Below are 56074 nucleotides of genomic sequence, written 5' to 3'. Positions count from 1 at the left end.
CTGCTCGGCGGCCCTGCAGAACCCGCTGTCGCACTGAGCGCGGACAGCGCGAAGCCCGCGCCCTCGGCGAGGGGCCCCGCGAGAGGGCCGAGGGTGCGGGCTTCGCCGGCACGGTCCCGGGGTCCGGCGCCGGAAACCCCCAGGTTTTCCGGCGCCGGGCTCCCGGCCGAGGGTCAGACGGTCCCGTTCTCCCACCACCACGCGCGGCCGAGGTCGGCCCGGCTGTCCACGTGCTGGTGGTCGGTGTTGTAGGTCTCCAGGCCGGAGAACCCGCTGGTCTCGGCCTTCTGGTAGACGGTCTTGTTGGCCACGCCCGGCACGTCCAGGTCGGCCGCGGTGCCGTACATGTGCATGCTGTCGCTCGCGCCGCCGATCTCCGAGTTGTGCGCGATGCTGCGGAACCCGGAGTTCACCGTGATCGGCTTGTTCCCGAGCTTCTTGCGCACCGCCTCCAGCTTGTACATGCAGCGGCGGGCGTTCTCCTTGGCGGTGGCCGCGCTGACCTTGCCGCCGTTGAAGGTGCCGCTCACCCGGTCGGTGAACTCGCTGAAGTTGAAGTGCGCGGTCGACCCGTCGCTCTGCTCCAGCGCGTTGAGCGCGGCCTGGGTGGCCGACCCGACCTGGCCGTCCGCGCCCAGGCCGTAGGCCGCCTGGAACCGGCGGACCGCGGCCGCCGTGCCGGGGCCGAACTCGCCGTCGATCGAGACCCGGCTGTGGCTGGGCGAGTCGGCCGCCCAGCCCGCGACCCGGATCTGGAGCTCGGTGACGTCGGCGCCCGTGTTGCCCTGGACCAGGATGCGGGACCACGGGTACGCCTGGGCGGTGCCCGGCAGCAGCAGCGGGCTGACCACCGCCGCCGTGCCGATCACCGCCGCGCCGCGGAGCACAGTGCGCCGACTCATGGGGTGTCTCATTCTCGTCCTTTCCTAGCGGGGATTCAGCGGTTGGCGAGCTGGTCGAGGTCGGCCTGGGTGCCGTTGAAGACGTCCCCGGTCGCCGGCGCGGGGATGCCGTCGGGGATGGCCGCGTCGGTGTACTGCCACATCAGCCAGGTCTTCGACCCGGTGGGCAGCGCCGGCTGCGTGACGGACTGGCGGTAGTCGGCGAGCTGCATCGGATAGGCGGACAGCGCCGTGGTGCCGCCCAGGCACGCGTCCAGGAAGGACTTCTGGGTGTAGATGATCGGGGTCCGGCCGAACGCCGCGGCCACCTTGTCCAGCCAGGCCTTGGCGTCGGCGACGGTGACGTACGGCGGGCAGCCGCCGGAGCCGTCGTCCTTCCACTCCAGGTCGAACACGGGCGGCAGGTCACCGGCGCGCTTGCCGGTGTACCCGGTGGCCCGCACCGCGGTGATGAACCGGTCCGCCTGCGCGCCGCCGGTGCCGGCCGTCGTGCCCGTGTAGAAGTGGTACGGCCCGACGGCCAGGCCGGCGTTGCGGGCCGCCGGCAGGTCCGTGGCCAGGTATTCGTCGGTGGTGTTCAGGCCGCGGGTCGCCTTGACCGTCGCGAACTCGACCCCGGACGCCTTGACCGCGCCCCAGTTGATCGGCGCGCCGCCGGGGTGCTGGTACTTCGCCGTGTCGACGCCGTCGATCGGGCGCCCGGCGGGCTTCGGCGGTGTGCAGTAGGTGTTGCGGCTGGACCAGTCGGCGACCTTGGCCCAGGTGGTGGGCCCGGCAACGCCGTCGGCACTGGCGTTGACGCAGTGCTGGAACTGGATCACCCGGTTGCGGGTGCCGTCCCCGAAGTTGCCGTCGATGGTCAGCGGCGGGTAGTGCCCCGGCTCCATGGCGAGGTTCAGCCGGCACTGGAGCTCCTTGACCTCCGTGCCGGTGGACCCGCTCTGCAGGGTCGGGCGGGCCGTAGAATGGCCGCACATCACGCTCTGCGCGGTGTCGGACGTGCCCTGGGTGGCGCACTTCTTCGGCCGCGCGGCCCACGAGTTCAGCGCGGCCCAGGTGTTCGGCCCGATCTGGCCGTCCACGCTCAGCGCGGCGCACCGCTGGAACACGCGCACCCGGGCGTCGGTCGCCGGGCCGAAGGAGCCGTCCGCGCCGATGGGCGTGTACCGGCTCGCCTTGGTCGCCAGGTTCAGTTCACACTGGGCCTCGGCGACCTCGGTGCCGGTCGCCCCTTGTTTCAGGGTGGGCTGGGCACTGGTGTGCCCGCAGACCGCGACGGCGTCCGCCGCGGCGGTGGCGGTGGCGGCGGTCGCGGCGGGGAACACCAGCAGCACCGCGACGGCCAGAGCGAGTCTTTGCATGGCGAGGAGGCTGGCAGGGGTCGGCCCCGCCGGTCGCCGGTCACCGCCCGACTCGGGACGGCGGGACAGTCCCACCCGGCCGGACCAGCGGGAACATCACCGCCGTGGGACACCGCTGGGACGCCGGGCCGCCGTCCCAGGCCCGGCGGCTCGGCGGTTTTCCCCCGAATGTCCGGTCTTGCGGAGAGGGCATCCACCGCTCCCCGGTGGCCTCAGTGACTCGCCTTGGCGACCGCGGCGACCTCACGGACAGCCCCGGCCACCGCGCCGAAGTCCTTGCGCAAGATCGCGCCGTGGTTGCTCGAAACCTTCGCGCTCACCTCGATGTGCGGGTTGCGGCCGACCGCGGCGTCCAGGCCGGCGCGGATCCGCTCCTGCTCATCACCGCGGCTGCCCAACGAAGTCCCCGAAGCCACCACGAACCGGGTCGGGACGGTGATGCCGTCCAGCACCGGCCCCAGCTCGCGCTCACGGGACAGCACGCCGACCTCGATGTTGCTCTCCGCCTGCTGCTCGGCCGTCATCCGCGGGGCCAGGCCGGTGGGGCGCAGCAGCGGGAGGAACCAGCTCATCCGCTTGAACAGCTTCCGGATCCGCTGCTCCATGGCCTCGTCCAGCCAGTCGTACGGGAACGCGCCGTCGACCAGGACCGCACCGATCGTGCGCTCCGGGTTCCGGGCGGCCCAGTGCGCGCCGACCAGCGCGCCGTAGGACCAGCCGACCAGCAGCGCCCGGTCCACACCCCGCGCCGCGAGCACCGCGTCGACGTCGCGGACGGCGACCTCGAAGGAATAGTCCGCCGACCGCTTCGACCGGCCGCGGGCCCGCTCGTCGTAGGTGATGTGCCGGAAGCCGTCGCCGAGCTCGGCGACCACCCGCCGCCAGTAACCCTGGGTGGCGAACTGGCCGTTGAGGTAGACCACCGGGACACCGGCACCGCCGGTGTCGGTGACCGCGAGGGCCGTGTCGTCGATCTCCACCATGCCGGTCCAGGTTGTGCTGTTCTTCGTCATGGCAGCCACTGTCGGGGGCCGGCCTGACACGCCCCTGACGTCGCGCTGACACGCGGTGGACCCGCGGCGGGCACCGTGCTAGAAATAGAACCTGTTCCACTTTTGCCCACCGGTGCCGGGAGGTGCGGATGAGCGTCCCGACGGTGACCGAGCTGCTGCTGGCCCGCGCCGGGGACGAGCGTCCCGGCCTTCTCTTCGAGGACGAGACGTGCTCGTGGGCCGAGCACGTCCGGGCTTCGGCACACCGCGCGGCCGACCTCCGCGAGACATTGCAGTGGGACAGACCGCCGCACGTCGGCATCCTGGCCGACAACGTGCCGGCGTTCTCCGTCCTCCTGGGCGCCTGCGCGTTCGCCGGCGCGGTGCTGGTCGGGCTCAACCCCACCCGGCGCGGCGAAGCCCTCGCGCGGGACATCCGGCTCGCCGACTGCCAGTTCGTGCTCTCCGAGCGGAAGTACCAGCCTCTCCTGAAGGGACTGGACCTCGGCGATATCGGCGTGCGGGAGCTGGAATCGTGGCCGTCGGCGAACACGCCGCTCGATCCCGTCCCCGCGGCGGCGGACGACCTGCTCATGCTGATCTTCACCTCCGGCACCAGCGGCGACCCGAAGGCGGTGCGCTGCACGCACGGCAAGATCGCGTTTCCCGGCGCGATGCTCGCCGAGCGCTTCCGGCTGTCCTCGTCGGACACGGTCTACGTCACGATGCCGATGTTCCACTCCAACGCGATCATGGCCGGCTGGGCGGTCGGGCTCGCGGCGGGCGCGGGCATCGCCCTGCGCCGCCGGTTCTCCGCCTCCGGCTTCCTGCCCGACGTGCGGAAGTTCGGCGCGACCTACGCCAACTACGTCGGCAAGCCACTGTCCTACGTGGTCGCCACTCCCCCACGCCCGGACGACGCGGACAACCCCCTGCGCCTCGTCTACGGGAACGAAGGCGCGAGCGCCGACCTGACCGCGTTCGAGAAACGCTTCGGCTGCAAGGTCATCGACGCGTTCGGCTCCACCGAAGGTGGCGTCGGGTTCGCCCGCACCGACGGCACCCCGCCCGGCTCACTCGGCCGGCCGGCCGGCGACGTCGCCATCCTGCACCCGCACACCGGCCGGCCGTGCCCACCGGCCGAGTTCGATCGCGACGGCCACCTGGTCAACGCCGAAGAAGCGGTCGGCGAACTGGTCAACACCACCGGCGCCGGCTGGTTCGCCGGGTACTACCGCGACCCCGGGGCCGACGCAGAACGGCTACGTGACGGCAAGTTCCACACCGGAGACCTCGCCTACGCCGACGCCGACGGGTTCTGCTACTTCGCCGGGCGGCTCGGCGACTGGCTCCGCGTCGACGGGGAAAACCTCGGCACGGCACCGATCGAGCGCATCCTGTTACGGCACCCCGTGATCACCGACACCGCTGTCTACGCCGTCCCCGACCCGGTGACCGGTGACCAGGTGATGGCCGCCGTCGTCACCGACGGCACCGCCCTGGATCCCGCCGATTTCGGCCGTTTCCTCGCCGCCCAGCCCGATCTCGGGCCCAAGCAGGTGCCCAAGTACGTGCGCACGGTCCGGGAGCTGCCGCGGACCTCGACGTTCAAGGTGGTCAAGCGGCGGCTTTCCGCCGAGGGCCTGAACGTCCCCGACGTGCTCTGGGAGCGCGCCGGGCCGGGCATCGTCTACACCGCCCTGGACGGATGAGCGTGCCCAGGATCGCCGACGCCGACGATCCTGGGCTTTCCCGTCTCAGGTCAGGGCTTCTCGAAGTGCTGGTAGTCGATCGGGGTGTCCCACGAGCCGCCCCAGGTCCAGCCGCGGGTGGTGAACGCCTGCTCGGTGCGGTCGCCCGCGTGGATCATGCCGGGCGCGGTCTGCGTGCGGTCGACGTACGGCGCTCCGTTGGGCGGGTAAACCGTGCCACTGCCGGAGATGTAGGGGTTCTGCACGGTGTTGATGTCGATGGCGCGCCCGTAGGAGTGGTTGGACCACGCGGTGCCGCCGGTGATCGCCCGGCAGTTGAACGCCGAGGTGTTGTTCGCCGCCATGGACGCGTCGTCGTCGGAGTTGTACTTCTCCACGGTCTCCATCCGCTCGATGGGGAACCGGGCGGTGTACAGGTCGGCGAAGGCGTAGGCGATCTCGACGGCGCGATCGGCGTTGACGACCAGTTCGCCCCGGTGCGCCGCACCGTCGAAGCCGACGAAGGTCAGGCTCATCAGCCGCAGCTGGTCAACACCGATGGGGCAGCCTTCGTGCCAGCTCGACGCGAGCCGCTCCGCGGTGACCGGCCTGATGAAGGCGACGTAGGGCGGGAGGCGGCTGCCGGCCGGCGCGGCGACCTCCACGGTCTGGGTGCTGGTGCTGGTGGCGGCCGGCGCCGGCGTGGCACCGACCAGGGCCACGGACGCCAGGCACGTGATGATCGTCAGAACTCTCGTTTTCAGATTCACGCCGACGACACGCGCCGCCCGGCCGCCCGGCTGAGCCGGAGTCGGATTCGCCACAGCGGGGCAACCTCGGGCGCGCCGGCGAGTCCGCGTCCGCAGTGAACAGAGCACGCGGTGCCCTGGACCGCGACCCCGCGTCACTGCGCCGGTTCAGAGAGTTGCCATTGGGCAATGCCCACCGAAGGTGTCCGGTCAAGGAGCCACGGTCATCGATTCGGCCACGCTCATCACGTATTCGCCGTAGCTCGACTTGGCGAGCTTCTCCCCCAGCGCGTAGCAGTGGGCGGCGTCGATGTAGCCCATGCGCAGGGCGATCTCCTCGAGACAGGCGATGCGGACCCCCGTGCGGTTCTCGAGCATGCGCACGAACTGGCTGGCCTCCAGCAGCGAGTCGTGGGTACCCGTGTCCAGCCAGGCGAATCCGCGGCCGAGATCGACCATCCGCGCACGCTTCTGCCGCAGGTACCGGCGGTTGACGTCGGTGATCTCCAGCTCGCCACGGGCGGACGGCTTCAGGGCGGCGGCGATGTCGAGCACGTCGTTGTCGTAGAAGTACAGGCCGGTGACCGCCTTGTCCGAGCGGGGCCGGGCCGGCTTCTCCTCCAGCGAAAGCAGGTTTCCCGTCGCGTCGACCTCGGCCACGCCGTAGCGGTGCGCGTCCTTGACCCGGTAGCCGAACACGACGCATCCGTCCAAATCGGACTTCGCCTGCTTGAGCACGTCGGAGAAGCCCGGCCCGTAGAACAGGTTGTCCCCCAGGACCAGCGCGACCCGGGAGTCGCCGACGAACCGGCGGCCGATGACGAACGCCTCGGCGAGGCCGTTCGGCTGGTACTGGAGCGCGTATTCGATGCTCAGCCCGAACTGCTCCCCGGCGCCGAGCAGCCGCCGGAAGCTGGGGAGGTCCTCGGGCGTCGAAATCAGCAGGATTTCGGTGATGCCCGCGAGCATCAGCACCGAAAGCGGGTAGTAGATCATCGGCTTGTCGTACACGGGAAGCAGTTGTTTCGACGTCGCCTGGGTGATCGGGTGCAGTCTCGAGCCGGTCCCGCCGGCGAGGATGATGCCTTTCACGCTCTCTCCAACCTGGTGCGAGGATCCACGGCGCGCACACTGTCGCAGCGGCTCGTGGAAGATGACTCAAACCCCGTCCGAGCGGAGTCGACGCATTCTTGAGCGGGGGGTGGTCCACTCGCTGGCATGGTTACGAGCTACGAGCCGTCCCCCGCCGGGCTCCGGCAGGACCTGCGGCAACGGGTCGCGGAGCTGACGGCGGCGCGGAACGACCTGCTCGCGGGCCCTTCGCCGGGCGCCACCGAACAGCAGCACGCGAAGGGAAAACTGACCGTCCGCGAACGGCTCGAGCTGCTGTTCGACGCCGGTTCCTTTCGGGAGGTCGAAGGTTTCCGGCGCCACCGTGCCACCGGGTTCGGGCTCGAGGACCGCAAGCCGCCCTCCGATGGGGTCGTGACGGGCTGGGGAACGGTCCACGGGCGCACGGTTTTCGCCTACGCCCACGACTTCCGCATCTTCGGCGGCTCGCTCGGCGAGGCGCACGCCGAGAAGATCCACAAGGTGATGGACCTGGCCGAATCCGCGGGCGCGCCGCTCGTTTCGCTTTCGGACGGCGCGGGCGCGCGGATCCAGGAGGGCACGACCGCGCTGGCCGGGTACGGCGGGATCTTCCGCCGCAACGTCCGGGCGTCCGGCGTCATCCCGCAGATCAGCGTCATGCTAGGGCCGTGCGCGGGCGGGGCGACCTACTCCCCCGCGCTGACCGATTTTGTCTTCATGGTGCGGGGCATCGCGCAGATGTACGTCACCGGCCCGGACGTGGTCCGCTCGGTGACCGGCGAAGAGGTCTCGCACGAACAGCTGGGCGGGGCCGACGCGCACGCGGGCGTTTCCGGCGTTGCCGGCTTCGTCTACGACACCGAAGAAGACTGCCTCGCCGAGGTCCGCCACCTGCTGTCGATGCTGCCGGCCAACAACCGCGAGCTGCCCCCGGCCGTGACTCCGGCCGACCACCGGGACCGGGACTGTCCGGCGTTGCTGGACCTCGTGCCCGGCGACCCGAACCGGGCCTACGACATGCGCGCGGTGCTCGAGGAGATCGTCGACGACGGCGACCTGTTCGAAACGCACGCGTCCTGGGCCCCCAACATCCTCTGCGGCCTCGCGCGGCTCGACGGGCACGTGGTCGGGATCGTGGCGAACCAGCCCGCGGCGTTCGCCGGCGCACTGGACATCCACGCCTCGGAAAAGGCCGCCCGCTTCGTGCAGACCTGTGACGCGTTCAGCATCCCGCTCGTCACCCTCGTCGACGTGCCGGGCTTCCTGCCGGGCCGGGAGCAGGAGCACGGCGGGATCATCCGGCACGGCGCGAAGCTGCTCTACGCCTACTGCAACGCGACCGTGCCGCGAATCCAGCTCATCCTGCGCAAGGCCTACGGCGGCGCCTACATCGTGATGGACTCGCGCTCGATCGGCGCGGACCTGTCCTTCGCCTGGCCGTCCAACGAGATCGCGGTGATGGGCGCCGAGGGCGCCGCCAACGTCGTATTCCGCCGCGAAATCGCCGAAGCGCCCGACCCCGAGGTCGCCCGCGAGCAGCGGATCAAGGAGTACGTGCAGGAGCTGATGCACCCGTACCACGCGGCGGAACGAGGCCTGGTGGACGACGTCGTCGACCCGGCCGCAACCCGGCGGATCCTCATCGACGCACTGGAAATGCTGCGGGCCAAGCAGGCGCACCTGCCCTCCCGCAAGCACGGGAACCCGCCGTCGTGACCGCGCGGGAGGTGGTCGTCGTGCGCGGCGCCCCGGACGACGACGAGGTGGCCGCGCTTGTCGCCGCGCTCATGGTCGTGGCTTCGCGTCCACAGGGGACGCCGACGGTCAAGGGCGCGCCGTCCTGGGTTCGGGACAGCTTCACCGCGCCGGGATCGTGGTCCCAGCCGCGCTGATCAACCCCTCGCAGTACGCCGTCAGCGCGCCGAGGGTCTGCTGCCGGATCACCGCGGTGGGTGTGAGCGGAATCCCCGTCTCGGCCGCCAGTTCCGCGACCCGGACCGCAAGCAAGGACGTGCCGCCGAGGTCGAAGAAGTTGTCCTCCTCGGTGACTTCGTCCAGCTCCAGCAGGAATCGCCAGATCCCGGCGAGCCGCTCGCCGTGCGTCCCCTCGAACGCGGGCGCGGCGAGTGCCCGGCGGTCGAGCTTGCCGTTGCGGCCGGCGGGCAGCGCGGTGGCCGTGCGGATCACGGCGGGCACGAAGTACGAGGGCAGCGTGCGGGAGAGGTGTTCGCGGAGCTCGGCCACTGAAGGCGGCGGTCCGGCCGGGACGACGGTCGCCACGAGGCGGAGGTCGCCGGCCGGGTCGGGCTCGGCCGTAACGACGGCTTGTGCCACCGCGGGGTGCCCGGCCAGGGCGATCTCGATCTCGGCGGGCTCGACCCGGTACCCGCGGATCTTGACCTGGTCGTCGAGCCGGCCGGCGAACACGAGATCACCCGAAGGCAGCAGGCGTCCGGCGTCACCAGTACGGTATCCCCCGCCGGTGAACCGCTCGGCGGTCAGGTCGGGCCGGCCCAGGTAACCGCGGGCGATTCCGGTGCCGCCGAGCCAGATCTCGCCGGTGGCGCCGTCCGCGACCGGAGCCCCGGCCTCGTCGAGCAGCCGGATCTCGGTCCCGTCGATCGGCCTGCCGATCGGCACCGGCGTGTCCGGCCAGCGCCGCGCCCGGGCGGCGGTGATCGCGAACACGCAGCGGCCGACCACGCCCTCGGTCGGCCCGTAGTGGTTGTACAGCAGAGAGTCCGGCGCAACCTCGGCCCAGGACCGCAGGAGATCGGGCGGGAGGGCTTCACCACCGATGACGTAGGCGGCACTGCGCAACCGCCGCCCTTTCGCGGCGGGCAGCAGCAGGCGGAGGTGCGTCGGGGTGAGCCGGACGAAGCCGTGCGGACGCTCCATCGCGGACAACAGCTCGTCGAACCCGGCGCCTTCGGGCAGCAGGGTGATCGATTCCCCGCGAACGAGCGGGACGAACAGGCTGGTGAAGGAGAAGTCGAACGACAGCGGCGAATGCAGGATGCTCCCGGCGCCCGCGCGGGGAAGCGTGCGCGCGGCCCAGCCGACGTAGTTGGTGAGCCCGGTGTGCTCGACCTCGACACCCTTGGGCTTCCCGGTCGAGCCCGAGGTGTACATGACGTACGCCAGATCGCGTGGCTCCGGGAAGGAACACACCGGTCCGGAACCCGCGGCGTCGAGGGGCAGCACCGGAACCCCGGTCGCCGGCGCGTGGCCGGGCGTCGCCAGCACGGCGACCGCGCCGGAGTCTTCGAGCTGGTGCGCGATCCGGGCCTCGGGCAGGGTGACGTCGATCGGGACGAAGGCGCCGCGCGCCCGCAGCACGGCCAGGATCCCGGTCAGTGCTTCGATGCCGCGGGGCGCGCAGACCGCAACGCGCTGACCCGGGCACACCGCGAGCGTCGCGGCGAGAGCGTCGACCCGGGCCATGAGCTCGCCGTAGCTCACCCGGGTGCCCCGGCAGTCCAGCGCGAGCGCTTCCGGGGCCGCATCGGCGCGGTCCGCGATCTGTTCGATCACCGTTGCGGGCACGGCAGCTCCTCGGACACCAGGCGCGCCAGCTCGGACCAGGCGCCGTTCGGGAAGAGCTGCCGCGCGCGGACGCCGGCCAGCCTGAGCGGCCGGGTCGTCTCGCGCTGCCAGTCCGTCCACCACGAAGGCGTGGCCGCCAGGTCCTGCTCGGTGGCCACGACGGTGATCGGCACGGGCAGCGGCGGCTCGGTCCCGTACACGTAGGACCGGCTGAGCCCGAGGTCGGCGAGCACCGGCGGGGCGAGCAGCGCGAGCAGGTCCGGGTCACCCAGGATCAGCGGATCGGTGACGCCGTTGCCGGCCAGCTCGGTGCGCGGGTCGCCGATCGGCCGGGGTTCGGTCAGCCGTCCCGGGGCCTCGCAGGACGCGACCACCAGCCGTCCGGGCAGCTCGACGCCGCGGCGCCGCAGCTCCCGGACCAGCTCGAAGGCGAGCAGGCCGCCCGAGCAGTGTCCGAACAGGACGGTCGGCAGGCTCGGCAGCGCCTGCAGGTCGTCCGCGAGACCGGAGACCGCGGCGGCCAGGTCGGCGGGCGGCGGATCGTCGAGCCGGCTTTCGCGGCCGGGCAGGCGCACGGCCAGCAGCTCGGTTTCCGGCGGCACCAGGTTCCGCCACTCGCGGAACGGCCCGGCCCCGCCGCCCGCCCACGGCAGGCAGACCAGGCGGGCCCGCGCCTGGGCCGGCCGCGTCCAGCAAGCGATGCTCGCACCGGGCATGAAGAGTCTCCTGTCGCGGTCGGTTCCGGAACGGGACGGGAACGGCGGCTCAGTGCGCGGCCGCGACGCCGAGGTCGCGCAGCTGCAGCCGACTTTCCCACGCCTTGGCGAGCCGCCGCGCTTCGCCCGCGCTCAGCACGTCGGTGCGGTACCGCAGCTGGGCGTGGGCCTCGGGCTCCGGCCAGATCTCCAGCGCGACGTCGTGCCACGTCTCCGCCGTGCTCAGCCGTTCCCGGCCCGTGCACCGCACGCCGGGGAGGCCGAGGGTCGCCACCGCATAAACGTGGAACTCGAACGTGGCCTGCAGCAACGGAGAACGCGGTGCGCAGGCCGGCGGCCGGTAGAAGGCGCTGATCGGCATCGGCGGGGACGCGAGGGCGGCCCGCAGCCGCTCCGCCGCGGTCTCGACCAGTTCGCCGGCCGGCGCGGCGGCGTCCGGGAACCGCACCGCCGCCGCCCACGGGAAACAGCCGATGACGTTCTCGACCTCGGGCACCGAGCGCCCGGCCACCGGCACGTTGACCAGGACGTCACGAGCGCCGGTGACGTCGTGCAGGGCGCCGGCGTACGCGGCCAGCAGTTCCGCGGCGGTGGCGCTTCGCCGGCCGGGCAGGGGCGCCGAGACGGTCGCCACCGGACCGACGTCGTCCCGGGGACCGCCGAACGGCAACGCCGTGGCGCCGGCCAGCTGCTCCCGCCAATAGTGCCGAGCCTGGCGAAGCTCGCCGGCCTGACGGTGTTCCTGGACGGCGATGGCGCGGTAATACGAGGTCGGCGGTCGCCCGGCGGGCTGCTCACCGGCGGCCAGCGCGGTGTAGGCGGTGGCGAGGTCCCGCAGCAGGATCTGCTCCGACCAGCCGTCGTAGGCGATGTGGTGCACCGAGATCGCGAGCAGGAAGCGGCGGTCGCCGAGGCCGGTGAGCCAGGCCCGGATCGGGATCTCGGTCGCCAGGTCGAAATCGCGGCGCAGGAACCGGCGGGCGTCCGCGGCCGTGCCGGTCCCGACGGTGCACACCGGGCCCACCGAGCCGGGCGGATCCACCACCGGCCGCGGGCCGGGCAGGATGCGCGTGCGCAGCGCGTCGTGCCAGGACGTGACGACGTCGAGGGCGCCGGCCAGCGCACCGGTGTCGAGCTCGCCCTCCAGCCAGTACAGCCGGCGCAGCAGGTGGGCGTCGTCGCGCGGGTCGTCCGACGCGACCCGGTAGGCCATGAGCTGGCTCAGGGGCAGCCCGTAGTCCCACCGGCCTTCGGCGGTCCCGGCGGGCTCCCGCGCGGGCAGGGCGTCGACGACCGCCGCGATCGCCACCGGCGTCTGCGCGCGCAGCACCTGGCCCGGCGGGACGTCGGCGTCGTGGCGCACCGACAGCTGGTTGGCCAGCTTGATCGCGATGAGCGAGGTCGCGCCGAGATCGAACAGGTTGTCCCCGGGGGCGACCGGCTCGCCGAGCAACACCGACGCCACTTCGAGCACGGACGCGAGTGTGGACCGCTTCGTGTTGTCCTTCCCCACGGATCTCCCCTGTCAACCAGTGGCGGTGTACGTCGCGAGCACGTTAAGCGGGAACGTTCGAGTCCTGGTCGACCGCGGGTGGGTCGACCGGTGTCGTCCGGTCGAAGGACGCGGGAAGTCGATCGTTAGCACCTCGCCGGATCCGCGCCGGTCCGGACAGAATCACCCTTGTCCGAATCGCCGAGACGCCCGGAGGAGATCACCTCATGTTCGCCCGCCCTTTCACGATCGGCACCCGAGCGGTGGTGGCCACCGGCTTCGGCCTGGCCCTCGCCTGCTCGGGAGCCGCCGCGGCGTCGGCCGCGCCCGCCGCGCCGGCCCTGACCGCGAACCCGAGCAGCGGCCTGTCCGACGGGCAGACCGTGGACGTGTCCGGCACCGGCTACGCCGCCGGCTCGACGATCGTCGTGCTGGAGTGTGACGCCGCCCAGCCGGCGGGCCAGGCCTGTGACAAGGCATCGCTGGCCGGGACGGTCGCCGCGGCCGACGGCACGCTCGCCGTGCAGCTGACCGTGCACAAGACGTTCCAGGCGGTCGACCTCAGCACCGGCCAGGCCGGCGCGACGGTGGACTGCGCGACCGCGCACTGCGTGCTCGCGTCCGCCGACACCACCAACACCGGCAGCGAAGGCGCCGGCGTCTCGATCACGTTCGGCTGACCCTCCCGTGAACCCGGTGCCGGTCATGGTGCTTCCTCCCCCAGCAGGCCCTGACCGGCACCATCCCGGGGACGGATCAAGCCGCGAAGGAGGTCAAGTGCTCGGCCATCTCGTTGGGCGTCGGCAGCAGCCGCATCGCGTCACGCACGCTCGCGGTGGCGGCCGTGAACGCCGGGTCGTCGAGCAGCCGGGCGGCCTTCTCGAGCAGGATCTCGTCGGTCAGGTCCGACGGCAGCAAGAAATCACCGCAGCCGTTTTCGGCCAGGATCTCGGCGTTCAGCGCGGTGTCGGTCATCTGGGGCACCAGCAGCTGCGGGGTCCCGGACGCCATCGCGGTCATCACCGTGCCGAGCCCGGCGTGCGAGATCACCAGGTCGCACCGCGGCAGCAGGGCGTTGAACGGGATCCCGGACACCACCCGGACGTTGGCGGGCAGCTCGCCGATCAGGTCGGCGTCCGCCGCGGTCACCGCGGCGACCACCTCGACGTCGAGGCCGGCCACCGCGCGGACCACCTGGCCCGTCACCACCATCTTGCGGTCGAAGCGGCCCGACGACGTCCCCCACGAAACGCAGACCCGCTTGCGGGGACACGGTTCGTTCAGCCAGTCCGGCAGCACGCCGGGACCGTTGTACGGCACGTACTGCATCAGGAGGCGGGAGTCCGGCAACTCGATCTGCAGCTGCGGCGGGCAGGGGTCGACGCTCACGGCGCCGAGCGACGGCACCTCGTCGAGCCCCCAGTGCGCGCGCACCTCGGCGAGCGCTTCGGCTTCGAACTCGCGGAACAGCCCGGCGTAGTCGATGCCCCAGGTGTGCCGGATCGCGGGCACGCCGAGCAGGTCGGCCACCATCGGCCCCGCGTAGGTCCAGGCTTCGTACAGCACGACGTCCGGCCGCCAGCTCCGGGCGAAGTCCAGCAGTCCGTCCATCATGGTCCAGCAGGCGGCCACGCCCAGCCGGCAGTTCAGGGTGCCGTAGCGGTGCATGTCCCGCCAGTGGGGCGGGTTCACCCCTTCCTGGTCGGTCAGCCGGCGCAGGAAACCGCCCATCATCTTGCCGGCGTCGACGCTGTCCCCCACCGCGGCGGCGGGCAGGCCCGAGCGCTGCACGGTGCCGACGAGCCCCGGCTGGGTGGCGACGACGACCTCGTGGCCCTGCGCCCGCAGGGACCAGGCCAGTGGCACCAGCGGAAAGTAGAGGGTGTTCCAGTTCCACGTCGTGATCAGCACGCGCACGCGACGTTCATCCTCCGATCCCGGCCGGCCCGGCCGGCGACAGTTCTGCCGAGCGTCGGGGTGCGCGCTCGAACCGGCGTCCAGAACGGGTGGCGCGCGGTTGCCCTCCCGTTCGGGGCCGGTGCAGGATGACCCCACCCGGACGGCCGGCAGATCCAGCTGATTCGACGACAAAGGAGTGCACCATGACGAATCCCCGGCGCGACGGCACCAAACCCGCCAAGCGCTTCCCCGCGGCCGCCGTCCTCGGCTCCGCGATGCCCCTCGCCCTGGTCTGGGTGGTCCTCTACCTGACCGGCGCGGTCGACTCGGGCGCGCTGATCGGCATCGCGATCGCGATCGTCGTGCTGGTGCTGTTCATCTGGGTGACCGCGAGCATCCGGCTGCGCCGAGGGCGCTGACCAGCAGACAAGGAATCCGCCGGTCGGACGTGGCCGCACGGCGGATTTTCTTCATACGTGAAGCCGGAAAACGGTCACAGGCAAGCAAATGCGACAAGGTCGACTTCCGGCAGCGGCGGCGGGTTCTTGGTGACGAACCGTTTCAGGTACGCCCAGCCGTCCGTGCCGCCCGAGCCCTTGCTGTCCGGCAGGTACTTGCGCGCGAAGCCGTAGTGCCGGCCGCGCCAGACGAGGAGAGCTCGCTCGGCCACCGCGCACAGCTCGTCCAGCTCGGGGCGGCCCAGCCCGGCCACGACCCGGCGCAGTGGCTGCACCTCGACGTGCGGTTCGCCGCGCAGGCCCGACAAGTGCGGGAAGCGCGCGAAGATCTCTTCACGGCGGGGATCGTGGCCGTGCACCACCAGTTCCATCAGGTGGTAGTTCATCGACTGCACGGCACTGGCGTCGCCGGTCTCGGCGCGGAACGACAGGAACCGCTCCGGTGTGAGTGTCGTCAGCACCTCGAAGATGCCGTTGAGCAGGTCGGCGAACAGGCCGAGCTGACGCAGCCGGAACGCCGACCCGGCCGGCAAAGCGAGCCGCCGGACCAGGAAGAACACCAGCTCGCAGGCCTGCACGGACCGCAGGAACACGTGTTCCTCGTGTTTGTCGGACTGCGGGAAGCCCGAGCAGCCGAGCAGCAGGAACGCCCGCGTCTCGTCCACCAGCAGCTCGCACACCCGGCTGCGCGGGGTGGCGGGCAGGTCGCCGACCCGCGCGGTCAGCCCGGTCAGCAGCTCGACCCGCTCGGCCAGGTACGGCAGCCGCGGCAGCGCCCGGCGCTCGAGGTCGAGCAGGTCGGTCAGCGTGAGGTGCAGCGCGACGGCCGCGGCCGCCACCGGGTCGGGTGTGTTCGCCAGGAACCACTCGTGCACGTGGAGGCTGGTGTAGCGGTAGTACTCCGGGATCACCCGCGGGCTGAACGGCCGCGTCAGCAACCGCAGCGGCAGGTTCTCCTCGGTGGGCTCGGCCACGGCTTCCTCGTGCAGCCGCCCGAAAGTCTCCCGTTCGGTAACGGTGAGCGCGAACCGCCCGGCCTGGCGCTGGGCCGCGACGATGTCCGCGCAGATCCCGGTGAAGGCGGCCATCACACTCGGCCCAGCACGAGGTGTTTGTCGCGGGTGCCGCGCCGGACCTCGCAGTCGCGGAAGCCGGCCGCGGTCAGCAGCTCGACGTACTCCGCGGCGGTGCGGTGCCGGCCTTCGGTTTCGACGTGCATGGAGAGGTTCATCGCCGCGGTGGCGAGCGGGCCGACACCGTCGTCGTCGAACAGCCGCTCCATGATCAGCACCAGCCCGCCGGGCCGGCACGCGCGACGGGCGCCGGCCAGCAGCTCGGCGCACGTCTCGTCGGCCCAGTCGGACAGGATGTAGCCGAACGCGATCCGGTCCCCCTCGGGCAGGCGGTCGCGGAAGAAGTCACCGGGCGCAAAAGCGAGCCGCTCGGCGAGGTCGAAGCGCTCGCGCGTGCGGGCCACGGCCGGGCCGACCGCCGGCAGGTCGAACACCGTCGCTGTCAGGGAAGGCGCAGCACGCAGCGCGGCCACCGCGAACGGGCCGCTCGCCCCGCCGACGTCGACCAGGTGCGTCGCGGTGTCCAGTTCGGACAGTGCGGCCAGCTCCGCCGAGACACCGTGGCTGAGGTCCCACATGGCCTGCAGGAACCGCTCGGTCGCCGCCTCGTCGTGGTAGAGCACGTCGAACGGCCGGGTGCCGGCCGGCTTGCCCCGCTCGAGGAAGCCGGCCACCTCGGACATCCGCCCGGCCGTGCTCTCGGTCAGGTGGGTGACGAACCCGCCCAGGTATTCCTCGGCGCCGGAGTCGACGTACGGCCGGAGGTCGGCGGGCACCGCCCAGCCGTCCGCTCCAGCCTCGAGCAGGCCCGCTCCGCCGAGCACAACGAGGATCCGGTGGAGGGTCTCCCGGTCGAGACCCAGCTTTTCGGCGACCACAGTGGACGGTGCGGGCGCGGGCAGCAGCGCGTCGAACACACCGTGGGCGCAGGCCAGCTGCACCGCGTGCGTGACGTACAGCCCGTAGACAGCACGTTCGAGCCGTTCGGGGAACACGGGTTCGACCTCCTGGTCGGCGGAGCTGCGGGTCGGCGGGGCGGCGGCGGATCGTGCGGGTCAGCAGAGCGCACGCATGCAGGCCAGCAGGCTGCGTGCTTCGACGTTCAGGTAACCGCTGTGCGGGATGAGCGCCGACAGCTGCGCGAGGCTGGCCCAGCGGAAGCCCGGCGGCGTCGCGGCGAACCGGACGTCGTCGGCGACCTCCACGATCCGGTACCGGTTTTCGGCCTGGTAGAACCGGCCACCTTCCTCCGAGAGGACGACGTCGTACTTGACGTCCTTCCCCTGCGCCGTCCGCGCGTGGTCCAGGAACGCGGGACGCCGTTCCGGTTCCAGGTGGAGGTAGTTGTCCGGCATGCACTGCACGGTCGGGCCCAGCTCGACGACGTCGGGCGTGCCCGCCTCGACCCTGGCCTGCAGCAGCACTTCCAGGTAGCCGCGCGCGCGGCTGGCGAGGAAGGCGACCAGGCCGGTGCCGCACGGCGCGATGAGGGGCTGGGTCCAGCTGCGGACCTCGCGGCCGGTCGCCGTCACCGACATCGCGACGACCTCGAAGTAGCGGCCCTCCTCGTGGGCGATCACCCGCTCGCCGCGGCTCCAGCGGCCGACGTCCCGCAGGGGCGAGAGCTTCGCGGTGAGCTCGCAGGCGCCTTTGGCCTGGTTGAGCCAGTTCTGGATGCCGGCCGGTTCGGGATCCTGCCGGAAGGACGCGACGACCGCCGGGCCCAGCTCGTTTTCACGCCGCTCGGGCGGCCGGGCGGTGGCGTTCATCGGGAGGCAGGCCAGCACGGTGCGGCTGTCCATGTTGACCATGTTGTCCTGCCGCAGCAGTTCGTGGACCTGGCCGAGGGTGAACCACCGAAAACCTTCGTGCAGCGGCACGTCCTCGGTGATCTCGACGATGATGTTGCGGTTGCGCTTGCGGAAGAACCGGCCACCCTGCTCCGAGTGCAGCACGTCGACGAGCACGGTGCCGCGGCCGGGCTCGGTGAAGTGCTCGAGGTACTTGGTCGCCGCACCACCGTGCAGGCGCAGGAAGTTGCTGCGGGTCGCCTGGACGGTCGGGGAAAGCTGGATCACGTTGACGTTGCCCGGCTCCATCTTCGCCTGCATCAGCAGGCAGAGCACGCCGTCGATCTCCTTGACCAGGATGCCCAGCACGCCGACCTCGGGCTGGTGGATGATCGGCTGCGTCCACGACGGCACCACCCCGGCCGGGTCGTGCACGTCGAGGCCGCGGATCGTGAAGAACCCGCCGGACCGGTGACCGAGGTCGCCGGTTTCCGGGTCGAACGACCAGCCGTCCAGCTCGGCGAACGGAATGGCCTCGGTCGTGTAGCTGCCGCGCGCGGCCCGCTCGGCGAACCAGGCGGTGACTTCACCCTGCCCGCCGAGGGTCGGCGTGCTGAGCGTGGCCGCCGATTCCAGGAACCGGTCCAGCATGTCCCGCGGAACGAGAGTGGAGGGAGAAGTCACCACCGGTGCACCTTCCTTCGAAAAGAAGTTCAGGTGCCCACACTCGCCGGGGATACTCGAATCACCCTCGAATACAGGGCGTGGCAAGCGTCCGGAATGGACTAGGCGGGGAAGAAACCCCGCTCCATCGCGACGGTGACCGCCGCCGTGCGGTCGCCGACCTCGAGCTTGGCGAACATCCGCACCAGGTGCGTCTTCACCGTCGTCTCGCTGATGTGCAGCTCGCGGCCGATGTCCGCGTTCGTCAGCCCCCGGGCCACCAGCCGCAGCACCTGGGTTTCGCGCGGGGTCAGCAGTTCCGGTTCGGCCGGCGCCGGCGCCGGGCTGCGCAGGTGGTTCACCAGTTTTGCGACGATCGCCGGCGACAGCACGGTCTCCCCGCCCGCCGCGGCGCGGATCGCCGCCGCCAGCTCTTCGGGGGTCGCGTCCTTGAGGAGGTACCCCGAAGCGCCCGCCTCGACGGCGTGCACGATGTTCTGGTCCGTGTCGTACGTCGTGAGGATCAGCACGCGGCAGCCCGGCACCTCGGCCACGATCCGCGCGGTCGCCGCGACCCCGTCCAGCTCCGGCATCCGCAGGTCCATCAGCACGACGTCCGGCCGGAGCTCGGCGGCCACGGCGACGGCCTCGGCTCCGTCGGCCGCCTCACCGACGACGTCGAAGTCCGCCTCCAGCGCGAGCAGCCCGACCAGGCCCGCGCGCACCACCGGATGGTCGTCGGCGAGCATGATCCGGATGCTCAACAGGTCACCTCGATCGTGATCGTCGTCCCGGAGCCGGGCGTGCTGGACACCGTCATCATGCCGGACACCTGCTCGACCCGCGCGCGCATCCCGGCCAGGCCGAAGCCCGCGGCGCCGCCGGTCACGAAGCCGCGGCCGTTGTCGGAGACCTCCAGCTGCACCGACTTGGCGTGGTAACGCACCCGCACGCGCACCCGTGAGGCCTGGGCGTGCTTGCGCACGTTGGCCAGCGCCTCCTGCACCGCGCGCAGCAGCACCACCTGGACGTCCGTCGACGGCGCCCGCGGCTCGCCGATCACCTCGGCGGTCGCTTCGATGTCCAGCTCCTGCGCCAGCCGGGCGACCACCTTGCCGATGGCCACGTCGAGCGGTGACGCGCTCAGCCCGGCGGGCCCGGACGCGCTGATCACGGCGCGCACTTCGGCCAGGTTGTCCGTTGCCGTCTTCTGCGCCAGCGCGAGCCGCTCGTGCGCCCGCTCCGGGTCGGCCGGGATGGCCGCGTCGGCCGCGCGGATCAGCATCAGCAGGCTGGTCAGGCCCTGCCCGACGGTGTCGTGGATCTCCTGCGCGAGCCGGTAGCGTTCGGACTGGACACCCGCCTCGTGGTAGGACTCGGTCAGTTCACTTCGGACGTTCTCCAGCTCGGCGATCAGCTCACCGCGCCGCCGGTTCTCGGTGAGCAGCTGGGTCACGAAGAACCCCACGAGCAGCGCGAAGAGCCACACCGTCGCGGTCTGCACCGCGACGTCGGAAACCGCGCCCGGCGTCCAGCCGCGCTGGGCGAGGATCAGCGAATCACTCGCCAGGGTGACGGCGAGGCAGGCCCACACCGCGATCCGGATGGGCTGCAGCAGGGCGAACGCCGCGGGCAGGAGCACGTACAACGCGATCGACATCAACCCGTCGACCGCCACCATCCCCAGCGTCCCGGCGAAGGCCAGCGCGAGGAAGAGCCAGCCGTACCCGGCCGGCGCCGTGCCGCCCAGCGCGGGCGCGCCCACGACGACGTAGGCGAGCGCGATGAGCGCGACCACCAGGTAGATGATCCAGGGGTCGCGCTCGTACGCGGCGAGCACGACGAGCACGACCCCCATCAGCGCGAAGGACGCGTGCCACCCCAGCAGGATGCGCAGCAGCCAGCCCTGGCCGCTGGCGTCCTTCTCCGCGGAGGTCACCGGAGCTTTCACCCGTCGTCGCGGCCCTTCCAGCGGAACGTCGTCAGGCACAGCACCAACCCAAGCACGCCGTACCCGGCGAGCACCAGCGCGACCCGCCCGTGCGCCCAGGACAGCCCCGGTTCGTACTGCTGGAAGACGTCCGGCAGGAACACCGACCGCATGCCCTGGCAGAGCCACTTGAGCGGGAACACCGCGGCGATCTTCTGCAGCACGTCGGGCAGCTGGTTGAACGGGATGAACACGCCGGAGATGAACTGCAGGGTGATCACCGGCAGGAACACCATCGCGCCCGCGCTCGCGGCCGGCACCACGCTCGAGTAGGCGAGGCCGAGCAGCGTGCACGCGATGATCCCGAGCACGTAGACCCACACGAACGTCAGCCAGTGTCCTACGTCGGACGGCAGGTGCAGACCGAAGAAGAGGGTGCCGACCCCGAGCAGCACGACCACCTGGCCGAGGCTGGACACCAGCACGACCGCGATCTTGCCCACGAAGTAGGCGCTGCGCGGCATCGGCGTGCCGCGCAGCCGCTTGAGCGTGCCGTTCGCGCGCTCCCCCGCCACCTGCAGCACCATGCTCTGGAACGAGGTCGACAGGATGCCGACCCCGAGCATGCCGGTGACGTAGATCTGCTGGGCGTCGACACCGGTGTCGCCGATCCGGCCCCGGAAGATGCTCGCCAGCAGCACCAGCATGATCACCGGCAGGGCGAAGGTGAAGATCACCTGGCCCTTCTCGCGGAAGAACTGCTTGATCTCCAGCGATCCGCGCGCCAGCCCGATCCGCCACGCGGGCACCGGGAGCCGGATCGTCCGGTCCGCGGCCTTGGTCATCTCACTCACCGGTCGCTCCGATCATGGTCAGGTAGACGTCTTCGAGGGTCGGCCGCCGGACGGCGAGGCCGGGGATGTCGTCGCCGAACCGCGCGGCCAGTTCCAGCACCGTCCGCGTCGGGTTCGGGCTCTCCACCTCGTGCGGGCCTTCGTCGTCGGTCCAGGACACGATCGCCTTGAGCAGGTGCCGCCCGCCCAGCCGCGCCGGCGTGTCGACGTCCACGAGCCCGCCCTTGCTCAGCACGCCGACCCGGTCGGCCAGGTGCTCCGCCTCGTCGAGGTAGTGGGTGGTCAGCAGGATCGTGGTGCCCTCTTCGCGCAGGCTCGCCACCAGGTCCCAGAACTGCCGCCGCACCTCGGGGTCGAAGCCGGTGGTCGGCTCGTCGAGGAAGAGCAGCTCCGGCCGGCCGACCAGGCCGAGCGCCACGTCGAGGCGGCGCCGCTGGCCACCGGACAGCTGCGCGGCCCGCTTCGTCTCGTGGCCGCTCAGCCCGACCGCGTCGATCAGCTCCGCCGGCCGCCGCGCGTCCGGGTAGAACGAGGCGAAGTGCGTGAGCACCTCGAGCACCGTCAGCTGCGCGTAGTCCTGCGAGTCCTGCAGGACGACGCCGACCCGCGTGCGCCAGGCGAGGCTCGCCTTGCCGGGATCCTCGCCGAGCACGTCGATCTCCCCGGCGTCCCGGGTGCGGAAGCCCTCGAGGATTTCGGTCAGCGTCGTCTTGCCGGCGCCGTTCGGCCCGAGCAACGCGAAGATCTCGCCCTGTTCGACATCGAGGTCCACGACGTCGAGCGCCACGGTGTCCCGGTACTTCTTCCGCAGGCCGCGCGCCCTGATCACGGTGTCCTTCAGCATGGCCGCCAGGCTAGCCAGCCCGGGGGCCGCCCGGCGAGGTGCGAACGATCGATCCGCCGTGTCGTCCGTTCGATGGACAAGGCCCCCGCGTGAGCCGCATTGGACGCGCTTTCGAGTTGGCCACCCGACGATCCGGGCTGGGCCGACCCGGACCGAGAGGAGCACCGGTGGAGATCATCGGACGCGGTTTCATGGCCAAGAACCTGCGGGAACACGGCATCGACCATCCGCGCACGGTCATCCTCGCCACCGGCGTCGCGACCACGACAGTGACCTCGCAGGACGACTACGGCAAGGACGCGGTGGGGCTGTACGACACCCTCCGCCGCTGCCGCCGCACCGGCGAGCGGCTGGTGTACCTGTCGACGGCGTCGGGCGCGATGTACGGCGCGGCGGACTGCCCGACCCGTGAGGACGACGTGGTCTTCCCGCCGCTCGCCTACGGCCGGCACAAACTGGCGATGGAGGCCGTGGTCGCCCGGTCCGGTGTGGAGCACCTGATCCTGCGGATGACCAACCTGGTCGGCCACAACCAGCGCGCCCACCAGCTGCTGCCGGCGCTGGTCGCCCAGGTGCGGTCGGGCCGGGTGCGCGTCTACGAGCGCGCGCACCGGGACCTGCTCGACGTCGAGCACGCGATCTCCATGATCGACATCCTGCTGGCGCGCGGGGTGAGCGGACAGGTCGTCAACCTCGGCTCCGGGGTGGCGGTGCCGATCGACGACATCATCCGGCACATCGAAAGCCGGCTCGGCCGGGAGGTCGAACGCGAGTACTGCCCGCAGCCGCCGCGCACGACCTCGGCGGCGCCGGTCTCGCTCGCGAAGCTGACCCGGCTGATCCCCGACGTGGTGACCCGGTTCGGCCTCGGCCCGACGTACTACCAGCGGGTCCTCGACCGCTACCTGACGGCGCCGGTCCTGACCTGACGGGACGGCGGTCCCGGCTGACACCGAAGGGGACTTTCCTCGCATGTGGCGAGAAAAGTCCCCTTCAGCGCATCCAGGTCACCAGTGCGGCGCGCGCGGCATCCACCGCGGGATGCCGCCTTCGGCGTTCCGGCCCTTCTCGAGGAACGCGATGTTGTGGTAGACGTGCATGCCGACCAGCCCGGCCTCGGTCGCCGACGGCTCGCCGGCCCCGTCGCGCTCCTGGTGGTGCAGGTCGTCCAGCAACGTCTTCAGCAGCCCGAGCATCGTCGTGGGCACCCCGAAGTCGCGGTCGTCACCGCCGTAACCGGGCAGGTACGAGGTCCACAGGTCCTCGATCACGTAGAAACCCCCGGTGCGCACGTACGGGAACAACGCCCGGAACGACGTAAGGACGTGTTCGTTGATGTGGCTGCCGTCGTCGATCACGATGTCGAACGGGCCGTGTTCCTTGGCCAGCGCGTCGAGCTGGGCCGGGTCGTTCTGGTCCCCGCGCACCACGGTCAGCCGTGGTCCGGAGAACCGGGACTTGTCGAAGTAGTCGAGCCCGAACACCGACGCCCGCGGGAAGTAGCGTCGCCACATCTTCAGCGAACCGCCCCCGGACTCCTCGTCGTCGTACCCGCCGACGCCGATTTCCAGCAACCGCAGCGGTTCCTCGCGCAGCGGCGCGAAGTGGCGCTCGTAGTGCTGGGTGAACCAGTGGGTCTGGCCCCACTTGTCCGAGCCGTACCGGACGGCCAGCGCGCCCAGGTCCGGCGCCCGCGCCGACAGCGCCGCGGCCAGGGTGGCCGACGCCGCGGCGATGGAGGGCTGTCGCTCGCGGGGCGGGAAGTGCGTGTCCAGCGCGGTCGCCAGCTCGTAGGCCCGGGCGGCCGAAGAGCGCCCGCGCGAGGGACCCCACAGTTCGCCGACCAGGTCCGCGGCGTCGTACCGCAGCCGGACGTCGCAGTCGGGGTGCGCGCCCGGCAGCACGCGCACCGGCTCGCCGGCGCGCAGCACCCACGTGTGGTCCACCGCCTCCCGGCCGTCCGAAACGGACAGTCCGATGTGGATCTCCAGTGGGTTGGCGGGCGGGTCGAGCCGCAGTGTCCACTCGGCCACCGCGAGCTCGGCGACGCGGGCGAGGCCGAGCCGGTCCAGTTCGGCCCGGACCTCGTCCGGACGGCCACCCGCGGCGCGGATCAGGGATTCGATGTCGGGAGTCACAGTTGTCCCTCCAGGGCACGGACGACCTGCGTCACGTGGTCGATGAGGCGGTGGGCGAGAGTGCGGGCCTGCGCGGCGCCGATCGCATCGGTCCGGTACCGCAGCACCCCGCCGACGGCCGGGTGCGGCCACAGCTCCAAGGTGATCTCCGGCAGGGCGTTGCGCGGCGGCACGCGGACCAGCTCGGCCCGCGCGGCACCGAACCGCACCGCCCCCGGGGGCATCTCCTCCTGCAGCAGGTAGGCCTGCAGCAGCGGATGCCGCTGGTGGCCCTCGGGGATCACCGGCATCACCGCGGTGAGCGGCACCAGCGGGGGCCGCATCACCTCCTGCAGCTGCCGCGCGGCCGCCGCGGCGAGCTCGGCCGGGTCGTCGATCCCGGCCGGCGGGCGCATCGGGACCATGCTCGCGAGGCACCCGATGACGTCGCCGGCTTCTTCGGTGAACCGCCCGGTGGTCGGCAGCGCGACCGCCGGTGACGGCTCGCCGGTCAGTTCCCGCAGGAGCAGCACGTAAGCCGCGTAGAAGATGGCCATCACGGTGCCGCCGACCGCGGCGGCGGCCCGGCCGACCGCCGGCAGCAGCACCTCGTCGATGTCGAGGCCGACCTCGGCCGCCGGCCCGCCCCACGGCCGGGGGCCGGGCAGCGGGAAGCGCAGCTCCGGCGCGTCGGCCATGGTCGTCTGCTTGGTGTAGACCGCGAGCGGGTACCGGTCGCGGTACTGCTCCCACTGCTCCGCCGAAACGCGGTAGTAGCTGGCCGGCCACTCGGCCAGGCCGGGCCGCCCGGCGAGGAAGGCGTCGTAGGCGCGGACCAGGTCCGCGGCGAAGACCTGACCGGACCACCCGTCGAACGAGATGTGGTGGATCCCCACGGCGAGCACCGATTCGGTGGCGGACACCGGGTAGTACGCGGCCCGGATGGGGAAGTCGGCGCCCAGGTCGAACGGGCGCATCACCCAGGCGCACGCGTCCCGGACCGCGTCCGCCGTCGTGGCCGCCGGGCGGTCGGTCAGCAACCCGGCCAGTTCGGCGGCCGGGTGGATCCGCACCTTCGGCGTCCGGCCGCCCTCAGCGAAGCGGGCCCGCAGCACCTCGTGCCGGGCGACGACGTGGTCGAGCGCCCGGCCGAGCGCGGCCCGGTCGACGGCGCCGCGTATCCGGTAGATCACCGGCACGACGGCTTCCTCGAGGTGACCGGCCTGCTTCTGGGCGTGCCAGAACTCGGCGACGGTGAACGGGACGTGGTCCGGCTCGTACGCGGTCTCCGGTCCGGGGTCGGTGTGGCCGGCAACGCCGGGCCCGAGGGGCGGCGCCGCGGCCACGGCCGCCGCGATGGCCCGCGGGGTGCGCGCGGCGAGGATGTCGGGCACCACGACCAGCCGGTCGAACAACGCGCCGATCCGCGTGGAGATGCGGATCGCGGTGAGCGAAGTGGCGCCCCGGTCGAAGATGTCGTCGTCGACGCCCACCCGGTAACCGAGCACCTCGGAGGCGACCTCCCGCAGGACGCCCTCGAGCCCCGCGCCGTCGTCGGCGGACGGCACGGACACCGCGCCCGCCGCCGTTTCGGCGAGGGTCCGCTGGTCGAGCTTTCCGTTGGGCAGCACCGGGAACTCCGGTACGGCGAGCACCACGTCCGGGACGAAGCCGGCGGGCAGGACCGCGGCGACGGCCTTGCGCACCAGTTCGGGCGGCACGCCCTCGCCGACGTAGAAGGCGGCCAGGCTGGTCTTCACGGCGCCGTCGAACGGCAGCGGCACCACCACCCCCGCGCCGACCCCCGGCACCGCCTCGACGATCCGCTCGACCTCTTCGGCCTCGATCCGGACCCCGCGGATCTTGAGCTGCCGGTCGCGGCGGCCGACGAACACCAGCTGTCCCGCCTCGTCGAGCCGCGCCAGGTCGCCGGTGAAGTACGCGCGGCGGGGCTTGCCGTCCAGGCTCAGCGTGGCGAACCGCCTCGCCGTCTCGGCTTCGTCGCCGACGTACCCGAAGCACACCCCGTCGCCGACCGTCACGATCTCGCCGGTCCGTCCGGCCGGGACGATCCGGCGGTCCTCGTCGAGCAGGTACACCGAGGTGTTCACCGACGGCGTGCCGATCGGCACCTCGTCGCCGAAGTCCGGGTCCGTGGTCGACCACGCCGTGGTGCTCACCGTGTTCTCCACGGGTCCGTAGGCGTTGACCACCCGCAGGCCGGGATGCGCGCGCAGGCACCGCTTCACGTGGTCGGCCGAGGCCCGCTCACCGCCGACGAACAGGACCCGCGCGCCGGCGAAGCAGTCGACGTCGTCGTCCACCAGCGCGTTGAACAACGTCGCCGCCATCGCGATCAGCGTCACGCCTTCGCCGATCCGCGCCCGGACCTGCGGGCCGCTCAGGTGCCCGCTGTCCTGGAGCACGACGGTGCCGCCCTTGATCAGCGGCACCCACAGCTCGAACGCGAAGACGTCCCACGCCGGGTTCGCCTGCTGGAGCGAGACGATCCGGCCGTCGTGGACGTGGCGCCGGTCCAGTGCGGTGCGGGCGACACCGCTGTGCGGCGCGAGCGCGGCCTTGGGCACCCCGGTGCTGCCGGAGGTGAGGAACACGCAGAACGGTGCCGTGCCGTCCTGTCCGTGGCCGGGGACCGGACCGGCGCCGGCCAGCGCGTCGATGTCCAGAGTGGACACCTCCGCGAACGGTTCCCGGCTCAGCAGCAGCTTCGCGCCGGTTCGCTCGATCAGCTGTCGCACGCGGTCCAGCGGCCAGTCCTCCGGCGCGCACGCGTAGGCGGCGCCGGTCCGCAGCACGCCCAGCAGCACCGCGACCAGCTGTGGGGTGCGCGGCGCCCGCACCGCGACGATGTCACCCGGCCCGATCCCGGCCGCGGCCAGCGCCGAGGCCGCGGAAGCGGCACTCGCCATCAGCTCCGCGTAGGTGACTTCGGTTTCGCGCCACCGCAGCGCCACGGCGTCACCACACCGCTCGGCGGTGCGCGCCACCAGTTCTTCGATGCGCGCGCCGCCGGGATAGGGCTCCCGGGGGCCGTGGAGCACGGACAGCGTCTCTGTGGTCATCTGTTCCTCCTTGACGGCCATCGTCTGCGCCCGGGCTCAAGCGGCGGTCGACGCCGCCTCGCGCAGCGGCAACCCGGCGATGGTGTTCGGCGTCGGCAGTTCGTTCAGCTCGGCGGACAGCTTCCGGGCCCCTTCGTCCAGTGAGCCGGCCAGGACGGCGGCCACCTTTTCGGTCAGGAGATCCGCAAAACCCGCACCGGGGAACACGAAGTCGGCCGCGCCGGCCGCGGCGAGCTGACGGGCGTTGAGGATCAGGTCCGCGCGCTGCGGCACGACGACCTGGGGCACCCCGGCGGCGACCGCCGTCAAGAGGGTGCCGAGCCCGCCCTGGGAGACCACCGCGTCGCAGGTCGGCAGCAAGGCGTGGAACGGCAGTCCCCGCACGACCCGCACGTTCGGCGCGACCGCCTCGACCAGGTCCCCCTCGGCCGCCGGGACGGCGGCCAGCACCTCGACGCCGAGCCCGGCGAGGGCTTCGACGACCCGGCCGGTGACGACCAGCTCCTTGTCGAACCGGCCGTTCGACATGCCCCAGGTGACGCAGACCCGCTTGCCGCGCCGCGGTTCGGTCAGCCAGCGGGGAAGCACGCCGGGGCCGTTGTAGGGCACGTACCGCATGGGCAGCCGGGTCACCTCCGGCACGCCCGGCACCGCCCCGCCCGGCACCACCTGCACGCTCGGCGGGCACGGGTCGATCGTGACCTCTCCCAGTGTTTCCACTCCCGGCAGGCCCCACCGGGCACACAGGTCCGCGAGCGCTTCGTCCTCGAACTCCCGGGTGAGGCACGCGTAGTCGATCCCCCAGGTGTGCCGCACCGCGGGCACGCCGAGCAGGTTCGCCACGATGGGCCCGGCGTACGTCGTCGCCTCGAACACCACCAGGTCCGGCTGCCAGGCGCGGGCGAAGTCGTGGAGCCCGCCGGTCATCGCCTCGGCCGCCGCGACCCCGAGCCAGCAGTTGCGCGGCCCGAACCGGCGCATCTCGGCCCATTCGACGAGTTGCGCGTCGTGCCGCCGCGCACGCTGGACGTACCCGCCCATCATCGCGGCCACGTCGACGTCCGCGCCGACCGCCACCGCGGGCAGGCCGGTCGCCCGCACCGCCGGCACCAGTCCAGGCTGGGTCGCGACGACCACCTCGTGCCCGGCCGCGCGCAACGACCACGCCAGCGGCACCATCGGATAGAGGTGGGTCGTCCAGTTCCACAAGGTGAACATCACCCGCACGTGCCGCTCCCTTTCACCCCGGCCAGTTCCGGCAACCTGGTGACCACTTCGGACAGTCCCGGCTGCGCGGCCGCCTCTTCGGCCAGGCCCGCCGCGGCCTTCTCGTGCGACGCCGAACCGAGCACCCGCGCGACAGCGTCCTCGACGGACTCCGCGGTCGCGGCGTCGAGCGGGACCAGCTCACCCGCGCCGGCGTCCGCGATCGAGCGGGCGTTGAGCACGTGCTCACCGAAGTGCGGCACGCAGACCTGCGGCACACCCGCCGTGACCGCCGACGCGACCGCGCCGGCGCCACCCTGGGAGACGATCAGGTCGCAGCTCGGCAGCAGCAGGTGCAGCGGCAGGTTCTCGGCCACCCCGACGTTCGCCGGGAGCACGCCGAGCCGCTCGCGGTCCCGGGGTGACACCGCGCAGACGACCTCGGCGTCGACTCCGGCGAAGGCGCCCAGCACCTTGTCCACACCGAACGCGCGCTCGCCGAGCACGTGCGCGATCGTGCCCCAGGTGACGCAGATCCGCTTGCGGCGCTTCGGTTCGAGCAGCCAGCGCGGCGCGACGCCGGAGCCGTTGTACGGCAGGTGTCGGGCGAAGACCCGGTGCACGTCGTCGCGGCGCTGCACACTCGGCGGGCACGGGTCCAGCGTCGCCACCCCGAGGACGTCGACGTCCTCGAGGCCGAGCGCGGCCCGGTGTTCGGCCAGCGCCCGCGGCGCGAACCCGGTGAGGTACGAGCTGTAGTCCGCCCCCCAGATCTGGCGCACCGCGGGCACTCCGCACGCGGCCGCGGCGAGCGGCCCGGCGTAGGTGACCGCGTCGAACACCAGGAGGTCGGGGTTCCACCGGCGGACGAGCGCGACCAGGTCGTCCTGCATGACCTTCGCGATGAGCGCGTAGACGGACAGGGGCTGTTCACCGGCGGCGCGCGCGGCATCCCAGTCGGTCAGCTCACCCGCCGCGGCCTCGTCGGCCAGCGGCGAGGCCCAGTAGTACTTCTCGATGATCGGCAGCACGTCGAAGTCGGCGCCGACCGCCACGGCGGGCAGGCCACCGCGTGTCACCCCGGGCACCGCGCCGGGCGGCACCGCCACGAGCACCTCGTGCCCGGCGGCCCGCAGCGACCAGGCGATCGGTGTGAGCCAGAAGTAGTGCGTGGGCCAGGCCCACGACGTCAGCAGCACGCGCACGTCAGCCTCCCACCGCGGCGAGCAGGCCGGCGCCCGCCTCGGCCGGGTCCGGCAACGCACGGGACTGCTCGCGCAGCGAGGCCGCGGCCTCGGTGAACGACGGGTCGTCCAGGAGTTCGGTGAGGACGTCCCGGATCTGCTCGGCGGTCGCGTCGGCCGCGCCGACCCGGGCGCCGGCGCCGGCGCCGACCAGCTGGGCCGCGTTCGTCTCCTGGTCCGGGATGAGCGGCAGGCACACCTGCGGCAGGCCGGCGAGCACGGTGGTGAGGGCGCTGCCCGAACCCCCGGGGTGGACCACCAGGTCGCAGCCCGGCAGCACCAGGTTGAGCGGTTGCATCACGACGGTCTGCCAGGTCTCCGGGTACTCCGGACCGAACGCCTCGGCGCCCGAGGTCGCGAACACGACGTCGAGACCGAGGTCCGCGGCGGCGGCGAAGACGAGTGCGGGCAGCGAGCCGGCCGCGCCGAACTTGCCGCTGGTCGTCCCCCAGGTGACGCACAGCCGGGGGACGTCGCCGCGGCCGCGGAGCCGGCGTTCGTAGACCGCGGTGCCGTTGTAGGGCCGGTAAGCCATCCGCACCGGGGTGTACTCCACTGGGAGCTGCAGGCCCGGCGGGCACGGGTCGAGCGTCGGAGTGTCGCCGCTCACCACACACGCGCCGGCGTCGAGGCGTTCGTACAGCTCGGCGAAGGCGAGTTCCTCGAACATCCGAAGCGGGTAGGTGAAGTCGATTCCCCACAGGTGCCGCACCGAAGGCACGCCGAGGGCGGCGGCGACGGCGGGCGCGGCGTAGGTCGTCGGGTCGTGCACGATGACGTCCGGGCGCCAGCCGCGGGCGAACTCGAGCAGGTCGCCGGCCATGGCGTCGGCGACCGGGACGAACATGTCGAGCGGGGTCCGCCGCTCACGACGGGGTTTTGCGCCATCCATGAAGGACTTCATCCGCGGCGCGAGGTCGACGTCGGCGCCGATCCGGGCCACCGGCAGCCCGGTGCGGGTGGCCACCGGCACCAGCGACGGCGGGCAGGCGAGCACCACCTCGTGCCCGGCGAGCCGGAGCCCCCACGCCGTCGGGACCATCGGGAACAGGTGCGAGGGCCAGGCCCACGACACGAACAGCAAGCGCATGCGGTCTCCTCGGCCGGCGACGGCCGTCGGGTGGGTCACGGGGTGCCGGCCAGCGTGAGCAGCTCGCCGACCGTTTTGTCGAGCGGGGCCTGCGCGGCCACCTCGGACCGCAGCCGGCGGGCGGCGCCGGCGGCCGCCTCGTCGGCGAGGAGCGATTCCAGGGCGGCGCGCACCGGCTCCGGGCCGTCGTCCTCGACCAGGACACCCGCGCCGGTGGCGGCGAGCCGCTCGGCCGGCACGAGATCCGTGAAGTACTCGGGCACCACGACCTGCCGGACGCCGGAGACCACACCGGTCATCATGGATCCGGCGCCCCCGCGGGAGATCAGCACCGCGCTGCCCGGCAGCACCAAGTGCAACGGCAGGTTCTCGACCAGGCGGACGCCGTCGGGCAGGTCCGTGCCGAGCAGGTCCGTGCTCGGCACCGCGACCACGAGGTCGAGGCCCGGCCGCGCGACGGCCGCGACGAGCGCACGCATCCGCCGCGCCGCGGCCGCCCATTCGTCCGGCCCCTTGAACTGCGGGGAGACGCCCCACGTGAGCACCACCCGGGGGTGCCGCGGCTCGGTCCACAGCCAGTCCGGCACGGCGCCGGTCCCGTTGTAGGGCACGTACCTCGTGCGCAGGACCCGGCCGGGCACCTCGACCTGCAGCGACGGCGGGCACGGGTCCACGGTCAGGGTGCCGGCCGAGTCGAAGCCGTCGATCCCCAGTTTCTCGCACAGCTCCGCGAAGGCCAGGCCTTCGAAGGCCCGGGCCGGTGAATGGAAGTCGATGCCCCACAGCACACGCACGTGCGGCAGGCCGAGCTTCGCGGCCACCAGCGGTGCGGCGTAGGTCGTCGGTTCGTAGAGCACCAGATCCGGTTCCCAGCCGCGGCAGAACGCCTCGAGGTCGCCGGCCATGTCCTCGGCGAGCGCGACCGACAGGCCGAGCCGCTTGCCGTTGCCCCGGTTCGGGGCCGGCTCGGGACCCGGCCGGATCGGGCGCATGGCCCGCGCCAGCAACGCCGTGTGGTCACCGCCGCCGCCCACGGACACCGCGGGCAGCCCCGCGCCGGTCACCGCGCCGGTCAGCCGGGGCTGCGTCGCGAACCGGACGTCGTGGCCCGCCGCGCGGAACGCCCACCCGATCGGGACCAGCGGCCGCACGTGAGACGGCCAGGCCCACGAGACCAGCAGCACCCGCACGCCGGTTCACCTCCGCCCAGTAGTGGGGGTCACCGTCGCGAGAGCGGTTGGAGTCCGGGTCAAGGATCGGTGGGCCGGAAGCGGCGGTGAAGCAGGTTCGAGCCGTTCCCGAGGCGGGGACGAGACCGTGCGGGCATGCGAATTCTGTTCTGCACGTGGGCGTGGCCGACGCACTACCAGCCGATGGTGACACTGGGCTGGGCCTTCCGCGCCGCCGGCCACGACGTCCGGGTCGCGAGCCAGCCGTCGCTCGTCCCGGTCATCCAGGCGTCCGGGCTGCCCGCGGTGGCCGTCGGGCGGGACGAGGAGATCGAGCCGGTGGTGGCGAACCTGCTGGCGGCGGACCCCCGGGTGCGGGGCTCGGGCAAGGAGTCCCGCACGGTGTCCGCCTACGCCGGGATCGCGGACAAGATGGCCGGCCCGCTGCTGGCGCTGATGCGGTCCTGGCGCCCGGACCTGGTGGTGTTCGAAGAGAGCACCTACGCCGCGGCACTGGTCGCGAACGCGCTGGGCATTCCCGCCGTACGTCACCTCTGGGGCGTCGACATCCTCTCCTACGTCCGCTCCTTCGAGCCCGCGGCGCTCTCGGCGACCGCGTCCGCACTCGGACTGTCCACAGTGGACGTCTCGGGCGCGGTGACCGTGGACCACTGCCCGCCCGCCCTGCAGGTGCCCGGCGACTTCACCCGGCGGCACATGCGGTACGTCCCGTTCAACGGCGCGACCGTGCTGCCCGCGTGGGCGGCCGAGCCGCGGACCCGGCCGCGGATCTGCGTCACCTACGGCACGACCAGCTCCCAGCTGGCGTTCTACGAATGTGTCATCGACCGGCTCGTGCACGCGGCGGCGGCCCTGCCGGTCGAGGTGGTGGCCACGGTGGCGGGTGACGACCTGGCCGCTCTCGGCCGGGTGCCGGACAACGTGCGGATCGTCGAACGGATCCCGCTGCACACCCTGCTGCCCAGCTGTGATCTGCTGATCTCGCAGGCGGGCCCGAGCACCGCGCTGACCGCGGTGTCCTGCGGAACACCGCAGCTGATGATCCCCCAGCTGCCGGACCAGCGCCTCATCGCGACCCTGGTGTCGGCGGCGGGCGCGGGGATCAAGCTGGAGCTCGGCGAGGCGGACACCGAGGCGGTCCGGACCGCGGCGGCCACGATCCTCGGCGACGCGGCGTACCGCGAAGCCGCGGCCGGGCTGGCGCGGGAGAGCCGCGCCCAGCCCAGCCCGGCTGAGATCGTCGACGGGCTTGTCGCCTTGGCGGGCTGAGCGCGGGCGTTTCAGGTTGTCTGCCGCGTCGTTTTGCTGCGGCCGTTCTCTGCCGCGGCCGTTCTCTGCCGCGGCCGTTCTCTGCCGCGGCCGGGCGGGTCCGACCTCCCCCGCCCCTCCGGTTGGAGTTTCAGCCAGCGGCCAGGTTTGTCAAGGCGGGAAAGCGTGCCTTGACAAACCCGACCGCCGGCTGAAGGGACGGCTGGGATGAGGGGCGGGGGAGGCCTGGTGACGTCGTGGTCTGCTTGCGTCGCCGGCCATCGGTTCACCTCGCCATGGATGTCGATTCGAGCCCTGCGGCGAGGATCCTGGCCCGAGCCCGGACCAGGATCCTTGCGGCGGTGGCAACCAACGGCGCAGAGGGCACTCAGCCCAGCACGGCCCGCTGGAACGCCCGCAGCCCGAACCAGCCCACGCCGGCCGTGCCGCCCAGGAGCACCACCAGCACGACCCAGGCCGACAGGTGCGGCACGTCCGGCGTCAACGCCGCGCGCAGCGCCTCGCTCAGGTACACCACCGGGTTCGCGAGGACCACGATCTGCAGCCAGCGCACCGAGCCCAGCGCCGCCCACGGGTAGTACACGCACCCGAGCATCATCAAGGGGATCATGATGATGCTGAACAGCACGTTCACCTGCGCGGGCTCCACCACCGAGCCGAGCAGCAGCCCGAGGGCGGCCGAGAACACCGAGCCGAGCAGCAGCATCAGCACCAGCAGCGGCCAGTCCGAATAGGACAGATCCGGGGCCTGGCCCGGCGCGTGCAGGAAGGTCACGATCGGCAGCACCAGCACCGCCGCGAACAACGACTGCACCGCACCGCTGACGATCCGCTCCACCCCCACCGCCCACACCGGGACCGGCGTGAGCAGCCGGTCCTGGATGGACTTCGGGTAGGACAGCTCGGTGATCAGCGGCACGGTCACGCCGAGCAGCCCGGCGAACAGCATCGAATTGGCGAGGATGCCCGGGGCCAGCACGGTGCCCGAGGTCCCGCCGATCCCCCCGGAGATCGAGGGCAGCACGTAGGAGAACACGAACACCGTCAGCAGCGGCTGGACCAGCACCCGCCCGAGCAGCCCGCCGAGCTGCTTGCGGAACACGACGTAGACGTCCCGCGCGAGGAAGGCGAGGAACACCCGGGCCGGGGACACCGCCGGTGTCCTGATCGTGGTCATGCCCGGTACGCCCTTCCGGTCAAGGTGAGAAACGCGCTTTCCAGGCTGGGCCGGGTCGTGCTCACGTCGAGCAGCCGCCGGCCCGCCGTGGCGCCCAGGGAGACCAGCTCCGCGATCAAGCCGTCGGTCTCCGCCGCGGACACCCGCACCGAATCGCCGTCCCGCACCACCGGCAGCGAGCCGAAGTCCATTCCGGACACCGGCCCGTCGTAGGTCGCGGTCACCACCGAAACCCCGCCCGCGGAGGCGATCAGCGCCGACACCTCGTCGCACACGAGCACCCGCCCGCCGTCGATGATCGCCGCCCGGCGGCAGAACCGCTCGGCCTCTTCGATGTTGTGCGTGGTGAGCACGATCGTCTGGCCCGACCCGTGCAGCTCGCCGAGCACGTCCCAGACGTTGACCCGGCTGTGCGGGTCGATCCCGGAGGTGGGCTCGTCGAGGAAGAGGATCTCCGGGCGCTGCACCAGCGCCCGCGCGATCATCATCCGGCGCAGCTGCCCGCCGGAGAGCTGGTAGAACATCGCGTCCCGGCGGTCACCGAGGCCGAACTGCTCCAGCAGCTCGCCCGCGCGCACCCGCGCCGCCGCGCGGGTGCAGCCCCAGTACCGGGCCCGGTAGCGCAGGTTCTCCTCGACGGTCAGCTCCCGGTCGACCGAGTTGGTCTGGCTGACCAGGCTGATCCGCCGGCGCACCTGCACCGGCTCGCGCACCGTGTCGAAGCCGGCGATGCGCACGCTGCCGGAAGTGGGTTGCACCAGCGTGGTCAGCATGCCGATCGTGGTCGACTTCCCGGCGCCGTTCGGGCCGAGCAGGCCGAAGAACTCCCCCGCGCGCACGTCGAGGTCGATCCCGGCGACCGCCTCGACCGGGCCGCGCTTGGCCGGGTAGACCTTCCGCAGCCCCGTCGCCGTCACGACGGAAGCCGTCCGCCCGGCCACGACGGGCCGGGCGGGCGTTCGCAGTCCCGCCATCACACGGGCTTGCGCAGCACGAGCGACTGGCTCATCACCGGGTACATCCCGGAGATCAGCACCTCCGGCAGCGACTTCACCACGTGCTCGAAGTCGAACTCCGGCGTGCCGAGCAGCTCCCGCGGGTCACCGATCACCAGCTCCAGCCCGCTCGCCTCGATCAGCGCGCCGACGTCCTGGTTGATGCCCCACATGTTCTGCTCCAGCACCCCGAACGGCTTGAGGTCGAGGAACGCGTCCACCGTCAGGACCAGCTTGCCGCCCGGCTTCAGCAGCCGCGCGCTCGCCCGCACGATGTCGGCGCCCTCAGCCAGGTCCACGTGCTCCAGCACGGACAGGCACAGCACCCGGTCGAACGACTCCGGCTCGAGGTCCGCGTCCTGCAGGCGGGCCGCGACCAGCCGGACGTCGGTCCCGAAGGTGGTGTTGAGCAGCCCGTGCTCACGCGGCGACAGCGGCAGGTAACCCGGGTCGGTCCAGACGTTGTAGTCCTCACGCGCCGACGGGTCGACGTTGACCACCGAGCAGCCTTCGAGCGCGGCGACGAACTGCAGGCCGCTCAGCCCGCTGCCGACGTCGAGCACCTGCATGCCCGGGGTGAACTCGGCGACGGCGAACGCCCACGGGTACTCGTGCACCCGCGTGCCGCTCGCGTACTGGAAGGCGAACGGGCCGTACTCCGGGTTCGCCGGCTCGGCCAGCGCCTCCAGGGGCCGCTGCTGCGGCCGCTTGCCCTCGGCGAGCAGCCGTGCGGACCGGTGTCCGTAGGGCGCACCCCACTTCTCGTTCCAGGCTGCGAACTCGGCGGGAAGATCCTTGCGTGCCAGCATGGTTCACCTCTCAGACGGCGGCGTGCTCGCGTGCGGCCAGACGTTCCAGCACCGGCACGATCTCGGTGGGCGCGGGCTGGGCGTTGGCCTCGTCGGCCAGCCGCCGGGCGTCGTCGCGCCACTTGGGGTTCTCGAGCAGGTCGGTGACCAGCCCGCGGACGGTGTCGGGCCCGGCGTCCTCGGGCAGCAGCACCGCGGCCGCCCCGGTCGGCGCCAGCTGGTTCGCCACGAACGCCTGGTCGGGGAACTGCGGCACGATGAGCTGCGGGACACCGTTGACGACCCCGGTCATCGTGGTCCCGTTGCCACCCTGGTGGATCATCAGGTCGCAGCTGGGCAGCAGCAGGTGCAGCGGCAGCGCGTCGACCACCCGGATGCCGTCGGGGATCGGGCCGAGGTGTTCGCGGTGCGAAGGCGCGACTGTGACGACGACCTCGGCGTCGATCCCGGCGACCGCCTCCAGCATCTGCCCGGCCAGCACCAGGTTCGGGTTCACCTTCGCCAGGGTGGTGCCCCAGGTGATGCAGACCCGGCGCCGGGACGGCGGCTCCAGCAGCCACTGCGGCACCTCGGCCGGCCCGTTGTAGGCGATGTAGCGCATGAGCTGCTTGGGGTAGTCCGTCGGGAGCTGGATGCTCGGCGGGCACGGGTCGACCGTGAGCGTCCCCTGTGGACTGAACTCGGTGACGCCGAAGCGTTCGGCGAGCGGGCGCAGGACCACCGGCTCGATGTCCCGGCCGCGGTAGGCGATGTCCGGCGCCATCAGCACCCGCACGTTCGGCACCCCGACCGCGGCGGCGGCGATCGGCCCGGCGTAGGTGGTCGGGCCGTGCACGACCAGGTCCGGCTCCCAGGCGCGGGCGAACTCGACCAGCCCGTCGACCATGGTCTCGGCGATGTCGACGAACATCTGCAGCGCGCGTTCGCCCTTGGGTTTGCGCAGCTGCTTCCACAGCTCGACGGTCGCCGGCGCGTCCCGGTCGATGTGCATGGTGTCGCGGGTCAGCTGGCTGAAGTCGCAGTCCTCGCCGACTTCGACGGCGGGCTGGCCGGACATGGTGATCGCCTCGGCGAGCGCGGGCGGACCGGCGACCCGGATCTCGTGCCCCGCGTTGCGCAGCGCCCAGGCCAGCGGAACCATCGGATAGTAGTGCGGGGGCCACGCCCACGCGGAGAACAGCACGCGCATTCGCGTACTTCCTTTCTGAGACACCGGATGATGCTGAACCTGGCAGCCGGGCTTGGGGCACTGCTGGAGGATCGGTCACCTCCCGGCGAGGGACCGCAGCTCCCCGACGAGGTCGGCGGGGGCCGGCCGGTCCTCGTTCTCCAGCCGTGCCCGGCGCGCCACCGCCGCGAAGCCGTCCCGCTGCAGCACGTCGAACACCGCGCCGGCGACCGCCGCCGGGCTGAACTCCGCGGCGGCCAGCGCGCGGCCCGCCCCCGCGGCCTCGAGCCGCCGCGCGATCGCCAGGTGGTCCGGCAGCTGCCCGACGGCGACCTGGGGCAGCCCGGCGGCGAGCCCGGTGAGGACACTGCCCGCCCCGCCCTGGGACACCAGCACGTCGCAGTGCGCGAGGACCTGGTCGAGCGGCGGGTCGACGAACACCGACACGTTGGGCGGCAGCTCGCCGAGCAGCGCGCGCTGCCGCGCCGAGATCGCCAGCACGACGTTGACGTCCAGTTCGGCCACCGCGCGGGCGGTCTCCCCCGCGAGGAAGTACTGCGGGCCGAGCAGTTCCATCGTGTGGCCCCAGGTGACGCAGACCCGGGGCCGCGACACCGGGCCGAGGATCACCTCGGCCCGTTCCGGGCCTGAACACGGCAGGTAACGCACCAGCCGCCGGGGCAGGTTGCCCGGTGCGTGCAGGCACGACGGGGTCGGGTCGATCGTGGTGCCGCCGAGCGGGTCGACCGGCCCGACCCCGAGCCGTCCCCCGATCGGCTCCAGGAGGCCGGGCAGGAACCGGGCGGCGCCCGCCACCAGGTCGGGCCCGTAGAGGTGGCGGACCGACGGGATCCCGAGCGCGGCCGCCACCAGCGGCCCGGCGAACGCCGTCGGTTCGGCGATCACCAGGTCGGGCCGCCAGGCCTGGGCGAACCGCACGGCGTCGGCGGCCATCTCGCCGGCCAGCCGGGCGAACAGCTTCAGCGCCCGCGGCACCCCGTCGGCCGGCGGTCTCGGCGCGTCCTGCCCTTCGGTGGGCAGGACGAACTTCCGGAACTCCGGCAGGACGTCGAGGTCGGGACCCGCCGCGACCGCGGTCAGCCCGAGCTCGGTGATCGCCGGTCCGAGCGCGGGCTGCCCGAGCACTCTGACCTCGTGCCCGGCTCCGCGCAATGCCCACGCGAGCGGGGCGACCGGATGCAGGTGGGAGCGCCAGCCCCACATGACGAACAGCACGCGCAGCGCCCTCGGCCGCCGGCCGCCAGTGCTCACACTTCCTCCCGCACGTCACGTCCGCGGCATCCTTGCCCGCGGGAGCGATCGATCATGACGCCACCGGACCAAGCCGCCGTCGGGCCGCACTGGATTCGCCGTCCAGCCGCCCGCTCGCGAGCCGGGGTCGAGCGGGTCTATAGCCGCCATCGCGACACTTCGGCAGCTTTTCGACAACCCGCTCTCGAGCGCAGGGGATACGACATGGTCGACTCAGCGAGATCGCTCCTGCTGGAGCAGGTCCGCGGCTACCACGACGCACAGCTCCCCGGGCCGGCGAAGTTCGTCCCCGGCGAGACGCCGATCCTGTCCTCGGGCGCGGTGCTGGACGCCGACGACCGGGTGGCGCTGGTCGGAGCCGCGCTGGACCTCCGGATCGCCTCCGGGGGGCTCGCGGCGAAGTTCGAGTCGTCGTTCGCCCGGACCCTCAAGCGACGCAAGGCGTTGCTGACCAACTCGGGCTCGTCGGCGAACCTGCTGGCGATCAGCGCGCTGTGCGCGCCCCAGCTCGGCGACGACCGGCTCAAACCCGGCGACGAGGTGATCACCGTCGCGGCCGGGTTCCCGACCACGGTGAACCCGATCCTGCAGCACGGCCTCGTCCCGGTGTTCGTCGACATCGAGCTCGGCACCTACAACACGACGGCCGAACGGGTCGAGGCCGCGTTCTCACCGCGCACCCGCGCGATCATGATCGCGCACACCCTCGGCAACCCCTTCCCGGTCGCCGAGATCGCCGAGCTCGCCGAGCAGCACGGGTGCTACCTGATCGAGGACAACTGCGACGCCGTCGGCTCGACCTACGGCGGCCGGCCGACCGGGACGTTCGGCCAGTTCGCCACCGTGTCCTTCTACCCGGCGCACCACCTGACCATGGGCGAGGGCGGCTGCCTGCTGACGTCGGACCTGAAACTGGCCCGGCTGGCGAGGTCCCTGCGCGACTGGGGCCGCGACTGCTGGTGCGAGCCCGGCGAAGACGACCGCTGCCTGCGGCGGTTCGACTTCTCCCTGGGGACGCTGCCACCGGGCTACGACCACAAGTACGTGTTCTCCCAGCTCGGGTACAACCTCAAGAGCACGGACCTGCAGGCCGCGCTGGGGCTGAGCCAGCTGGCGAAGCTGCCCGCCTTCGTCGAGGCGAGGAAGCAGAACTGGCAGCAGTTGCGCGAAGGCCTCGACGGCTTGCCCGGCCTGCAGCTGCCCGAGCCGACCCCGGGCAGCGACCCGAGCTGGTTCGGGTTCGTGATCACGGTGCGCCCGGATGCGGGCTTCACCGCCGGCGAGGTGATCGCCCATTTGGAGGCCAACGCGATCCGGACCCGGCGGCTGTTCGCCGGCAACCTCACCCGGCACCCGGCCTACCTCGACCGGCCCCACCGCATCTCCGGCTCGCTGGTCAACAGCGACATCGTCGCCGAGCGGACGTTCTGGATCGGCGTCTACCCCGGCATCACCCCGGAAATGATCGAGTTCGTCATCGGCACGCTCAAGGAGTTCGTCGCCACCCACTGAACGGGCCCCCACCCGGCGCCTCTCGGACACCTCGGTGTTCCGAGAGGCGCTTTTCATTTTTCACCACGGACGGGGAACTTAAGATAGAATTGATATTCGCGGTAATCTTCCCCCACGGCAGACACCCCGAGTGCATTCCTATTCACCACTCGTCAAGCACGTGTAAATCCGGATGAATCGGATCTACCGGTAATCCCGGTCGAATACGTGCGAACCCGCCAGACTCCCCGTCTCCGCTGCTCACCGGACCGCCCCGGACCCGCCGCAGGTCGTTGGACCTCCCCCAACCAACGTTCGGCCGTCCTCGGGAAATCTTGACACCGACACATGTGCGGAATACTGTCAGCCGCAGGTGCAAGAGCACGATATCTGGGGTGGGTGCCGCCTTTTGCGCCAACTGGGGATGTAGATCGGCTATTTCGCCGTTGTGCGCGATAGTCCATTCACCATCCGCGGTTCGCCCGTTCTTATGCCTACCGCTGGGGGAAGTCATGAGATTCAATACCCTGGGCACCTTCGAGGTGACCCATGAAGACCGCGTGCTCACACCTACCGCGCCGAAGCAGCGCAGCGTCCTGGCGCTGCTCGTCCTCTGCCACGGCGGTTTGGTGCCGGTGACCTCGCTGATCGAGGAGATCTGGCCGGAGAACCCGCCGGCGAGCGCGCTGACCACGTTGCAGACCTACATCTACCAGCTGCGCAAGCTGTTCTGCGCCGCGGGCAACAGCCACGACGGTGTGCTCGTCACCAAGCCGCTCGGCTACCTGGCCCGGATCGCCCCGGGCAGCGTCGACTCCGACGAGTTCGACCAGCTGGCCGGCGACGCCAAGCACGCGCTGGAGGCGGCGGACCCGCTGCGCGCTTCGCAGCTGCTCCACCGGGCGACCGCGCTGTGGCGGGGTGACGCCTTGTGCGACGTCCAGCGTGGACCGCTGCTCGACGCACACGCCGCGAAGCTCAACGAGGCCTGGCTGCAGGCGCTGGCCATGCGGGTCGAGGCCGACCTGCAGATCGGCCGGCACCACGAGCTGGTCGGCGAGCTGCGCGGGCTGATCGCGAAGTACCCGCTGCACGAGGACCTGTACGCGAAGCTGATGCTCGCGCTCTACCGCTGCGACCGGCGGTCGCAGGCCCTGCAGGTCTACCACGAGGTCCGGCGCTGCCTCGACGACGAACTGGGCATCGACCCTTCGCCGACGCTGCAGCAGCTGCACCAGAACGTCCTCTCGGACTCTCCTTCGCTGCGCCGGGTGGCGCCGGCGGTGCGCGCGGGGACCGTGGCGGCGCCGGCGCCGAACATCGTCCAGGCGCAGCTGCCCGCGGACCTGTCGGACTTCACCGGCCGGGCCGCCGAGCTGGCCGAGCTGGACCGGCTCCTCACCCCCGAGGGTGCGGCCGGCCGGACGTTCGCGGTGACCGGGATGACCGGGGTGGGCAAGACGGTGCTGGCGGTGCGGGCCGCACACGCGGCGCGGTCGCGGTTCCCGGACGGCCAGCTGTTCGCCGAGTTCGACCGGTTCACCGAGCCGGTGGACGTGCTCGGCGGGTTCCTCACCGATCTGGGCGTCCGCGCGGCGGACCTGCCCGAAGGCGAGGCCGAGCGGGCCAAGCTCTTCCGCACCAGGACCGCCGGCGGCTGCGGGCTGATCCTGCTCGACGGCGTCTCGTCGGCCGCGCAGATCCGGCCGCTGCTGCCCGGTGGCCGCTGGGTGGTGCTGGCCACCGGACGGCGGCTCACCGGCTCGCTGCCGGGCGTGGTGCCGATGCTGCTGGAGCCGATGTCCACCGACGACGGTGTCGCGCTCATGTCCAAAGTGGTCACTTCGCGGAACATCCTCCACGAGCGCGGGACGGTGGCCGCCGTGGTCCACCGCTGCGGCGGTCTCCCGGTGGCGCTGCGCGCGCTGGGCGAGCGCCTGTCGGTCAACCGGCACTGGCCGGTGACCAAGCTGGCGGCCCGCGTCACCGACCACGACGGCCTGCGCCCGGAGCTGCAGGCCGCGGGGGTCGACCTGGACGGGCCGTTCCGCGAGGACCTCGCCGACCTCGAGCCCCGGGATCGGCAGGTGCTGACCCGCCTGTGCGAGTCCGGACTGGACTGCTTCACGGCGAAGAACGCGGTCGCGGTCGTCGAGGTGAGCGAGCGCGAGGCCGAGGACGCCCTCGACCGGCTCGTGGCGGCGAACATGCTGCGGGTCCGGGTGCAGGCCGACGGCCCGGAGTTCCACTACTCCCTGCCGCCGCTGTTCCTGGACTTCTTCGACCGGGCGGACCGGCCGTCGAGCCTGCTCCAGGTGGTCACCGCCATCCCGCGCGAAGCGGAGGCCGGGATCGCTGTTCCCGGCTGAACCGGTCACTCGAGCCCGGTGGGGTGGTCCTCGTCGAGGACCACCCCACCGGGCTCAGCGGGTCAGGAACTCCAGCTGCCGCACCAAAGCCGCCGGCGCCGGACGTGAGCGGTTCTCCGCAGCGACATCGGCCGCCCGCCGCGCGTACCCCGCATCACCAAGCACCTCGAGGGCGGCCGAAGCGACCGCCTCCGGCGTGAGCTCCGCCGCCGGGAGCAGGACACCCGCACCCGCGGCCGCCACCCGGCCCGCGTGGGTCAGCTGGTCACCCTTGAACGGGACCACCACCTGCGGCACCCCGCACGCCGCCGCGGTGAGTGCCGTGCCCGCGCCGCCCTGGTGCACGACCAGCGCGCAGCTGGGCAGGATCGTGTGCAGCGGGACCGATTCCAGCACCCGGACGCCGGCGGGCAGCTCGCCCAGCAGGGCCCGCTGGCCGCGCGCGACCGCGACGATCACCTCGACGTCGCAGCGCAGGAGCCCCGTCAGCGCCACCCGGACCGGGTCCAGGTTGCCCGTGGTGCCCCCGAACGAGGCGCCCCAGGTGAGGCAGACGCGGGGCCGGCCGGCCGGGCCGGCGAGTCCGGGGATCAGCGCCGAGCCGTTGTAGGGGATGGTTTGCACCGGCCACGCCGCCGGCGGGGTCTCGAGCTGCAGGGCCGCCGGGCAGGGATCGATCGTCACCGTGCCCGCCGGATCCGGCTCGCCGAGACCCCAGTCGTCCCACAGCGGGGCCAGCAACGGCCACTCCACCGTGCGCTCGGCGTAGGTGTGGTCCACCCCGTAGAGCACCCGCGCCGACGGGATGCCCGCCACCGCGGCCGCGACCGGGCCCGCGTACTCGCGCGGGTCGAACAGCACGACGTCCGCCCAGTCACGGGCGGCCGCCACGAGCGCGGCGGCCCAGCCCTGCGCGGTCAGCCGGAACATCCGCATCGTCCGCGCGGTGCGGTCGCCCGCTCGCGGGTCGAACCCTTCCCACGCCACCGTTCCGTCGACGTCCTCGCCGAGCGGCAGGACCGGGAGCCCGGTGCGGCGCGCGGCGGCCGCGAACGACGGCGCCGCCGCCACCCGTACCTCGTGCCCGGCGGTCCGCAGCGCCCAGGCGAGCGGCACCATCGGGTAGAGGTGGGAGACGGCGGGATAACTGGTCACCAGTATTCGCATGTGTACTCCGGATCAGAAGGGGCCGGTCACGACGCGTCGAGGACCTCCACCGCGCCGGTCGTCCCGTCCACGGTGACCAGCTGGCCGTCGTGCAGGACCTCGGTCGCGTTGCCGGTCGCGACCACCGCCGGGATGCCGTGCTCGCGCGCGAGGATCGACGGGTGCGAGAGCAGCCCGCCGGTGTCGGTGATCAGCGCGCCGATGCCGCCGAACAGCACCGACCACTGGGGTGTGGTTTCCGGGCACACCAGCACGTCCCCCGGCCGCAGCTTCGCGAACTCGCGTTCGCTGATCACCACGCGGACAACGCCGGTGTAGCGGCCCGCCGACGCCGCCGTCCCGCGCAGCAGCCGGTCCCCCGCCGCCGCCCGGTGCCCGGCGCCCAGCTCGGACACCGAGTCGATCCACAGCATCGGCTCCAGCACCGCACGATCGGCCGGGGCCAGCTCGGCCAGTACCGGCTCGCGGTCGGGGCCACCTTGGTATTCGCCGTAGGTCTGCGGGCCGAGGTGGGCCTGCGACCACGCCTGCTGTCCCGCGCGCAGCCGCACCAGGTCCTGCTGCGCCGCGCCGGCCGTGAAGGCGGCGCGCACTTCGTCCAAGGTGAGCAGGAAGACGTCGTCGACGTCGGCGAGCCACCCGCTCGAAACCATGCGGGCAGCCAGTTCCCGGAGCGCGTACCGGACCTGCGCCCAGGCGACGTGCGCCTCGAAACCGGTGTCGTCACGCAGCGGGAACGCACGCTGCGCGCGGACCAGCGCGCGGTCGAACCGGGTGAGATCCACTCCGGACAACCGCGCGCGAGCCGCCGCGACGGTCTCCTCGCGCTCGGCGATCGCCGCCGCCGACGCGGCCGCCGGGTCGGAGCCCACGTCGAGCTGGTCCGCGATCAGGCTCAGCACCAGCCGCGGCTGCTCCGCCAGCGAGGGCTCGGCGAGGTCCGCGCCGAGACAGCGCTGGCCGTACTCGACGAGGTAGGTCTGGAACGCTTCGGCGAATTCACCGGCCGGCTCCTGGAGCACGCCGGGGTCGCGCGCGGCGAGGCGGGCCAGGCGGGCCAGCTCGCGCGCGGGCTCGGCCGCTTTGCCCGGGAGCCCGGTCAGCATCGGGAGGATCCCCGTGGCGTCCCAGCCGAGCAGGTCCCGGCAGACGACGCCCAGCTCGCCCCAGACCATGCTGGACACCCCGCCGACGAGGAAGTGCAGCCGCTGCGCCTCGTACGCCAGCTCGACCCGCCGGTCCAGCTCCGCGACCAGCCCGGGCCCGGACAGCTCACCGAGGACCACCGACCGGACTTCGGCCACGGCGGCGCGCAGGCCCGGGAGCCACTCGGCGTACCACCGGTCGACGATCTCGCCGTGCTTGTCGGCGCGCCCGGCCTCGACCACCTTCCGGGCTCGCGCGCGCACGGCGTCCACCGAGGCCAGCGGCACGATCCGCACGTAGGACCAGCCGCCGAGGTTCAGCACCTCGACCCGCTCGCCGAACGCGTAGGTGAACAGGTTCGCGCTGGTCCGGTTGACCGCGCGGATCAGGGTCGAGGTGTTCATCGGCGACAGCGGTTTGAGCGTGTAGCCGCCGCGGAGCCAGAACCCCGGCGGCACCTCGAACTCCACCGGGACCGGCACCGGGCCCGCCGCGGGCAGCGCCGTGATCGGGCGCGCCTGCAGCAGGACCACGTCGTCGGTCCACGCCCATTCGATGTCCTGGGGCGAGCCGGCTTCCGCCTCGACCCGCCGCGTCAAGCCGGCGACGTGGGCGACCTGCTCCGCGCTCAGCACGTGGTGCGGGCCGCGGACCAGGACGGGCGCGTCCGTGACCGCCCATTCGTCCGGCGCGACGCGGCCGGAGACCAGCTGGTCGCCGAGCCCCGGCACGGCGTCGACGCGGACCGTGTCGCGGGCGCCGGTGACCGGATCGGCGCTGAACGCCACCCCGGCGGCGACGGCCGGGACCAGGGGCTGGACCAGCACGGCCAGCCCCGGCCGGTCGGCGCGGCCCCGGTACTCGCGCAGCCGGGCCCCGTCGGCCGAGTCCCAGCAGGTGCGCACGGCCGCGACGAGGTCGTCGAACCCCGTCACTCCGAGCACGGTCTCGTACTGCCCGGCGTGGGACCGATCGTCCCCGTCCTCGGCGACGCCCGAGGACCGCACCGCCAGCGGAACGTCACCGAAGTGGTCGGCCATGGACCGCAGCGCGGCCAGCACCCCGGCCGAGAACTCACCCGCCTCGAACGCGGCGACGGTGAGCACCAGCCCCGGCGGCACCGGGAAACCGGCCTGCCGCAGCTCGGCCAGCCGGGCGGCCTTCCGCCCGGCCTCGGCCACCTCGAGGCCCGGCTCGTCCAGCGACCGGACGAGCGCGGGCTGGGTGAGCGTCACGCGGAGCCTCCCGGAGTGTCGATGAGAACCGCCGCGTCGGCATCACCCGAACCAGCCGCAACCACGGCCTCGTACGCCTGCGCCGCCGCGGTCAGCACCGGCGTGCCAACACCCGCTTCGGCCGCCGCCCCGGTGCCCAGCCTCAAATCCTTGGCCATCAGCGCGGACCGGAACGCCGCCGGCTCGTACTGACGCGACCGCATCAGGTCCGCCCGGAACGACAGCACCTTCGAGCTGAAGCCGCTGGCGCCGATCGCCGTCAGCAGCCGGTCGCGGTCGAGCCCGGCCGCCACGCCGTAGTTCACGGCCTCGGCCAGCGCCGCGACCTGGCCGCCCAGCAGGAGGTTGAACACCAGCTTCGTGGTGGCGGCGTTGCCGACCGGGCCGAGGTACGAAACCTCCCGGCCGATCGCCTCCAGCACGTCGCCGGCCGACTCGACCGCCGGCCGGGCTCCGGCGGCGAGCACCCGCAGCTGCCCGGCCGCGGCCTGCGCCGGGTTGCCCAGCACACACGCCTCGATCCGGGTGACGCCCGCTTCCGCGAGCCGGGCGGTCAACGACCGGGAGTACTCCGCCGAAACCGTCGACGTGTCGACGACGACCAGTCCGGCCCGGAGCGCGGGCCCGGCGGCGGCCAGCACCGCGTCCACCGCCGGCTCGTCGGCGAGGCTCAGCAGCACGCGGTCGGCGCCGGCCACCGCGCCCTCGGCCGAATCGGCGAGCTCGGCGCCGCGGTCGAGCAGCGGCGCCGCCTTGGCGGCCGTGCGGTTGTGCACCAGCACCCGGTACCCGTGGTCGAGCAGGCTCGTCGCCATGCCCGAGCCCATCACGCCGAGGCCGACCACGGCGATCGTCTTGGTGTCCATGCCTCAGCTCACGGCGAACGCGGCGGGCGGCACGGAGATCTGCGAGATGCACCGCATCAAGCTCTTGGCGAAGTGCTGCCGGAAGCCTTCGGGGGTCTCGGTGTTGCGCTCCGAAGCGAGGTACGGCTTCAGCTGCTCCTCGACCAGGTGCACGCCCTCCTGGCGGGCCATGTGCTTGCCGATCTGGGCGAAGTCGCCTTCGTAGTGGATGAAGCGGACCAGCTGCGCGTCGCGGATGAACACGGCGGTGCCGAGGAGCCGGCCGACCTCGGCGCCGCTCTCGTCGCGCATGATCGGCGAGTCCGCCCGCTTGAAGTTCGCGAAGATCCCGGCGATCTCGTCTTCGAAGCCGGGTTTGATGTCGTAGGTGATGGCCGCGTAGGGCATGGCAAAGCCTTCCTGGGTTACATTCCGCCGTCGACGGCGAGCAGCGCGCCGGTGACGTAGGTCGACAGGTCACTCGCGAGGAACAGCACCGCGCCGGCGACCTCTTCCGGGGTGCCCAGCCGGCCGAGCGCGGTCATCCGCTTGACCCGCTGGGCGACCGGCGGCGGGAGCTCGTCGCCGGTGTTGATCACGCCCGGCGCGATCGTGTTGACCCTGATCCCGCCGAACTCCTTGCACAGCGACCGGGTCAGGCCGACCACGCCCGCCTTCGCCGCGGTGTAGTGCGCCGTGCCCGCCATCCCGCGGAAGGCTGCCGAGGCACCCACGTTGATGACGCTCGCACCCTCGGCCAGCAGCGGCACACACGCCTGCGTGACCAGGAACATCGACGTCAGGTCGGTGTCGATCAGCCGGGTCCACTCGGCCAGGTCCAGCTCGGCCAGCGGGGTGTGCCCGTGCACCCCCGCGTTGTTCACCAGCACGTCCAGCCCGCCCAGCTCGGTCCGGCAGGTCTCCGCGAGGCGCGCCACTTCGGCCGCGTCGGTCACGTCCGCGTGCACGACGCTGCCGCCGAGCTCGGCCAGCTCCTTCCGCAGCGACTCCGAAGCTTCGTTCTCCTCCCGGTTCACCGCGACGACGGTCGCGCCGGCCGTGGCCAGCGCGAGCGAGACCGCCCGGCCGATCCCGCGGGTCCCGCCCGTGACGAGCGCCCGCTTGCCCTTGAATCCCAGCTCCACGAATTGCCTCCTATCCGGTCGCGACCACGGCGATCGCGTTGACCAGCAGTGCGGCGATCGCGAGACCGGTCCGCAGCAGGTTCCAGTTGCGCCACCGCGGGCGCGGGTCGTCCCAAGTGGACGGAACGGTGTCGAGTGACTTGACCAGCCGGTTGATCGGCACGTTCGCCAGGTGGGAAACCGCGGACACCCCCAGCAGCAGCACCGCCGCCAGTCCGAAGGGGACGGACGACCGGACGACCGCCAGCACGGCGTCGGCCACCACGGTCCCCAGCACGGTCAGCGGCATCACCGGGTCGTAGTTCTTCCCGATCAGCCGGTGTGCCGCCACGTACTGCGCGGGCTCCATCCCGAGGAACGCGGGCACCACGCTGAGCGCCACGCAGAACAGCACACCGGCCGCGATCCCGCTGCCCGCCAGCACGAGCACGTCGAGTACGGCGACCACAATGGACTCCTAGTAGTTGGCCACGACCTGGTAGAGACCGAACGGGCTGCCCCGCGAGGCGTCCTGGTAGGGCCGCAGCGGCGACGTCGTTCCGCGGTGGTCCGGCCCGGTCTCCCACTTCCGGAAGGCGTCCAGGTCGGCCCACTCGCTCATCACGACGAACGAGCGGGCCTCGCCCAGCGACTGCATCAGCTCGTTGCCGAGCAGTCCCGGCGTGCCGGACAGCTCCGCGCTGATGCGGTGGTACGCCTCGGTGACGCCGTCGGTGTCGCTCTCCGGCGCCGCCGCGTAGATCAGCACACGGACCCGGCTCACGCGGGGGCCCCGGCGCCGACCAGGTTGTGCACCACCCGCATCGTCTGCATGGAGCCCTTGCTGCGGTACGGGTGCAGCTTGCCGCGGTGCACCAGGTGCTCCTCGCTGCGCTCGTACTCGCGGAACAGCTCCTCGTTGACCCAGTCGCTGACGATGTAGTAGACGCCCTCCTCGTCGTCGCCGCGGGAGAGCCACTGGCCGAGGTTGGCGCGCTGACCGGTGATCGTGCCGGCGCTCTCGTACCAGACCTTCTCGAACTCCTCACCCTTGCCGGGCAGGACCTCCATCCGCAGCATGACGCGGAAGACTTCGGTGCCGGACATCGTGTTCTCCTTCAGATTCCGCCGTCGACGTGGACGGTTTCGCCGGTGATGTAGGACGACAGGTCGCTGGCCAGGAACAGCACCGCGTTGGCGATCTCCTCGGGGCTGCCGAGCCGGCCGATCGCGGTGAGCTGGTGGTAGCGCTGCCGGATCTCGTCGGGCAGCGGGCGTTCCGGCGTCTCGATCACGCCGGGCGCCACCACGTTGACCCGGATCCGGCGCCCGCCCAGCTCCTTGGCCAGCGAGCGCGCGAGCCCGATCAGCGCCGACTTCGACGCCGTGTAGTGCGCCCGCAGCGGGATCCCGACGGTCGCCACCCGGGAGCCGATCAGCACGATGGACGCGCCGTCGGACAGCATCGGCAGCGCCTTCGAGATCAGCAGGTAGGCCGCGGTCAGGTTGGTGTCGAGGACGCGCTTCCACTCCTCGAGCGGCAGCTCGCCGAACGGGATGTGGCTGATCGCCCCGGCGTTGCTGACCAGCACGTCGAGCCCGCCCAGCCGCGTCCGGCACTCCTCCAGGAGCGTTTCGACCTGGTCGGGCCGGGTGACGTCGGCGAGCACGACGTGGTGTTCCCCGCCGATTTCCTTGAGTTCGCGGGCCATCCGGTCGGCGGCCTCCTCGTCCGACCGGCCGCAGGTGACGAGGCTGGCGCCGGCGCCGGCGAACGCGTGGGAGAGGCCGCGGCCGATCCCCCCGGTTCCGCCGGTGACCAGCACCCGCTTGCCGTCGAGCTTGATGCTCATGTCTCTCCTTCGAAGTTCAGTACAGGACGGCGACACCGTCGACGAGCAGCGCGCCCGCCATCAGCACCGTGCGGGTGGTGTTCCACGCCTTCCAGCGCGCCCGCGGGTCCCGGCTGGGCCAGTCCGCGGGTTCGTCCGCCGGATCGAGCTTCAGCACGAACCGGTTGATCGGCACGGCCTTGGCGACCGACACCCCGATCACCGACGCGACGAGCACCGCGGCGACCACGAACCAGGCGCCCGACGGCGCGGTGACCGCGGCGACCACGTTCGCCAGCAGCGCGACCGCGTTGATGATCGGCATCGCCGGGTCGTACCGCGGCTGCAGGTACTGCACCATCTCGACGTAACGCCGGTAGGACAGCACCTGCATCATCGGCGCGAGCCCGACCGTGGTGCAGAACATGTCGCCCGCGGCGATCCCGCCGCAGACCAGCGCCAGCAGCGCGGCGATCTGGTAGGTCATGAGCTCAGACCGGGACTTCCGCGTCGCGCGCGGCCTGTTCGAGGATCTTCTTGATCCTCGCCTGCTGCCGCACGCTGTTCCCGTTGATCCGGGCGGCCATCGCGGTGTCGTCGACCGGGGCGCCGGGCTTCATCTCGAAGTCCTGCACCCAGCGCAGCCGCACGCCGCCGGCGACCTCGGTGTACTCCCAGAACAGGCTCATGTACTTGAACGGGCCGGTCTCGACGCGGTGCGACAGCGTGGTGCGGGCCGCCTCGTCGAGGCGGCGTTCGGACACCCACGCCCACACCTTGCCGTTCTCGTCCGGGTGCAGGGCGAGCCGGAAGGTGATCCGGTCGTCCCGGCGGTCGAGCACCGTGGCCTCGCCGTACTCGTCGAACAGCTCGGTCCACGACTCGACGTCGTTGGTGCGCTGCCAGACCAGCTCCATCGGCGCCTCGATGAACACGCTGTTGTCCGTGTGCGCGGCCATGTCAGGCGATCCCGACGGGGTTGTTGATGTAGCCCAGCAGCTGCCGCAGCGTCATCGACTCGGCCGTGACGTCCTCCGGGATCTCGCGCCCGGAGCGTTGCTGCAGGCGGGCCGAAATCTCGAGCACCGCCAGCGAGTCGTAGCCGAGGTCGGCCATCTCGACGTCGAGGATGTCGCCGTCCAGGTCGACGGACTCGTCGGTTCCGCAGGTGCGCAGGACCTGTTTGAGATCTTCGAGCGTGAGCACGTTCTCCTCCTTCGGTGGGTCTGGGTCAGCGAGTGAGCACGAGTGCGGAGTTGAAGCCGCCGAAACCGCGTGCCAGCACGAGTGCGGTCCGCACCTCCGCGGGCCGGGGCTCCTGGACCAGGTCGAGGTCGTAGGCGGGTTCGGTGACACCGACGGTCGGCGGCAGCACACCGTCGCGCATGGCCAGCAGCACACACGCGACGTCGAGCGGGGCGCCACCGGCGGCGAGCCGCCCGGTCATCGTCTTCGGCACCGTGACCGGCACCCCGCGGGCGCCGAACACCCCGGCCAGCGCCGCGGCTTCCTCGGCGTCACCCGCCGGTGTGCCCGCGCCGTCGGCGAACACGACGTCCACATCGGACGGCCGCAGGCCCGCGTCCCGCAGTGCGCCGGTGATCGCCCGGAGCAACCCGCCGGGCCGGCCGGAGCCGGGCCGGGGATCGAACGTCGCCGCGTACCCCGCGACCCGTCCGTGCACTTCGGACACTCCGCGCGCCCGGGCGGCGCTCTCGTCCTCCAGCACCAGGATCGCGCCGCCCTCACCCGGCACGTGGCCGGACGCCCGCACGTCGAAGGGCAGGTACGCACCGCGGGTGAACCGCTCGCTGCTGCCCTGGCACACCAGCGCGTACGGCGACAGCGCCGCTTCGGTGCCGCCGGTGACCACGGCCTTGGTGCCGGTGCGCAGCATCCGCCGGCTCTGCGCGAGCGCGTCCAGCCCGCCCGCCTGCTCGGCGACGACGACCCCGCAGGGACCGCGCATCCCGTGCCGGATGGACAGCTGCCCGGTGGTCGCCGCGTAGAACCACGCGATCGACTGGTACACCGACACGTATTCCGGTCCGGCGCTCCACAGCTGCTCGATCTCGCGCTGGCCGAACTCGTTGCCACCGGAGGAGCTGGCGGTGATCACGGCGAAGTCGTAGTCGTCGAAGTCCCGCTCGCCGCCGGGGCCGATGCCCGCGTTCCGCAGCGCCTCCTCGGTCGCGGTCATCGCGAGCCGGGTCCAGCGGTCGGTCTGCACGGTGATCCGGTTCGGCAGGGAATCCGCCTCGTCGGGCACCGCGCCGACGTGCGAGACCGGGTAACCTTCGGCGTCGAACCGGGTCACCGGCGCGAGCCCGCTCTTCCCGGCCAGCACGTTCGACCAGAAGTCCTCAACACCGACGCCGTTGGGTGCGACCACGCCGATCCCGGTGATCACCGGGGCCGCCTCCGCCGTCGTCATACCGGCTCCCGGGTCAGGACCACGGCCGTCTGGAACCCGCCGAAGCCGCTGCCGACGCTGAGCACGGTGTCCAGCCCGGTCTCCCGGGCGACGTTCGGCACGTAGTCGAGGTCGCACTCCGGGTCGCGGTGGTGCAGGTTCGCCGTCGGCGGCACGACCTGGTGCTCCAGCGCCAGCGCGCAGGCCGCGACCTCCAGCGAGCCGATCGCGCCGAGCGAGTGCCCGACCATCGACTTGATGGAGCTGACCGGCACCCGGTAGGCGTGCTCACCCAGGCTGCGCTTGACGGCGGCGGTCTCGTGCCGGTCGTTCTGCTTGGTGCCCGAACCGTGGGCGTTGACGTAGCCGACGCGGTCGCCGGGCAGGCCGGCCCGGCCGAGGGCGACGGTGATGGCCTCGGCCAGCTCGCGGCCGTCCGGCTTCAGCCCCGTCATGTGGTAGGCGTTGGCCCGGGTCGCGAAGCCGGAGACCGCGCAGTAGACGTGCGCGCCGCGCCGCCGGGCGCTCTCGGCTTCTTCGACGACGAAGACCGCGGCGCCCTCGCCGAGCACGAACCCGTTGCGGGTGCGGTCGAACGGCCGGGACGCGTGCGCGGCGTCGTCGTTGTCGGGCGACGTGGCTTTGATCGCGTCGAAGCAGGCGACGGTGATCGGCGAGATCGGCGCGTCCGTGGCGCCCGCGAGCATCACGTCGGCCTCGCCGGACTCGATGAGCCCGGCGGCGTGGCCGATCGCGTCGAGACCGGAGGTGCAGCCGGTGGAGATGGTGGCGACCGGGCCCTGCGCACCGCAGCGCCAGGCGACTTCGGCCGCGAAGCTGCTCGGGACGAGGTACTCGTACAACTGCGGGGCGGCCTTGGCGGGGTCGACGACCCAGTCGCGGGCGCCCGCGGAGACGGTGAGGTACTCGTTCTCCAGCCCGATGGTGGCGCCGACGGCGCTGCCGATCGCGACACCGAGCCGGTACGGGTCGAGCGCGCCGGGGTCCAGGCCGCTGTCGACCACGGCTTCGTCCGTGCAGACGAGCGCGAACTGCGCCGCGCGGTCGAGCCGCACGGACTCCTCGGCGGTCAGGCCGTTGAGCTCACCTTCGAAGTCGCACTCGGCGGCGATGCGCGAGCGGAAGCGGGACGCGTCGAACCTCGAGATCGGCCGGGTCGCGGTGCGGCCTTCGGTGAGCAGCGTCCAGAAGGCCTTGGTGCCGACACCGCCCGGGGCGACCACGCCGATGCCGGTGATGACCGCGGTCCTCGTCACGGTGCCCCCACGGACGGCTGCGCCTCGGCCGGCGCCGGCAGCTCCTCGGTGTCGACGTGGCCGAGGTCCGGGCGCGGCGCCAGCGGGCACAGGTGGAACACCGCCTCGGCGAGCTCCCCGGTGTGGTTCTCCACCCGGTGCCGCGCGTTCTTCGGCACGACAAGGCCTTCACCCTCGTAGAGGACGTAGGGCGCGCCGTCGACGCGGGCGGTCAGCTCGCCGCGCGTGACGTAGAGGAACTCCTCGGAGTACGGGTGGTAGTGCTCCGAGACGAACTCCCCCGGCTGCAGGGTCAGCACGCCGAGGAAGCCGGTCGTGGCGCCGGCGGTCTTGGGTCCGAGGACGACGCGCAGCTCGCCACCGCGGCGGCGGTTGGGCTCGGCGTCGGCGTAGGAGGCGATCTTCAGCTCCCCCATCAGACGGCCCGCCAGCTGTAGAAGCGGTGGGCCATCGCGTCGGCCGGGCCGCGCCAGGTCTGCGGGTCGTACGGGGTGATGAACTCGTCGAGCTTCGTGTTGATGTCGGTCCACAAGGGACTCTTGCGGGCCTCGGCGAGCCCCTCGGCCAGCGGCCGCTCGGCTTCGATGAGGTGGAAGTACAAGCCGTTGTAGGAGAACAGCGACCGCGCCGTCACACCCACGGTCGCCGGGAGCTGCCCGGCGTCGGACTCGCCGAATATCCCGGCCACCGATTCCGCCGAATCCGGATTCATGCGTGCCACGATGAGAGTGCGTTCCACCCGTGCCGCCCTTCCCTGAAGCGAGATCCCGATGTTTTCGCGGGCAGGACGATGTTCGGCGACCGCATTCGAGAACGGTTCGAAAACGGGTCGCACTTTGTCCGGCCGCGCTTTCGCTCCCCGATCGGACCACGCGGAATTCGCGGCGGCGCTCAGCCCGCGCGGGCCGGTTCGCCCCGCATCGTGGCGAGCACGCGGCGCAGCCAGTCCAGCTCGGCGTGCCCGACCGCGCACAGGTAATCCAGCTCCATCACGCGCTTGTACTCCAGGTGCGGGCCGGCGGCGGCCAGCTGGGCGGCGTACTCGGCGAGCCGGCCCTCGAGCCGGATCCGCCGCTCCCGCAGCGCCTCGATCTGCAGGTCGCCGTCCAGGTTCCCGAGCAGCGACAACGCCGCGCCGAAGGCCGGGATCTCCTCCGGCGTGGTGACCAGGCGCGTGAGCTGCGTGACCATCTCCTCACCGCCGTCGGGGGTGATGCGGTACACCGTCCGCTCCGGGCGGCGGCCCTCCCGGGTCGTCTCGACCGGCTCGATCAGCCCGTCGGCCTGGAGCCGCTCGATGGCCCGGTAGATGCTGCGCGGCAACCCGGGGATGATGTTGTCCTTGTGCCGCTGGCGGACCAGCCGCAGCATCTCGTACGGGTGCCGGTCGCCCTCGTTGAGAAAACACAGCACGGTCAATGCGGCGAAATCCCGGGGGCGGCTCATGACACTTCCTTCCGACGTATTTCGTTCCGCACTATTTCTCCGTCCATGTTTTCAGATCACCGGAAGTCGAGCAATGCAAGAAGCGGGGGGTGCCCCGGGGGGTCGGGCGGGGGCGGGTGGGAAAAAAACCGGGCCCCCCCGGCCCCCCCCGCCCCCTTCCGCGTTCGCGACGGGTTCAGCCGCGGATCACCAGGCCGTCGCGCAGCCGCTCCAGTGCGGCGTCGGGCAGGCGCAGCCCGTCGCGCACGTAGCCGTCGAGGCCGCCCCAGCGTTCGTCCATGGCGTCGAGCGCCACGTCTAGGTAGCGGGGGCGGACCTCGATGATCGCCGCGGCGACGGCGGGGTCGCCGCCACCGTCCAGGAACTTCGCCACGTGCGGGGCGAAGGCGGCCCGTACGGAGGGATTGACCGCGAGGAAGTCCGACCGCACCGTCGCCCGGGGCGCTCCCAGGAGCATGAGCAGGACGGCTGCCGCCCAGCCGGTACGGTCCTTGCCCGCCGTGCAGTGGAAGAGCACCGGGCGCGCGCCGGGGTCGGCGGCCGTCTCCAGGAAGGCCCGGTAGGCGGCTGCGGCGCCCGGCGAGAGGACCATCTTCCGGTAGGTCTCGGCGAACAGTTCCTCGGCCCTGCCGCCCCCCAGCGCCCGTTCCGCCTCGACCGGGTCGGCGAGCAGGGACCGCAGCCGGGCGGGCGCCACGCCCGGGTGGCCGCCCAGTACGTCGGCGACGAAGAGCCTGGCCCGGTCCGGCAGCCGGTCCGGGGCCCACTGGCGCTCATCGGCGGTGCGCAGATCCACGACGGTGCGGATGCCGAGCGCGGACACCGCCCGGTCGCTCTCCGGGTCCAGCTCGCTCAGCTGACCCGAGCGGAACAGGACGCCCTGCCGCACCCGGCGGTCACGGCCCAGGGCGATGCCGCCCAGGTCGCGCAGATTGACAACGGTGGCGGCCGGAACGGTCCGGGCGGTCTGCACGATGAACTGCCTCTTTCCCTGATGAATTCCAGGAATTCCACATATCAGGATCAACGTCGCGTGCGGTAAGGAAAACACCACCGG

Annotated in this window: 55 protein-coding genes (1 of these 55 cut by a window edge); 10 read left to right on the top strand and 45 right to left on the bottom strand. The window is 72.2% G+C overall.

What is annotated here, in order from left to right; translation table 11 throughout:
- Window positions 1-37 carry the 3' portion of a helix-turn-helix domain-containing protein gene (locus tag ACIA5G_RS49120; protein WP_395936593.1) on the top strand. Its footprint begins 947 nt before the window's first position, so the window shows 37 of its 984 coding nt (coding positions 948-984); its start codon lies beyond the left edge, outside the window; the stop codon is at window positions 35-37.
- A 136-nt stretch (window positions 38-173) separates the two neighbouring features.
- Here the strand turns inward: ACIA5G_RS49120 and ACIA5G_RS49115 are convergent, their stop codons facing one another.
- The 3 genes from ACIA5G_RS49115 to ACIA5G_RS49105 all read right to left on the bottom strand — a co-directional run bounded on the left by ACIA5G_RS49115 (window position 174) and on the right by ACIA5G_RS49105 (window position 3276).
- Window positions 174-902, bottom strand: coding sequence for a D-Ala-D-Ala carboxypeptidase family metallohydrolase (locus tag ACIA5G_RS49115; RefSeq protein WP_395936591.1), 729 nt, complete (start codon window positions 900-902; stop codon window positions 174-176).
- Between the two features lie 35 nt (window positions 903-937).
- Window positions 938-2263: a GH25 family lysozyme gene (locus ACIA5G_RS49110; RefSeq protein WP_395936589.1), complete on the bottom strand. Its 1326-nt coding sequence runs from the start codon at window positions 2261-2263 to the stop codon at window positions 938-940.
- A gap of 212 nt (window positions 2264-2475) precedes the next feature.
- The gene (locus ACIA5G_RS49105) at window positions 2476-3276 is read right to left on the bottom strand and encodes an alpha/beta fold hydrolase (RefSeq protein WP_395936587.1); all 801 of its coding nucleotides are present in this window, start codon (window positions 3274-3276) and stop codon (window positions 2476-2478) included.
- 128 nt (window positions 3277-3404) lie between these two features.
- Here ACIA5G_RS49105 and ACIA5G_RS49100 point away from each other — a divergent pair, with 128 nt between their 5' ends.
- Window positions 3405-4967, top strand: a complete 1563-nt coding sequence (locus ACIA5G_RS49100; protein ID WP_395936585.1) for a long-chain-fatty-acid--CoA ligase — start codon at window positions 3405-3407, stop codon at window positions 4965-4967.
- Between the two features lie 50 nt (window positions 4968-5017).
- Here the strand turns inward: ACIA5G_RS49100 and ACIA5G_RS49095 are convergent, their stop codons facing one another.
- Complete coding sequence (locus ACIA5G_RS49095; RefSeq protein ID WP_395936583.1) at window positions 5018-5668, bottom strand: M15 family metallopeptidase; 651 nt, start codon at window positions 5666-5668, stop codon at window positions 5018-5020.
- Between the two features lie 237 nt (window positions 5669-5905).
- Window positions 5906-6787, bottom strand: a complete 882-nt coding sequence (gene rfbA / locus ACIA5G_RS49090; RefSeq protein WP_395936581.1) for a glucose-1-phosphate thymidylyltransferase RfbA — start codon at window positions 6785-6787, stop codon at window positions 5906-5908.
- A gap of 126 nt (window positions 6788-6913) precedes the next feature.
- Here rfbA and ACIA5G_RS49085 point away from each other — a divergent pair, with 126 nt between their 5' ends.
- Together ACIA5G_RS49085 and ACIA5G_RS49080 are read left to right on the top strand one after the other, a co-directional pair.
- Window positions 6914-8503 (top strand): acyl-CoA carboxylase subunit beta, encoded by a 1590-nt coding sequence (locus ACIA5G_RS49085; protein ID WP_395936579.1) that lies wholly within the window; start codon window positions 6914-6916, stop codon window positions 8501-8503.
- Complete coding sequence (locus ACIA5G_RS49080) at window positions 8500-8679, top strand: acyl-CoA carboxylase subunit epsilon (protein ID WP_395936577.1); 180 nt, start codon at window positions 8500-8502, stop codon at window positions 8677-8679. The genes ACIA5G_RS49085 and ACIA5G_RS49080 overlap by 4 nt, the downstream gene beginning before the upstream one ends.
- Here ACIA5G_RS49080 and ACIA5G_RS49075 read toward each other — a convergent pair.
- Genes ACIA5G_RS49075 through ACIA5G_RS49065 form a run of 3 tightly spaced genes read right to left on the bottom strand, consistent with a single transcriptional unit; the run spans window position 8645 to window position 12562 of the window.
- Window positions 8645-10333, bottom strand: coding sequence for an amino acid adenylation domain-containing protein (locus ACIA5G_RS49075; RefSeq protein ID WP_395936575.1), 1689 nt, complete (start codon window positions 10331-10333; stop codon window positions 8645-8647). The two genes, ACIA5G_RS49080 and ACIA5G_RS49075, sit on opposite strands and share 35 nt — an antisense overlap.
- The gene (locus ACIA5G_RS49070) at window positions 10318-11049 is read right to left on the bottom strand and encodes a thioesterase II family protein (RefSeq protein WP_395936573.1); all 732 of its coding nucleotides are present in this window, start codon (window positions 11047-11049) and stop codon (window positions 10318-10320) included. Before ACIA5G_RS49070 ends, ACIA5G_RS49075 begins: the two co-directional genes overlap by 16 nt.
- A 49-nt stretch (window positions 11050-11098) precedes the next feature.
- Window positions 11099-12562, bottom strand: coding sequence for a condensation domain-containing protein (locus ACIA5G_RS49065; RefSeq protein ID WP_395936571.1), 1464 nt, complete (start codon window positions 12560-12562; stop codon window positions 11099-11101).
- Between the two features lie 206 nt (window positions 12563-12768).
- Between ACIA5G_RS49065 and ACIA5G_RS49060 the strand changes: the two genes are divergently transcribed.
- Window positions 12769-13221: an enediyne antibiotic chromoprotein gene (locus ACIA5G_RS49060; RefSeq protein WP_395936569.1), complete on the top strand. Its 453-nt coding sequence runs from the start codon at window positions 12769-12771 to the stop codon at window positions 13219-13221.
- Between the two features lie 76 nt (window positions 13222-13297).
- Here the strand turns inward: ACIA5G_RS49060 and ACIA5G_RS49055 are convergent, their stop codons facing one another.
- On the bottom strand, window positions 13298-14458 hold the full coding sequence (locus ACIA5G_RS49055; RefSeq protein WP_395936567.1) for a nucleotide disphospho-sugar-binding domain-containing protein: 1161 nt from the start codon (window positions 14456-14458) through the stop codon (window positions 13298-13300).
- Window positions 14459-14643: 185 nt separating this feature from the next.
- Here ACIA5G_RS49055 and ACIA5G_RS49050 point away from each other — a divergent pair, with 185 nt between their 5' ends.
- Complete coding sequence (locus tag ACIA5G_RS49050; protein ID WP_395936565.1) at window positions 14644-14859, top strand: hypothetical protein; 216 nt, start codon at window positions 14644-14646, stop codon at window positions 14857-14859.
- A 74-nt stretch (window positions 14860-14933) separates the two neighbouring features.
- On the opposite strand, the gene ACIA5G_RS49045 is transcribed toward ACIA5G_RS49050, so the two are convergent.
- The 7 genes from ACIA5G_RS49045 to ACIA5G_RS49015 form a co-directional block, all read right to left on the bottom strand.
- Complete coding sequence (locus ACIA5G_RS49045) at window positions 14934-15986, bottom strand: hypothetical protein (protein WP_395936563.1); 1053 nt, start codon at window positions 15984-15986, stop codon at window positions 14934-14936.
- Window positions 15986-16966, bottom strand: coding sequence for a methyltransferase (locus tag ACIA5G_RS49040; protein ID WP_395936561.1), 981 nt, complete (start codon window positions 16964-16966; stop codon window positions 15986-15988). The genes ACIA5G_RS49045 and ACIA5G_RS49040 overlap by 1 nt, the downstream gene beginning before the upstream one ends.
- Before the next feature lie 60 nt (window positions 16967-17026).
- Window positions 17027-18448 (bottom strand): NDP-hexose 2,3-dehydratase family protein, encoded by a 1422-nt coding sequence (locus ACIA5G_RS49035; RefSeq protein WP_395936559.1) that lies wholly within the window; start codon window positions 18446-18448, stop codon window positions 17027-17029.
- Window positions 18449-18546: 98 nt separating this feature from the next.
- Window positions 18547-19188, bottom strand: coding sequence for a response regulator (locus ACIA5G_RS49030; RefSeq protein WP_395936557.1), 642 nt, complete (start codon window positions 19186-19188; stop codon window positions 18547-18549).
- The gene (locus ACIA5G_RS49025) at window positions 19185-20363 is read right to left on the bottom strand and encodes a sensor histidine kinase (RefSeq protein ID WP_395936555.1); all 1179 of its coding nucleotides are present in this window, start codon (window positions 20361-20363) and stop codon (window positions 19185-19187) included. The genes ACIA5G_RS49030 and ACIA5G_RS49025 overlap by 4 nt, the downstream gene beginning before the upstream one ends.
- Window positions 20364-20371: 8 nt before the next feature.
- The gene (locus ACIA5G_RS49020) at window positions 20372-21199 is read right to left on the bottom strand and encodes an ABC transporter permease (RefSeq protein ID WP_395936714.1); all 828 of its coding nucleotides are present in this window, start codon (window positions 21197-21199) and stop codon (window positions 20372-20374) included.
- 1 nt (window position 21200) lies between these two features.
- Window positions 21201-22052: an ABC transporter ATP-binding protein gene (locus ACIA5G_RS49015; protein WP_395936553.1), complete on the bottom strand. Its 852-nt coding sequence runs from the start codon at window positions 22050-22052 to the stop codon at window positions 21201-21203.
- A gap of 167 nt (window positions 22053-22219) precedes the next feature.
- Between ACIA5G_RS49015 and ACIA5G_RS49010 the strand changes: the two genes are divergently transcribed.
- Window positions 22220-22981, top strand: a complete 762-nt coding sequence (locus tag ACIA5G_RS49010; protein ID WP_395936551.1) for an NAD-dependent epimerase/dehydratase family protein — start codon at window positions 22220-22222, stop codon at window positions 22979-22981.
- A 78-nt stretch (window positions 22982-23059) separates the two neighbouring features.
- Here ACIA5G_RS49010 and ACIA5G_RS49005 read toward each other — a convergent pair whose 3' ends face one another.
- From ACIA5G_RS49005 to ACIA5G_RS48980, 6 genes are read right to left on the bottom strand one after another with little or no spacing between them, the layout of a single operon-like run.
- The gene (locus tag ACIA5G_RS49005; RefSeq protein ID WP_395936549.1) at window positions 23060-24190 is read right to left on the bottom strand and encodes a class I SAM-dependent methyltransferase; all 1131 of its coding nucleotides are present in this window, start codon (window positions 24188-24190) and stop codon (window positions 23060-23062) included.
- Window positions 24187-27252, bottom strand: coding sequence for an AMP-binding protein (locus ACIA5G_RS49000; protein WP_395936547.1), 3066 nt, complete (start codon window positions 27250-27252; stop codon window positions 24187-24189). Before ACIA5G_RS49000 ends, ACIA5G_RS49005 begins: the two co-directional genes overlap by 4 nt.
- 36 nt (window positions 27253-27288) lie before the next feature.
- Complete coding sequence (locus ACIA5G_RS48995; protein WP_395936712.1) at window positions 27289-28470, bottom strand: nucleotide disphospho-sugar-binding domain-containing protein; 1182 nt, start codon at window positions 28468-28470, stop codon at window positions 27289-27291.
- Window positions 28470-29663 (bottom strand): nucleotide disphospho-sugar-binding domain-containing protein, encoded by a 1194-nt coding sequence (locus ACIA5G_RS48990; protein WP_395936545.1) that lies wholly within the window; start codon window positions 29661-29663, stop codon window positions 28470-28472. Before ACIA5G_RS48990 ends, ACIA5G_RS48995 begins: the two co-directional genes overlap by 1 nt.
- A gap of 1 nt (window position 29664) precedes the next feature.
- Complete coding sequence (locus tag ACIA5G_RS48985) at window positions 29665-30792, bottom strand: glycosyltransferase (RefSeq protein WP_395936543.1); 1128 nt, start codon at window positions 30790-30792, stop codon at window positions 29665-29667.
- Between the two features lie 35 nt (window positions 30793-30827).
- Window positions 30828-31982, bottom strand: coding sequence for a nucleotide disphospho-sugar-binding domain-containing protein (locus tag ACIA5G_RS48980; RefSeq protein WP_395936541.1), 1155 nt, complete (start codon window positions 31980-31982; stop codon window positions 30828-30830).
- Window positions 31983-32117: 135 nt separating this feature from the next.
- Between ACIA5G_RS48980 and ACIA5G_RS48975 the strand changes: the two genes are divergently transcribed.
- Window positions 32118-33251 carry a glycosyltransferase gene (locus tag ACIA5G_RS48975; protein WP_395936539.1) on the top strand — a complete coding sequence of 378 codons (1134 nt, stop codon included), beginning with the start codon at window positions 32118-32120 and terminating at the stop codon, window positions 33249-33251.
- 367 nt (window positions 33252-33618) lie between these two features.
- Here the strand turns inward: ACIA5G_RS48975 and ACIA5G_RS48970 are convergent, their stop codons facing one another.
- From ACIA5G_RS48970 to ACIA5G_RS48950, 5 genes are all read right to left on the bottom strand, one after another.
- Window positions 33619-34428: an ABC transporter permease gene (locus tag ACIA5G_RS48970; RefSeq protein ID WP_395936537.1), complete on the bottom strand. Its 810-nt coding sequence runs from the start codon at window positions 34426-34428 to the stop codon at window positions 33619-33621.
- Window positions 34425-35402 carry an ABC transporter ATP-binding protein gene (locus tag ACIA5G_RS48965; RefSeq protein WP_395936535.1) on the bottom strand — a complete coding sequence of 326 codons (978 nt, stop codon included), beginning with the start codon at window positions 35400-35402 and terminating at the stop codon, window positions 34425-34427. Before ACIA5G_RS48965 ends, ACIA5G_RS48970 begins: the two co-directional genes overlap by 4 nt.
- Window positions 35402-36232: a class I SAM-dependent methyltransferase gene (locus ACIA5G_RS48960; RefSeq protein WP_395936533.1), complete on the bottom strand. Its 831-nt coding sequence runs from the start codon at window positions 36230-36232 to the stop codon at window positions 35402-35404. The genes ACIA5G_RS48965 and ACIA5G_RS48960 overlap by 1 nt, the downstream gene beginning before the upstream one ends.
- Window positions 36233-36242: 10 nt before the next feature.
- Entirely contained in the window at window positions 36243-37421 is a 1179-nt protein-coding gene (locus ACIA5G_RS48955; protein ID WP_395936531.1) for a nucleotide disphospho-sugar-binding domain-containing protein, read from the bottom strand.
- Window positions 37422-37496: 75 nt separating this feature from the next.
- On the bottom strand, window positions 37497-38672 hold the full coding sequence (locus ACIA5G_RS48950; protein WP_395936529.1) for a nucleotide disphospho-sugar-binding domain-containing protein: 1176 nt from the start codon (window positions 38670-38672) through the stop codon (window positions 37497-37499).
- A gap of 204 nt (window positions 38673-38876) precedes the next feature.
- On the opposite strand from ACIA5G_RS48950, the gene rfbH reads away from it, so the two are divergent.
- A complete protein-coding gene (gene rfbH, locus ACIA5G_RS48945) occupies window positions 38877-40184 on the top strand; it encodes a lipopolysaccharide biosynthesis protein RfbH (protein WP_395936527.1) in 1308 nt (435 codons plus the stop codon).
- Between the two features lie 491 nt (window positions 40185-40675).
- A complete protein-coding gene (locus tag ACIA5G_RS48940; RefSeq protein WP_395936525.1) occupies window positions 40676-42532 on the top strand; it encodes a BTAD domain-containing putative transcriptional regulator in 1857 nt (618 codons plus the stop codon).
- A gap of 54 nt (window positions 42533-42586) precedes the next feature.
- Here the strand turns inward: ACIA5G_RS48940 and ACIA5G_RS48935 are convergent, their stop codons facing one another.
- The 18 genes from ACIA5G_RS48935 to ACIA5G_RS48850 all read right to left on the bottom strand — a co-directional run bounded on the left by ACIA5G_RS48935 (window position 42587) and on the right by ACIA5G_RS48850 (window position 55990).
- Window positions 42587-43699 (bottom strand): nucleotide disphospho-sugar-binding domain-containing protein, encoded by a 1113-nt coding sequence (locus ACIA5G_RS48935; protein WP_395936523.1) that lies wholly within the window; start codon window positions 43697-43699, stop codon window positions 42587-42589.
- Between the two features lie 26 nt (window positions 43700-43725).
- Window positions 43726-46080 carry a PEP/pyruvate-binding domain-containing protein gene (locus ACIA5G_RS48930; protein WP_395936521.1) on the bottom strand — a complete coding sequence of 785 codons (2355 nt, stop codon included), beginning with the start codon at window positions 46078-46080 and terminating at the stop codon, window positions 43726-43728.
- Window positions 46077-46946 (bottom strand): NAD(P)-dependent oxidoreductase, encoded by an 870-nt coding sequence (locus ACIA5G_RS48925; protein ID WP_395936519.1) that lies wholly within the window; start codon window positions 46944-46946, stop codon window positions 46077-46079. The genes ACIA5G_RS48930 and ACIA5G_RS48925 overlap by 4 nt, the downstream gene beginning before the upstream one ends.
- 3 nt (window positions 46947-46949) lie before the next feature.
- Window positions 46950-47333, bottom strand: a complete 384-nt coding sequence (locus ACIA5G_RS48920) for a SchA/CurD-like domain-containing protein (RefSeq protein ID WP_395936517.1) — start codon at window positions 47331-47333, stop codon at window positions 46950-46952.
- Between the two features lie 17 nt (window positions 47334-47350).
- A complete protein-coding gene (locus tag ACIA5G_RS48915; protein WP_395936515.1) occupies window positions 47351-48070 on the bottom strand; it encodes an SDR family NAD(P)-dependent oxidoreductase in 720 nt (239 codons plus the stop codon).
- 10 nt (window positions 48071-48080) lie between these two features.
- Window positions 48081-48518, bottom strand: coding sequence for an anthrone oxygenase family protein (locus ACIA5G_RS48910; RefSeq protein ID WP_395936513.1), 438 nt, complete (start codon window positions 48516-48518; stop codon window positions 48081-48083).
- Window positions 48519-48527: 9 nt separating this feature from the next.
- On the bottom strand, window positions 48528-48833 hold the full coding sequence (locus ACIA5G_RS48905; RefSeq protein WP_395936511.1) for an antibiotic biosynthesis monooxygenase family protein: 306 nt from the start codon (window positions 48831-48833) through the stop codon (window positions 48528-48530).
- A complete protein-coding gene (locus tag ACIA5G_RS48900; RefSeq protein ID WP_395936509.1) occupies window positions 48830-49156 on the bottom strand; it encodes an antibiotic biosynthesis monooxygenase family protein in 327 nt (108 codons plus the stop codon). Before ACIA5G_RS48900 ends, ACIA5G_RS48905 begins: the two co-directional genes overlap by 4 nt.
- A gap of 11 nt (window positions 49157-49167) precedes the next feature.
- Window positions 49168-49902: an SDR family NAD(P)-dependent oxidoreductase gene (locus ACIA5G_RS48895; RefSeq protein WP_395936507.1), complete on the bottom strand. Its 735-nt coding sequence runs from the start codon at window positions 49900-49902 to the stop codon at window positions 49168-49170.
- Window positions 49903-49918: 16 nt separating this feature from the next.
- Window positions 49919-50368: an anthrone oxygenase family protein gene (locus tag ACIA5G_RS48890; protein ID WP_395936505.1), complete on the bottom strand. Its 450-nt coding sequence runs from the start codon at window positions 50366-50368 to the stop codon at window positions 49919-49921.
- A gap of 4 nt (window positions 50369-50372) precedes the next feature.
- Window positions 50373-50840, bottom strand: coding sequence for an SRPBCC family protein (locus tag ACIA5G_RS48885; protein WP_395936503.1), 468 nt, complete (start codon window positions 50838-50840; stop codon window positions 50373-50375).
- 1 nt (window position 50841) lies between these two features.
- Complete coding sequence (locus tag ACIA5G_RS48880; protein ID WP_395936501.1) at window positions 50842-51087, bottom strand: acyl carrier protein; 246 nt, start codon at window positions 51085-51087, stop codon at window positions 50842-50844.
- Between the two features lie 25 nt (window positions 51088-51112).
- Window positions 51113-52315, bottom strand: a complete 1203-nt coding sequence (locus ACIA5G_RS48875; protein ID WP_395936499.1) for a ketosynthase chain-length factor — start codon at window positions 52313-52315, stop codon at window positions 51113-51115.
- Window positions 52312-53571, bottom strand: coding sequence for a beta-ketoacyl-[acyl-carrier-protein] synthase family protein (locus ACIA5G_RS48870; RefSeq protein ID WP_395936497.1), 1260 nt, complete (start codon window positions 53569-53571; stop codon window positions 52312-52314). The genes ACIA5G_RS48875 and ACIA5G_RS48870 overlap by 4 nt, the downstream gene beginning before the upstream one ends.
- Window positions 53568-53987 carry a cupin domain-containing protein gene (locus tag ACIA5G_RS48865; RefSeq protein ID WP_395936495.1) on the bottom strand — a complete coding sequence of 140 codons (420 nt, stop codon included), beginning with the start codon at window positions 53985-53987 and terminating at the stop codon, window positions 53568-53570. Before ACIA5G_RS48865 ends, ACIA5G_RS48870 begins: the two co-directional genes overlap by 4 nt.
- Window positions 53987-54283 (bottom strand): TcmI family type II polyketide cyclase, encoded by a 297-nt coding sequence (locus tag ACIA5G_RS48860; RefSeq protein WP_395936493.1) that lies wholly within the window; start codon window positions 54281-54283, stop codon window positions 53987-53989. The genes ACIA5G_RS48865 and ACIA5G_RS48860 overlap by 1 nt, the downstream gene beginning before the upstream one ends.
- A 179-nt stretch (window positions 54284-54462) precedes the next feature.
- Window positions 54463-55017: a PadR family transcriptional regulator gene (locus ACIA5G_RS48855; protein ID WP_395936491.1), complete on the bottom strand. Its 555-nt coding sequence runs from the start codon at window positions 55015-55017 to the stop codon at window positions 54463-54465.
- A gap of 175 nt (window positions 55018-55192) precedes the next feature.
- Window positions 55193-55990, bottom strand: a complete 798-nt coding sequence (locus ACIA5G_RS48850) for a tyrosine-protein phosphatase (RefSeq protein WP_327330669.1) — start codon at window positions 55988-55990, stop codon at window positions 55193-55195.
- Between the last annotated feature and the right edge of the window lie 84 nt (window positions 55991-56074).

The organism is Amycolatopsis sp. NPDC051758, assembly GCF_044453095.1.
Lineage (GTDB): Bacteria > Actinomycetota > Actinomycetes > Mycobacteriales > Pseudonocardiaceae > Amycolatopsis.
The sequence above is the reverse complement of the archived record's forward strand: the minus strand, read 5'-3'. Positions and strand labels throughout refer to the sequence as shown.

What these genes read in the sequence shown, in the direction of transcription:
- ACIA5G_RS49085 (WP_395936579.1), top strand. Translation starts at nt 6,914, where the DNA reads ATGGTTACGAGCTACGAGCCGTCCCCCGCCGGGCTCCGGCAGGACCTG.
- ACIA5G_RS48860 (WP_395936493.1), bottom strand. Translation starts at nt 54,283, where the DNA reads ATGAATCCGGATTCGGCGGAATCGGTGGCCGGGATATTCGGCGAGTCC.
- ACIA5G_RS48920 (WP_395936517.1), bottom strand. Translation starts at nt 47,333, where the DNA reads ATGCCCTACGCGGCCATCACCTACGACATCAAACCCGGCTTCGAAGAC.
- ACIA5G_RS49110 (WP_395936589.1), bottom strand. Translation starts at nt 2,263, where the DNA reads ATGCAAAGACTCGCTCTGGCCGTCGCGGTGCTGCTGGTGTTCCCCGCC.
- ACIA5G_RS48935 (WP_395936523.1), bottom strand. Translation starts at nt 43,699, where the DNA reads ATGCGAATACTGGTGACCAGTTATCCCGCCGTCTCCCACCTCTACCCG.
- ACIA5G_RS48900 (WP_395936509.1), bottom strand. Translation starts at nt 49,156, where the DNA reads ATGTCCGGCACCGAAGTCTTCCGCGTCATGCTGCGGATGGAGGTCCTG.
- ACIA5G_RS49105 (WP_395936587.1), bottom strand. Translation starts at nt 3,276, where the DNA reads ATGACGAAGAACAGCACAACCTGGACCGGCATGGTGGAGATCGACGAC.
- ACIA5G_RS48895 (WP_395936507.1), bottom strand. Translation starts at nt 49,902, where the DNA reads ATGAGCATCAAGCTCGACGGCAAGCGGGTGCTGGTCACCGGCGGAACC.
- ACIA5G_RS48965 (WP_395936535.1), bottom strand. Translation starts at nt 35,402, where the DNA reads ATGGCGGGACTGCGAACGCCCGCCCGGCCCGTCGTGGCCGGGCGGACG.
- ACIA5G_RS48970 (WP_395936537.1), bottom strand. Translation starts at nt 34,428, where the DNA reads ATGACCACGATCAGGACACCGGCGGTGTCCCCGGCCCGGGTGTTCCTC.
- ACIA5G_RS48885 (WP_395936503.1), bottom strand. Translation starts at nt 50,840, where the DNA reads ATGGCCGCGCACACGGACAACAGCGTGTTCATCGAGGCGCCGATGGAG.
- ACIA5G_RS48955 (WP_395936531.1), bottom strand. Translation starts at nt 37,421, where the DNA reads ATGCGCGTGCTGTTCTCCGCGTGGGCGTGGCCCCCGCACTACTATCCG.
- ACIA5G_RS48925 (WP_395936519.1), bottom strand. Translation starts at nt 46,946, where the DNA reads ATGGACACCAAGACGATCGCCGTGGTCGGCCTCGGCGTGATGGGCTCG.
- ACIA5G_RS48890 (WP_395936505.1), bottom strand. Translation starts at nt 50,368, where the DNA reads ATGACCTACCAGATCGCCGCGCTGCTGGCGCTGGTCTGCGGCGGGATC.
- ACIA5G_RS48995 (WP_395936712.1), bottom strand. Translation starts at nt 28,470, where the DNA reads ATGTTCACCTTGTGGAACTGGACGACCCACCTCTATCCGATGGTGCCG.
- ACIA5G_RS49020 (WP_395936714.1), bottom strand. Translation starts at nt 21,199, where the DNA reads ATGACCAAGGCCGCGGACCGGACGATCCGGCTCCCGGTGCCCGCGTGG.
- ACIA5G_RS48985 (WP_395936543.1), bottom strand. Translation starts at nt 30,792, where the DNA reads ATGCGCTTGCTGTTCGTGTCGTGGGCCTGGCCCTCGCACCTGTTCCCG.
- ACIA5G_RS49050 (WP_395936565.1), top strand. Translation starts at nt 14,644, where the DNA reads ATGACGAATCCCCGGCGCGACGGCACCAAACCCGCCAAGCGCTTCCCC.
- ACIA5G_RS48855 (WP_395936491.1), bottom strand. Translation starts at nt 55,017, where the DNA reads ATGAGCCGCCCCCGGGATTTCGCCGCATTGACCGTGCTGTGTTTTCTC.
- ACIA5G_RS48960 (WP_395936533.1), bottom strand. Translation starts at nt 36,232, where the DNA reads ATGCTGGCACGCAAGGATCTTCCCGCCGAGTTCGCAGCCTGGAACGAG.
- ACIA5G_RS49060 (WP_395936569.1), top strand. Translation starts at nt 12,769, where the DNA reads ATGTTCGCCCGCCCTTTCACGATCGGCACCCGAGCGGTGGTGGCCACC.
- ACIA5G_RS49045 (WP_395936563.1), bottom strand. Translation starts at nt 15,986, where the DNA reads ATGGCCGCCTTCACCGGGATCTGCGCGGACATCGTCGCGGCCCAGCGC.
- rfbH (WP_395936527.1), top strand. Translation starts at nt 38,877, where the DNA reads ATGGTCGACTCAGCGAGATCGCTCCTGCTGGAGCAGGTCCGCGGCTAC.
- ACIA5G_RS49070 (WP_395936573.1), bottom strand. Translation starts at nt 11,049, where the DNA reads ATGCCCGGTGCGAGCATCGCTTGCTGGACGCGGCCGGCCCAGGCGCGG.
- ACIA5G_RS49000 (WP_395936547.1), bottom strand. Translation starts at nt 27,252, where the DNA reads ATGACCACAGAGACGCTGTCCGTGCTCCACGGCCCCCGGGAGCCCTAT.
- ACIA5G_RS49115 (WP_395936591.1), bottom strand. Translation starts at nt 902, where the DNA reads ATGAGTCGGCGCACTGTGCTCCGCGGCGCGGCGGTGATCGGCACGGCG.
- ACIA5G_RS48975 (WP_395936539.1), top strand. Translation starts at nt 32,118, where the DNA reads ATGCGAATTCTGTTCTGCACGTGGGCGTGGCCGACGCACTACCAGCCG.
- ACIA5G_RS49100 (WP_395936585.1), top strand. Translation starts at nt 3,405, where the DNA reads ATGAGCGTCCCGACGGTGACCGAGCTGCTGCTGGCCCGCGCCGGGGAC.
- ACIA5G_RS49015 (WP_395936553.1), bottom strand. Translation starts at nt 22,052, where the DNA reads ATGCTGAAGGACACCGTGATCAGGGCGCGCGGCCTGCGGAAGAAGTAC.
- ACIA5G_RS48865 (WP_395936495.1), bottom strand. Translation starts at nt 53,987, where the DNA reads ATGGGGGAGCTGAAGATCGCCTCCTACGCCGACGCCGAGCCCAACCGC.
- ACIA5G_RS48940 (WP_395936525.1), top strand. Translation starts at nt 40,676, where the DNA reads ATGAGATTCAATACCCTGGGCACCTTCGAGGTGACCCATGAAGACCGC.
- ACIA5G_RS48875 (WP_395936499.1), bottom strand. Translation starts at nt 52,315, where the DNA reads ATGACGACGGCGGAGGCGGCCCCGGTGATCACCGGGATCGGCGTGGTC.